The 57,671-nt window shown below is 36.8% G+C and carries 42 protein-coding genes, 1 tRNA gene and 1 pseudogene (2 of these 44 only partly in view); 9 read left to right on the top strand and 35 right to left on the bottom strand.

Annotated features, from left to right (window positions below; translation table 11 throughout):
- Positions 1 to 577, bottom strand: the 5' portion of a protein-coding gene (gene pta, locus LV469_07430) for a phosphate acetyltransferase (protein ID UHR02467.1). It extends 395 nt beyond the left edge of the window; only the first 577 of its 972 coding nucleotides appear in the window; the start codon lies at positions 575 to 577; its stop codon lies off the left edge, out of view.
- 174 nt (positions 578 to 751) lie between these two features.
- On the opposite strand from pta, the gene LV469_07425 reads away from it, so the two are divergent.
- Positions 752 to 1,996 carry an S-layer homology domain-containing protein gene (locus LV469_07425; protein ID UHR02466.1) on the top strand — a complete coding sequence of 415 codons (1,245 nt, stop codon included), beginning with the start codon at positions 752 to 754 and terminating at the stop codon, positions 1,994 to 1,996.
- A 201-nt stretch (positions 1,997 to 2,197) separates the two neighbouring features.
- Here LV469_07425 and groL read toward each other — a convergent pair whose 3' ends face one another.
- The 4 genes from groL to LV469_07405 form a co-directional block, all read right to left on the bottom strand.
- A complete protein-coding gene (gene groL / locus LV469_07420; GenBank protein UHR02465.1) occupies positions 2,198 to 3,826 on the bottom strand; it encodes a chaperonin GroEL in 1,629 nt (542 codons plus the stop codon).
- A gap of 12 nt (positions 3,827 to 3,838) precedes the next feature.
- Positions 3,839 to 4,120 carry a co-chaperone GroES gene (locus LV469_07415; protein ID UHR02464.1) on the bottom strand — a complete coding sequence of 94 codons (282 nt, stop codon included), beginning with the start codon at positions 4,118 to 4,120 and terminating at the stop codon, positions 3,839 to 3,841.
- 137 nt (positions 4,121 to 4,257) lie between these two features.
- On the bottom strand, positions 4,258 to 5,133 hold the full coding sequence (locus LV469_07410; protein UHR02463.1) for a DNA-3-methyladenine glycosylase: 876 nt from the start codon (positions 5,131 to 5,133) through the stop codon (positions 4,258 to 4,260).
- Positions 5,134 to 5,176: 43 nt separating this feature from the next.
- Positions 5,177 to 5,809: a redox-sensing transcriptional repressor Rex gene (locus LV469_07405; protein ID UHR02462.1), complete on the bottom strand. Its 633-nt coding sequence runs from the start codon at positions 5,807 to 5,809 to the stop codon at positions 5,177 to 5,179.
- 108 nt (positions 5,810 to 5,917) lie between these two features.
- Between LV469_07405 and LV469_07400 the strand changes: the two genes are divergently transcribed.
- Positions 5,918 to 7,804: an ABC-F family ATP-binding cassette domain-containing protein gene (locus LV469_07400; protein UHR02461.1), complete on the top strand. Its 1,887-nt coding sequence runs from the start codon at positions 5,918 to 5,920 to the stop codon at positions 7,802 to 7,804.
- 184 nt (positions 7,805 to 7,988) lie between these two features.
- Here the strand turns inward: LV469_07400 and LV469_07395 are convergent, their stop codons facing one another.
- The 15 genes and pseudogenes from LV469_07395 to LV469_07325 all read right to left on the bottom strand — a co-directional run bounded on the left by LV469_07395 (position 7,989) and on the right by LV469_07325 (position 22,748).
- On the bottom strand, positions 7,989 to 8,777 hold the full coding sequence (locus tag LV469_07395) for an ABC transporter ATP-binding protein (GenBank protein UHR02460.1): 789 nt from the start codon (positions 8,775 to 8,777) through the stop codon (positions 7,989 to 7,991).
- Entirely contained in the window at positions 8,774 to 9,739 is a 966-nt protein-coding gene (locus LV469_07390) for an iron ABC transporter permease (protein ID UHR02459.1), read from the bottom strand. Before LV469_07390 ends, LV469_07395 begins: the two co-directional genes overlap by 4 nt.
- A gap of 42 nt (positions 9,740 to 9,781) precedes the next feature.
- Positions 9,782 to 10,936 (bottom strand): ABC transporter substrate-binding protein, encoded by a 1,155-nt coding sequence (locus LV469_07385; GenBank protein ID UHR02458.1) that lies wholly within the window; start codon positions 10,934 to 10,936, stop codon positions 9,782 to 9,784.
- 230 nt (positions 10,937 to 11,166) lie between these two features.
- On the bottom strand, positions 11,167 to 12,204 hold the full coding sequence (locus LV469_07380) for an ATP-binding cassette domain-containing protein (protein ID UHR03599.1): 1,038 nt from the start codon (positions 12,202 to 12,204) through the stop codon (positions 11,167 to 11,169).
- Positions 12,184 to 13,134 (bottom strand): annotated as a pseudogene (locus LV469_07375) (ABC transporter ATP-binding protein). Before LV469_07375 ends, LV469_07380 begins: the two are co-directional and overlap by 21 nt.
- A gap of 2 nt (positions 13,135 to 13,136) precedes the next feature.
- A complete protein-coding gene (locus LV469_07370) occupies positions 13,137 to 13,979 on the bottom strand; it encodes an ABC transporter permease (GenBank protein UHR02457.1) in 843 nt (280 codons plus the stop codon).
- Entirely contained in the window at positions 13,979 to 14,911 is a 933-nt protein-coding gene (locus LV469_07365; protein ID UHR02456.1) for an ABC transporter permease, read from the bottom strand. The genes LV469_07370 and LV469_07365 overlap by 1 nt, the downstream gene beginning before the upstream one ends.
- 45 nt (positions 14,912 to 14,956) lie before the next feature.
- The gene (locus LV469_07360; GenBank protein ID UHR02455.1) at positions 14,957 to 16,489 is read right to left on the bottom strand and encodes an ABC transporter substrate-binding protein; all 1,533 of its coding nucleotides are present in this window, start codon (positions 16,487 to 16,489) and stop codon (positions 14,957 to 14,959) included.
- An 18-nt stretch (positions 16,490 to 16,507) separates the two neighbouring features.
- Positions 16,508 to 17,764 carry a UDP-N-acetylglucosamine 1-carboxyvinyltransferase gene (gene murA, locus LV469_07355; GenBank protein ID UHR02454.1) on the bottom strand — a complete coding sequence of 419 codons (1,257 nt, stop codon included), beginning with the start codon at positions 17,762 to 17,764 and terminating at the stop codon, positions 16,508 to 16,510.
- Between the two features lie 54 nt (positions 17,765 to 17,818).
- Positions 17,819 to 18,049 (bottom strand): glutaredoxin family protein, encoded by a 231-nt coding sequence (locus tag LV469_07350; protein ID UHR02453.1) that lies wholly within the window; start codon positions 18,047 to 18,049, stop codon positions 17,819 to 17,821.
- 65 nt (positions 18,050 to 18,114) lie between these two features.
- Positions 18,115 to 18,957: a 16S rRNA (adenine(1518)-N(6)/adenine(1519)-N(6))-dimethyltransferase RsmA gene (gene rsmA, locus LV469_07345; protein UHR02452.1), complete on the bottom strand. Its 843-nt coding sequence runs from the start codon at positions 18,955 to 18,957 to the stop codon at positions 18,115 to 18,117.
- Positions 18,941 to 19,489 (bottom strand): ribonuclease M5, encoded by a 549-nt coding sequence (rnmV, locus tag LV469_07340; protein ID UHR02451.1) that lies wholly within the window; start codon positions 19,487 to 19,489, stop codon positions 18,941 to 18,943. The genes rsmA and rnmV overlap by 17 nt, the downstream gene beginning before the upstream one ends.
- On the bottom strand, positions 19,486 to 20,256 hold the full coding sequence (locus LV469_07335) for a TatD family hydrolase (GenBank protein UHR02450.1): 771 nt from the start codon (positions 20,254 to 20,256) through the stop codon (positions 19,486 to 19,488). The genes rnmV and LV469_07335 overlap by 4 nt, the downstream gene beginning before the upstream one ends.
- Entirely contained in the window at positions 20,253 to 22,214 is a 1,962-nt protein-coding gene (gene metG, locus LV469_07330) for a methionine--tRNA ligase (GenBank protein UHR02449.1), read from the bottom strand. Before metG ends, LV469_07335 begins: the two co-directional genes overlap by 4 nt.
- 93 nt (positions 22,215 to 22,307) lie before the next feature.
- Positions 22,308 to 22,748, bottom strand: a complete 441-nt coding sequence (locus LV469_07325) for a universal stress protein (protein ID UHR02448.1) — start codon at positions 22,746 to 22,748, stop codon at positions 22,308 to 22,310.
- 360 nt (positions 22,749 to 23,108) lie between these two features.
- Between LV469_07325 and LV469_07320 the strand changes: the two genes are divergently transcribed.
- A complete protein-coding gene (locus tag LV469_07320) occupies positions 23,109 to 23,384 on the top strand; it encodes an NAD(P)H-dependent oxidoreductase subunit E (GenBank protein UHR02447.1) in 276 nt (91 codons plus the stop codon).
- A 16-nt stretch (positions 23,385 to 23,400) separates the two neighbouring features.
- Positions 23,401 to 24,885, top strand: coding sequence for a 4Fe-4S dicluster domain-containing protein (locus LV469_07315; GenBank protein UHR02446.1), 1,485 nt, complete (start codon positions 23,401 to 23,403; stop codon positions 24,883 to 24,885).
- Between the two features lie 62 nt (positions 24,886 to 24,947).
- Here the strand turns inward: LV469_07315 and LV469_07310 are convergent, their stop codons facing one another.
- From LV469_07310 to LV469_07290, 5 genes are all read right to left on the bottom strand, one after another.
- Positions 24,948 to 26,288, bottom strand: coding sequence for a C1 family peptidase (locus LV469_07310; protein UHR02445.1), 1,341 nt, complete (start codon positions 26,286 to 26,288; stop codon positions 24,948 to 24,950).
- A 108-nt stretch (positions 26,289 to 26,396) separates the two neighbouring features.
- Complete coding sequence (locus LV469_07305; protein ID UHR02444.1) at positions 26,397 to 28,229, bottom strand: LTA synthase family protein; 1,833 nt, start codon at positions 28,227 to 28,229, stop codon at positions 26,397 to 26,399.
- Between the two features lie 277 nt (positions 28,230 to 28,506).
- Positions 28,507 to 28,989, bottom strand: coding sequence for an FMN-binding protein (locus LV469_07300; protein UHR02443.1), 483 nt, complete (start codon positions 28,987 to 28,989; stop codon positions 28,507 to 28,509).
- 317 nt (positions 28,990 to 29,306) lie between these two features.
- Positions 29,307 to 29,383, bottom strand: a tRNA-Arg gene (locus LV469_07295).
- A gap of 42 nt (positions 29,384 to 29,425) precedes the next feature.
- Positions 29,426 to 30,808 (bottom strand): MATE family efflux transporter, encoded by a 1,383-nt coding sequence (locus tag LV469_07290; GenBank protein ID UHR02442.1) that lies wholly within the window; start codon positions 30,806 to 30,808, stop codon positions 29,426 to 29,428.
- A gap of 110 nt (positions 30,809 to 30,918) precedes the next feature.
- Here LV469_07290 and LV469_07285 point away from each other — a divergent pair, with 110 nt between their 5' ends.
- Both LV469_07285 and LV469_07280 read left to right on the top strand, forming a co-directional pair.
- Positions 30,919 to 31,875: a 2-hydroxyacid dehydrogenase family protein gene (locus LV469_07285; GenBank protein ID UHR02441.1), complete on the top strand. Its 957-nt coding sequence runs from the start codon at positions 30,919 to 30,921 to the stop codon at positions 31,873 to 31,875.
- Positions 31,876 to 32,133: 258 nt separating this feature from the next.
- Entirely contained in the window at positions 32,134 to 36,903 is a 4,770-nt protein-coding gene (locus tag LV469_07280; GenBank protein ID UHR02440.1) for an S-layer homology domain-containing protein, read from the top strand.
- Positions 36,904 to 37,157: 254 nt separating this feature from the next.
- Here LV469_07280 and LV469_07275 read toward each other — a convergent pair whose 3' ends face one another.
- Positions 37,158 to 38,186, bottom strand: a complete 1,029-nt coding sequence (locus LV469_07275; protein UHR02439.1) for a PTS sugar transporter subunit IIC — start codon at positions 38,184 to 38,186, stop codon at positions 37,158 to 37,160.
- 228 nt (positions 38,187 to 38,414) lie between these two features.
- Between LV469_07275 and LV469_07270 the strand changes: the two genes are divergently transcribed.
- Together LV469_07270 and LV469_07265 are read left to right on the top strand one after the other, a co-directional pair.
- Positions 38,415 to 40,475: a glutamine synthetase III gene (locus LV469_07270; GenBank protein UHR02438.1), complete on the top strand. Its 2,061-nt coding sequence runs from the start codon at positions 38,415 to 38,417 to the stop codon at positions 40,473 to 40,475.
- Positions 40,476 to 40,483: 8 nt separating this feature from the next.
- Positions 40,484 to 42,079 (top strand): CTP synthase, encoded by a 1,596-nt coding sequence (locus LV469_07265; protein ID UHR02437.1) that lies wholly within the window; start codon positions 40,484 to 40,486, stop codon positions 42,077 to 42,079.
- 140 nt (positions 42,080 to 42,219) lie between these two features.
- Here LV469_07265 and pyk read toward each other — a convergent pair whose 3' ends face one another.
- The 5 genes from pyk to LV469_07240 all read right to left on the bottom strand — a co-directional run bounded on the left by pyk (position 42,220) and on the right by LV469_07240 (position 51,296).
- Positions 42,220 to 43,965, bottom strand: a complete 1,746-nt coding sequence (gene pyk / locus LV469_07260) for a pyruvate kinase (protein ID UHR02436.1) — start codon at positions 43,963 to 43,965, stop codon at positions 42,220 to 42,222.
- An 8-nt stretch (positions 43,966 to 43,973) separates the two neighbouring features.
- Complete coding sequence (gene pfkA, locus LV469_07255; GenBank protein UHR02435.1) at positions 43,974 to 44,933, bottom strand: 6-phosphofructokinase; 960 nt, start codon at positions 44,931 to 44,933, stop codon at positions 43,974 to 43,976.
- Positions 44,934 to 44,935: 2 nt separating this feature from the next.
- Entirely contained in the window at positions 44,936 to 48,370 is a 3,435-nt protein-coding gene (locus tag LV469_07250; GenBank protein UHR02434.1) for a DNA polymerase III subunit alpha, read from the bottom strand.
- A 232-nt stretch (positions 48,371 to 48,602) separates the two neighbouring features.
- Positions 48,603 to 49,841 (bottom strand): 2,3-bisphosphoglycerate-independent phosphoglycerate mutase, encoded by a 1,239-nt coding sequence (gene apgM / locus LV469_07245; GenBank protein UHR02433.1) that lies wholly within the window; start codon positions 49,839 to 49,841, stop codon positions 48,603 to 48,605.
- A gap of 15 nt (positions 49,842 to 49,856) precedes the next feature.
- On the bottom strand, positions 49,857 to 51,296 hold the full coding sequence (locus LV469_07240) for an anion permease (GenBank protein UHR02432.1): 1,440 nt from the start codon (positions 51,294 to 51,296) through the stop codon (positions 49,857 to 49,859).
- 128 nt (positions 51,297 to 51,424) lie between these two features.
- On the opposite strand from LV469_07240, the gene LV469_07235 reads away from it, so the two are divergent.
- Positions 51,425 to 52,321 (top strand): LysR family transcriptional regulator, encoded by an 897-nt coding sequence (locus LV469_07235; GenBank protein ID UHR02431.1) that lies wholly within the window; start codon positions 51,425 to 51,427, stop codon positions 52,319 to 52,321.
- Between the two features lie 18 nt (positions 52,322 to 52,339).
- Here the strand turns inward: LV469_07235 and LV469_07230 are convergent, their stop codons facing one another.
- The 4 genes from LV469_07230 to LV469_07215 all read right to left on the bottom strand — a co-directional run.
- A complete protein-coding gene (locus LV469_07230) occupies positions 52,340 to 53,017 on the bottom strand; it encodes a Crp/Fnr family transcriptional regulator (protein UHR02430.1) in 678 nt (225 codons plus the stop codon).
- Positions 53,018 to 53,034: 17 nt separating this feature from the next.
- The gene (gene pflA, locus LV469_07225; protein UHR02429.1) at positions 53,035 to 53,754 is read right to left on the bottom strand and encodes a pyruvate formate lyase-activating protein; all 720 of its coding nucleotides are present in this window, start codon (positions 53,752 to 53,754) and stop codon (positions 53,035 to 53,037) included.
- Positions 53,755 to 53,849: 95 nt separating this feature from the next.
- Positions 53,850 to 56,099 carry a formate C-acetyltransferase gene (gene pflB / locus LV469_07220; GenBank protein UHR02428.1) on the bottom strand — a complete coding sequence of 750 codons (2,250 nt, stop codon included), beginning with the start codon at positions 56,097 to 56,099 and terminating at the stop codon, positions 53,850 to 53,852.
- A 330-nt stretch (positions 56,100 to 56,429) separates the two neighbouring features.
- Positions 56,430 to 57,671, bottom strand: the final stretch of a protein-coding gene (locus LV469_07215; protein UHR02427.1) for an S-layer homology domain-containing protein. The gene runs 6,279 nt beyond the window's last position; the window shows 1,242 of its 7,521 coding nt (coding positions 6,280–7,521); its start codon lies off the right edge, out of view — the gene reads right to left on this strand; the stop codon is at positions 56,430 to 56,432.

The following is a 57,671-nucleotide window of genomic DNA, read 5'->3' as shown; positions in this document are numbered from 1 at the left end:
TGCCAAATTTTTTAGCTGTTTCTTTAGATGCTATTGCAGATTGAGCTAGGTCATCTTCAGTTGGGTCGATGTTTATCGCACAGTCTGCCATGAGATATCTTTCTTGTCCTCTTATCATTATAAATGAGCCTGAAACTTTTGATATGCCGGGCTTTGTCTTTATTATTTGTAGGGCTGGCCTTACGGTGTCACCAGTTGTGCCAACAGCTCCTGATACCATACCATCGGCTTTTTCTGTAAATACAAGCATTGTTCCAAAGTAGTTAGGATTTTTCAAAATCTCTTTTGCTTCTTCTATTGTTACTTTGCCTTTTCTTCTTTCAAAGAAGGCTTGACTCAAGCTTTCGAACTCTGGGTCTGTTTCTGGGTCTCTGAAGTTTAGCTTGCTCAAGTCTATTTTTAATTCTTCAGCCATTTTTTCAACTTCAGCCTTTTTTCCAAGAACTATAGGTTCTATTACTCCTTCTTCTTTAAGACGCTTGCAAGCTGAAAGGATTCTCCTATCTGCGCCTTCTGGAAACACTATCTTGGCTCCCTTTTGTTTTAAATCTTCTGTTAATTTTTCAATTAATCCCATTTTATCCTCCAATACTAAACTAAGCTGGCAAATTTAAATTTGCCTTTCATAATTTTTTAGACCTTTACGCTTTTATTTTACCTAAATATGGCAAATATTCAAGATTAAGCTTAAAAAGACTCTAAAAATTGATTTATTGAACCTTAAAGTTTATTATATACTAAAGGAGTTATAATGAAGAAGATACATATTTTTTTTGCGATGCTGATACTTGCTCTTGCTCCTGTCAGCACATTCGCTCACAATTTTATAGATATAGATGATAACTGGGCAAAGTCTTATATAGATTGGGCAGCTGAGAAAAATTTAATACAGGGTTTTCCCGACAAGACATTTAAGCCTCAAGATAGGGTTTCGAGAGCCCAAGTGTATGAGATATTCAAAAATCTCTGGGAGAAAAAAGATTTTGAGTCGCCAAGTTTTAAAGATGTTTCTTATAAAAGTTGGTTTTGGAACGCTTTGGCTCTTGCCCAGGCAAAAAATTATTTGATTTACGATTCTGAAAATTTCATGCCTTCTGCTAAGACTACTCGCATAGAGTGTGCGATGATTATTTCAAAAATTTATAGAATTTCAAGCGATTCGATTGATAATTTCAAAGACACCTCAAATCTTTCAAAAGAAGAGAGAAATGCTCTTGAATCTTTGCGCAGCTTAGGCATAATAAATGGATTTTTAGATGGTTCTTTCAAGCCCCAAGACCCCCTAACTAGGGCCCAAGTTTGCAAAATTTTAAATCTTTGCGTGGATAAATTAGGCTATCCAAAAGATGACCAGACTCTTGATGACATAAGGTCTTCACTTAAAAAGGTCTTGGATAAGGCTCAGGCTATAAAAAATGACTCTTACACAAATAGATCTTATGAAAATTTGATTTACGAAACTGATAGGGCCTTAGAAATTTTGGCAAGATCCACTGACAAATTAGAAATTCAAAACGCTCGCAAAAATCTGGAAAATGCCCTCTTGGGCTTGGTAAAAAGCAAGGAAAATAAAAACAAATTAGTAATAGAAATAAGAAATGAAATAGGAGAAGTCTTAGACGCAGATGTGACTTTGGACAAAAAAGATTTTAAATCTGGACAAAACATAAGTCCCGGTCGCCATCTAATCGAAGTGAATGCGAAAGGCTACAAGCCAGAGTCCAGTTTTTTTGATTTTGAAGACGCATCAAGGCATCTTATCTTCATCTTAAAAAGAGAGGACTCGTCCCTAGTAAGGCTTATCCTTGCTCCTACGCTTTCGTCAAATTCAGAAGGTCTTGTGGAGCCTGGTAGCAGAGTAGAAATACTTGCCAGTCCACCTTTTGGGAAAAGTTTGAAGCATTTTCTTGTAAATGGCAAAATCAAAAAATCAAATGAGGACAAGCTTATATTCATAATAAAAGAAGACAGCACAGTGGATGTAGTCTATGAATAGATGATTTTTGGTTTAATTAAAAGGCAGTTCTAGGATCTGCCTTTTGTATTGGTCTAATCTCATTTGGCAGATGTTTTTATACCTTGACTTTTTTCATAATTATGTAGCATAAAAAATACCAGAGGAAATATAAACCTCTGGTATTTTTTGATTCATGAAACTACTAGAAAATGCAGTCCTCATTTCTATATTTTCACTAAATTACATCATGCCCATTCCGCCCATGCCTTGTTGTGGCATCATTGGGGGGGTGTCTTCTTTTACTGTTGCAACTGCTGCTTCTGTTGTAAGAATCATTGCCGAAACTGAAGCCGCATTTTGTAGAGCCGATCTTGTAACCTTAGTTGGGTCTACAATTCCAGCTTTTACCATATCTACATATTTGTCATTTGCAGCATCATATCCTATGCCCGGTTTTTCGCTTCTTACTTTTTCAGCAACTACGCTTCCTTCAAGTCCAGCATTTATAGCTATTTGTTTTACTGGTTCCAAAAGTGCTCTGGCGATTATATTAACACCTGTTTTTTCATCAGCTTCACACTTTTCAGAAAGAGCCTCAACTCTGCCTACCAAGTCCAAGAGAACTGTTCCACCTCCTGGAACGATTCCTTCTTCAACTGCTGCTCTTGTTGCCGAAAGGGCATCTTCTATTCTAAGCTTTCTTTCTTTAAGCTCAACTTCAGTTGCTGCACCAACCTTTATAACAGCTACACCACCTGCAAGCTTTGCAAGTCTTTCATTTAATTTAGAAATGTCAAATTCGCTGTCTGAGGCTTCTATTTGTGCCTTGATTTGAGCTGTCCTATCCTTAATCTTAGCCTTGTCCCCAGAACCATCTACTATAACTGTAAGATCTTTTTCAACTCTCGCCTTTGCACAAGTACCAAGATCTGAGATTTGAGCATCCTTCAATTCTTGACCCAAGTCAGAAGAAATAACTCTACCACCTGTCAAGATTGCTATATCTTCGAGCATCTCTTTTCTTCTGTCTCCATATCCAGGAGCCTTTACTGCAACTATATTCAAAGTTCCTCTTAGCTTGTTCAAAACAAGTGTTGCCAAAGCTTCGCCTTCTATATCTTCTGCAATTATCAAAAGTGGCTTTGAAGATTGAAGCACTTGTTCCAAGAGCGGAAGCAAGTCTTGAATGTTTGTAATCTTTTTATCCGTGATTAAAACATAAGGACTTTCCAATTCTGCAACCATCTTTTCACTATCTGTAATCATATAAGGCGATACATAGCCTCTGTCAAATTGCATACCTTCAACAACTTCCAAGCTTGTTCCCATGGACTTGGATTCTTCTACGGTTATTACGCCGTCTTTTCCCACCTTTTCCATGGCTTCTGCAATGAGTTCACCAATTTTTTCATCAGCAGCTGAAATTGCAGCTACTTGAGCAATTGATTCCTTGCTTTCAACTGGAACCGAATATTCTTTCAAGCCTTCTACAACCTCTTCTACAGCCTTTGCTATACCCCTTCTAAGAACCATTGGGTTAGCACCTGCTGCCAGATTCTTTATTCCTTCATGGATAATGGCTTGAGCAAGCAGAGTTGCGGTTGTTGTACCATCTCCTGCTACATCATTTGTCTTGGTTGCGACTTCTTTTAAAAGTTGAGCTCCCATATCTTCAAACCTATCTTCGCATGAAATGTCTCTGGCAATTGTAACACCATCATTGGTGATTACAGGTGAGCCATATTCCTTGTCTAAAATTACATTTCTTCCCTTGGGTCCAAGGGTAACTTTAACTGTATCTGCAAGTATGTCTATGCCTCTTAAAAGACCAGCTCTTGCATCTTCTTTAAATTTTATATCTTTTGCCATCTAAATCACTCCTTAGCCAATAACTGCTAATATATCAGAATACTTTATTATAACGTATTTTTCTTTTTCTACTTCAATTTCATTTCCAGCATACTTAGAAAAAACTACCCTATCTCCTACCTTGACTTCGTCCTTGGTCTTTTCATCTTCTCTGATATCCTTACCTAGGGCAATGACCTCTGCGATGTTAGATTCTTCTTTAGCTGCACTCGGAAGAACAATTCCTGAAGCAGTAGTTTCTTCGACTTCTACCTTTTTAATTACTAATTTATCTTGTAATGGTTTAAGTTTCATCTTATCCCTCCTGTGATTGTTAGCACTCAACCATCTCAAGTGCTAATATTATGATAATACATCTTTGCTTCTTTTGCAAATTTTTTTATAAATTTTTTAATTTACTTGTAAAGTCCTTTTTTCTTTGACAAGAGCCCTTACTTGCCAAGTTTATTTTCTCTGCCATAATAAAAGAGATATTGTTGAGCGAAACCTGCATAGGCTCCGAAAATATCCCTTCCATGGGCAGCCAATTTTGATTTTGGTATTTCTTCTCCAAAATATAAATTTTCTACAACTCTTTTTATCCACACATCTACTGGAAAAGATTCCGATCTGCCAAAAGAAAATAACAAGATGCAATCTGCGACCTTTGGTCCCACCCCAGGAAGTCTCATAAGCTCTTTTCTTTGATCTTCTAAATCCATTTTTCGAATTTTATCTATGTCTACCTCTTTAGAATTAATCATTTCAGAAGCTTTAACTATTCTTTCATCTCTAAAGCCAACTCTGGCATCTTTTCTTAAATCTTCTGCCTTGGCCCTGCTAAGAGTTTTGGCATCCGGAAAAGTGTAGTAGGTCTTGCCATCATAACTTTTAAAAGGGCTTCCATACATCTTTGCTATCTTCTCTACTGCCTTTTGTATCCTTGGAATTTGATTGTTGGCAGAGATTATAAAAGTTATTATAGTCTCAAAGGGGTCTTGGTTTAAGATTCTTATCCCCTTACCATAGTCTAGTGCCGGTCTTAAAATTTCATCAGGACTTAACTTTTTTCTGATTTGCTCATAATCCCTATCCAAATCAAAATAGTCCCACCATATATCTTCAAACTCTTTTAAAGTAGTAGCTCTTATCAAAACTCCGTCTTTTTCATTTTTTACATTTATAATTTTCTTATGGGCAACATTTGTATAAGATCCGTCTTCTTCTTTTATAAATCTGAAAGCCTGACCACATTCGAAGATTTTTTTTGCATCAAAATCTTCTAATCCCTTTAGAATGAGAGAGCCATTTTTTTCTTCTATTTGCATTTTTCCTCCAAAAAAATAAGCCCGTAACCGGGCTCTGTTTATCCTATAGTGGATGATTTAGGTAATAGAAAAGAGTTAAAAGAGAATCGTTCAAGCGAACATTTTCTACAACTACATCATCTTCAACATCTAAGTCCACAGGTGTGAAATTCCAGATTCCCTTGACACCTAATTTTATCAAGGCGTCAGTTATTTCTTGTGCAAAAGCACCTGGGGTTGTGATTATACCAACTTCTATCTTGTGTCTTCTCACATAGGAAACCAAATCTTTCATGTCTTTTACTTCAATGTTTTCGACTTTTTTGCCTATTTTTTCAGTATCCACATCAAACATGGCTCTAATTTCCAAACCTGAGTTTTTAAAGCCTTGGTATCTGGCTATAGCGTATCCAAGAGATCCCGCTCCCACAATTATAGCCTTACGTGTCTTGTCGATTCCGATAATTTTAGCAATTTCATCCTTTAAAAGGCCCACATTATAACCATAACCTTGTTGACCAAATCCGCCAAAATTATTTAAATCCTGTCTGATTTGAGATGCAGTAAAGCCTGTTTTTTCGCTGAGCTCTTTAGACGATATCCTAACTTGTCCCATTTCCATTTCTTCTTGCAAGTATCTATAGTAAATAGGCAATCTCCTAATTACGGTTTCGGATACATTTCTTGGGTGTTTCAATTCAAAGCCTCCTTTAAAGTGTTAACTTTTTGTTTAGCATTATTATATCAAATTTTAACAAGCTTTTAAAGAACTATAAGTTTTGATACAATATTTTTGGAGGAATTTATGCCAATAATATCTACATCTCAAATCAGAAAAGATTTTTCAAATAAAAATATCCTAGACGGCCTGTCTTTTCTCATTGAAGAAAAAGATAAGATAGGTCTTATAGGCAATAATGGATCCGGAAAAACAACTCTTATGAAAATTTTGATTGGAGCCCTTGATAAGGACTCTGGCGATATTTATATCCAAAAAGATGTGAAAATAGGCTATCTGGAGCAAACTCCCACATTCGCCTTAGACAATGTCTACGATGAGATGATGTCTTCTTTTTCTGAGCTAATTGAAATAGAAAAAAAGCTCAAAGAAATAGAGCTTGCTCTTTCTAGCAAGGCTGTTGATAATCTGGATTCGCTCTTGAAAGAATATTCTCATCTTCAAGAGATTTATGAGTCTAAACAGGGATATGCTAAGGAGTCTCTTGTAAATGGAATGATAAAAGGGCTGGGATTTTCTGAAGAACAAAAAAATCAAGACCCCAAAATGCTCTCAGGCGGTGAGAAGTCAAGGCTTCTTTTGGGAAAGCTCCTTCTCTCTAAGCCCGATATCCTTTTTCTAGATGAACCAACTAACCACCTCGACCTCGAAGGAATCAGCTTTTTGGAAAAATATCTAAAAGACTATTCCGGCACCCTGGTCTTGATTTCCCATGACAGATACTTTCTCGATGCCATTGTAAATAAGATTTTCCTACTTGAGGACGGCAAAATACAAATATACAGGGGCAATTATTCCAAATTCTATGAGCAAAGAAAAAAAGATTTGGAAATGAAAAAGCACCAATATGACAATCAACAAAAAGAAATTAAAAGACAAGAAGAAATTATAAAGAGATTTAAAGCTTATGGAAATGCAAGATATATAAAGCAGGGCGAATCTAGGCAAAAACTCTTAGACAAAATGAAGAGAATAGATCCCATAGCTGAAAAAGAAGCCGCTAAAATATCTTTTAAGGTGGATATGGAAACTGGTTACAGAGTCCTTAGCTGTGAACAAGTTGCAAAATCATATTCTACGCAAATTTTTGAAAACATTTCCTTCGAAATTTTTAAAAAAGATAGAATAGGCCTCATCGGCCCCAATGGCATAGGAAAATCTACGCTTTTTAAGATAATAATGAAAAAAATACAAGCGGATAGAGGGGTCTTATCCTATGGCTCCAATTTGCGTATAGCTTACTTTGACCAAGAGCTTTCCAATCTCAATTCCAATTCAACTATAATAGATGAACTCTGGGATAGCTATCCTAAACTAAATCACTATCAAGTGAGATCTTATCTTGCTAAGTTCAACTTCATAGGCGACGATATTTTCAAGCTTGTAGGTGATCTTTCTGGCGGAGAAAGGGCGAGGCTTTCGCTTTTGAAACTCATGCTAGAAGGCGGCAACTTCATCCTGCTTGACGAGCCTACAAACCATTTAGACATAGACTCCAAGGAGGCACTAGAAGATGCCCTTCTAGATTACGAAGGAACTATACTTGCCATATCCCACGACAGGTATTTTTTAAATAAAATAGCCAACAAAATTTTCGCTGTGTCATCAAAAGGTCTAGACTCTTACCTCGGCAACTACGACTACTATTTAGAAAAAACGAGTTTAAAAGACGACGAAGATGAAAATGACCTACCTATTAGCAAGACGGAAAAAGAAAAAATAAAAAGGCAAGAAAGAGAAAACAGACAAAAAATCAAGAAAAAAAAGGCCGAACTGGAAGCTTTGGAAAATAAAATTCATAAAATAGAAGAAGATTTAAAAAAGCTAGATGAAAAACTCCAAGACCCATCTACCTACGAGGACTACGAACTTGTAAATTCCATATCTAAAGACAGAAATAATTTGTCAAAAGAACTAGATGACTTAATGGAAGAGTGGATGGACTTAGGCTGAGTATAAATAAAAAGGTGTTCTAAGTATTTTTAATAAATTAAATCTCATATGTGAAGATTATGGCTGCAAGCTGCGATAAATAAAAAATTCAGAAGATAAGTGCTTCTGAATTTTTTATTTTATCACTTATAAAATTGAACAAACTAACAACTGTCTTTTAAAAATAGCATCTCGGCTTATTTTTCTAAATAAGATATAAGGGGGTAATAGTCGTAAGTGACATATCATTAGCATTTATTTCATCCACAGAAACTTCAACTTGAAAAAATTTTTTTATATTTTCCTTTGTTAAAATCTCGTTCACTTCCCCAAACAAATAATTTTTATCTCTTCCAAGTAGCAAGGCCTTATCGGCAACACGAAAAGCATGCTGGGGATAATGAGTGTTGAATATACAAGCGATTTTTTCCTCTCTAGCCAAATATTTTATAATATTTAGTATCTTCAACTGATTTCTAAAATCTAAATTTGATTCCGGCTCATCTAAAATAAGCACCTTGGGTTTATTTACAAGAGCCCTTGCTATTAAAACCATTTGGAGTTCCCCACCGCTCATTTTATTTACCTTCACATCGGTCAAATACTCTATGCCCAGCCTCTCTATAACTTGGCGAGCAATTTCATAATCTTTCTGCTTGGGCGAAGAAACAATATTTATATGGGGATTTCTTCCAAGAAGAATCATCTCCATGGTAGTAAGCGAAAATGGCGGTGTCTTTGCCTGAGGCACATAAGATATTATCTTATATAAATCACTTGCCTTGTAAGACTTGATATCCTTACTTTCGACAAATGTGGCACCCTTTTTCCAGGGTATAAGCCCTATCAAACTCTTTAACAAGGTTGTTTTTCCTATACCATTGGGGCCTAATATTGCCAAGACCTCTCCCCTATCCAAAGATAGGCTAACCCCTTCAAAAAGAGCAGGCCTTCCTACCCATCCATATGATGAATTATTAACTTCAATTATCATAGCTCACCTTTTGATTTTCTAAGTAGCATTATAAATATAGGAGCTCCCAATAGACTACACAAGATTCCCAAAGGCAGCTCGGATGTCAGCAAGGTCCTTGAAAGAGTGTCCACCAATAGCAAAAAAGTTGCGCCAAAGCTTATGCTCGCAGGCACAATTATCTTAGTATTTACTCCGAAAACTATCCTACAAATGTGGGGGACAAGTAGACCCACCCAGCCTATAATTCCGCATAGAGCCACACAGCTTGCTGTAATAAGAGTGCTTGCAACAATAATCAAGCTCTTAAAAAGTTTTAAATTTATTCCCATGGCCTTAGCTTCATCTTCACTCAAAGACAAGATGTTTAATTTCCATCTCAGTATATAGATTATGATAGTCCCGGCTATTATGGCAGGCGAATAAAAGGCGATACTTCTAAAAGAAGCATTGCTCATACTACCCATTAACCAAAAGCTTATAGCCGGCAATTTACTTTGCGGATCTGCGACAAACTTAATACCCGACAAGAGGGCATTAAAGACTGATGTGACCACTATCCCCGATAGAATTAGCATAATCGTTGTGCTTGATCCATTTATATTTGCAATTATCATCGTAAGAATTACAGCAATAATTCCAAATGTCAGTGCCATCACCTGTATCATAGAAGAATTGCAATCTAAAAGTATAGCCAGAGCAGCTCCAAAAGCAGCACCCGAAGATACACCTAAAATATCTGGCGTTGTCAAGGGATTTGAAAAAAGAGATTGAAAGGCCACTCCAGCAACAGAAAGCCCCATTCCTACCAGAAGTGCCAATATTATCCTAGCTAGTCTTATTGAAACAACTACCAAATATCCCTGCTTATCTATATTGGGATTTCCACTTATCCAATCGAATATAATCGTTATAACTTCCTTAGGACTTAGCTGATATCTACCAAATACCCAAACTATTAATGATGTCAATAAGGGTAGCATAATCAATGCTACCCTTATTCTAATTGAACTTTTTACCATAAATTAATTCGCAACTTCAGAACTTGGATTAAATATAAAATCTATATCCGCATCAGACAATTCAATGTCATATAGATCTTTGTAATAATCCTTTATTCTCTTACTTAAATCTACATCTTTAAACAAATCGGGATTATTATTTTTTGCCAGCCACAAAAGAGCCAATGGCGCATCTGCTGACGGCGGATACCAATGGAATATTCCAATCGGGAACTTATGTACGTTCTTATTTTTTACAGCCTTAACTTGACTCCAATCATCATTGGCAGCAGCTGTATTATTATACAAATCTTCAGGTTTATATGCTGTAAAAGTGCTCAAATAAATAATATCTGGGTTCCACTTATAAATTTGTTCCATATCTAATTTTATGAAATTTTCTTTTACATCTCTGGCAACATGAATAGCTCCAGTAGATTCCAATTCAAATCTGGCAAATTGTTTTTCTCCAGATGTACTCTTACCTGATTCATCATAGCTTATAAGCAATAGAGCTTTAGGCTTATCAGCTTCTGATAAATTTTTAGTTCTTTCTGCTATTTCTTTTAGAGTCTTTTCTCCGTACTCTCTAATAGCAGTCGCCTTGCTTTCTTTTCCAAAAGCCTTGCCCAATAAATCAACCCAAGACATAAAAGTTTCAACTGTATTATAGTCTTCAACAGTCACATCAAAAACAATTGTAGGCACTCCCAATTTTTCAAATATTTCCAATTGGTCTGTCGCATAAGCTGGAATCAAAGCCAAATCAGGATTGAGCTTCATCAAAGACTCTTCATTTATAACTCCATCAGCATTTATAAAACTGCTATCCACATTAGCAACATTTGGATCTATCCTAGTAAGTAGAGAATTTTTAGCAACGCTAACCATTGCAGGATCCATACCTACGATAGTTTCAGCCGATCCTTGAAATAAGGTATAGGCACTTCCCATAGGCCAAAAAGTAATCACAACTCTTTTTGGATCTTTCGGCACCTTGACAGTCCTTCCTGCCTGGTCTACAACTTCCCTATACTCTCCGTCTTTGTTTGCAGTTTCCGTTTGCTTTGTCGTTTCCGACTCCGCCCCATTCTTTTTGTTTTCCTTGTTTTTGCATCCTACAAGCATCATGGAAAGAATAAGAACTGCAAATAAAATTTTTAAAATTTTTCTTTTCATAATTCCTCCTATTTCGTCAATCGGTTTAAACCAAAAGTATTATAACACAAACGATATTTGTTACCAATATATCGTTTTAATTTTTTCTACACTCTGCTATATATACGAGGTTTTATATATTAAGCGAGAAAAAATAAACATAAAATTTTTAAAAATATGCGGCCAAATATTTTTAATTTATTTATTACAAAGCAAATAAAAAATTCAGAAACTAAATGTTTCTGAATTTTTTATTTTTTTATTCTTACCATATGATCTTTTTTAATCTCTACGAGTTCCGTCTTTAAGTTTTTCAAATCTTCATTTGAGCTATCGACTCTATAATACTTTTCATATTCTTCTTTAGATTTTTCATCCAGATAAACTTTTCTCTTTTGGCCTGGATAATTTATCGGGACTGCCGATAAAAGCCCCTTAGTATATGGATGGAGAGGATTTTTGAAAATTTCTTTAGTAGCTGCATATTCTACTACCTCTCCCTTATACATTACAGCTATCTTGTCAGCTATATTTTCTACCACAGCCATGTCATGGGAAATGAAAATCATAGATATACCAAGTTCCATTTTCAAATCTTTCAAGAGATTTATTATTTGCGCCTGAATCGAAACATCAAGAGCAGATGTTGGCTCGTCTGCTATCAAGAGTTCCGGCTCTAGAGCAAGCGCTCTAGCAATTCCTATTCTTTGCCTTTGACCTCCAGAAAATTCATGGGCAAATCTATCCATGTGATAAGTAGAAAGACCCGTCAAAGATATTACCTTGTTCAATCTTTTATTCATTTCTTCTTTGGACATATTTTTTAGATTTTTTAAACCCTCTAAGATTATATCTCCTGCTTTTTGTCTGGGATTTAAGGATGAATAGGGATCTTGGAATATCATCTGAACCCTGCTTCTATAATCTCTGTAATCTTTTTTGTCCATCTTGTTTATATCCTTGCCATCAAATAGAATTTGTCCCTTTGTATCCTTGTAAATATTGGCTATACATCTTGCAAGTGTCGACTTTCCAGAACCAGATTCTCCAACTACTCCTAGGGTCTCTCCCTCTTTTATGTTAAGACTCACATCTTTTAAGGCCAAGAGTTTATTCTTACCTTGTCCAAATGTCTTTATTAAATTCTTTACCTCTAGGATATTTTTCTTGTCATTTTTTTCGAGTAAGGGGGTGAATTTTTTCTCCTTATCTAGAGAAATTTCATTTTTTGCAAATTCTAAAAATTCCTCTTTACTGCAGGATAAGCCCTCATACAAAAAGCATCCCACTTCATGATTACAAAGTTTAAAAGTTGGCGGAATCTCTTTTTCGCATATCGGCATCTTATAATCACATCTATCGTGAAAATAGCAAGAATCTTTGAGATTTATTATATTGGGTACGCTTCCTTCTATGTTGTATAGTTCTTCATTTTCAGCCCCCAATTTCGGTCTGGCTTCCAAGAGTCCCTTTGTGTAAGGGTGCATGGGATTTTTAAAAATATCTTCTGTCAATGCTCTTTCTACTATCTTGCCGGCATACATTACAACAACCTCATCTGCCATTTCAGCGACTACTCCAAGATCATGAGTTATAAACATTATAGACGTTGCGAACTCCTCTTTTAACTCCTTCATGAGTTCTAAAACTTTAGCCTGGATTGTCACATCAAGAGCAGTTGTAGGCTCATCCGCTATCAAAAGCTTGGGTCTTGTAGAAAGCGCCATTGCTATCATCACTCTTTGGCTTTGGCCTCCCGATATTTGATGAGGATAGGACTTGTAAATTTTTTCAACTCTCGGTAGCTTTACTCTTTCTAGCATTTCCAAAGATTTTTTCTTGGCATCTTTCTTACTCATCTTAAAATGATTCATGAATACTTCTGAAATCTGATAGCCGATTTTTAAAGCTGGATTTAAGGAAGTCATAGGCTCCTGAAAAATCATAGATATATCGCGACCTCTTATCTTTCTTCTCTCTTCTTTAGAGAGTCTTAAAAGGTCTCTTCCTTCAAAAAGAATCTCTCCATCGACCTTGGCTATCTTCTCATCCAAGATGCCCATTATAGTCGATGCTGTCACACTCTTTCCACATCCAGACTCACCTACAACAGCTAGGGTCTTTCCCTTTTCTATGGAAAAATTAAGACCATTTACGCTCTTTATAAACCCCTTGTCACTTTTAAAATATGTTTTTAGATTTTTTACTTCAAGTAGCATACTTACCTCCCCAACTTAGGGTCTAAAGCGTCTCTTAATCCATCTCCCAAAATATTTAGTGCCAAGATAGTGATGGCTATTGAAATACCGGGAAACATAGTAATATATGGATAATCTCTGATAAAATCCCTGCCTTCTGATAACATCTGTCCCCACTCTGGCATGGGAGGCTCAATCCCCATTCCTATAAAAGAAAGACTGGCAGCAGATAAAACTGCATAGCCCACTCCTATTGTCATTTGAACTATAACAGGTGCTAGGCAATTTGGAAGTATCTGCTTAAACATTATATTAAAATCACTTGCCCCCAAAATCCTAGCCGCTTCGACAAATTCATTTTCTTTAAATACCAGAGCTTGACCTCTCACAATTTTTGCATATCCTGGTATAGCCGCAACCGCCACAGCTATTATAAGGTTTTTCATCCCTCCTCCAAGAGATGCTGAGATTGCTATTGCCATTACAAGTCCAGGAATTGAAAGCATGATGTCCATTAGTCGCATGAGGGCGTTGTCTAAGAATCCTCCATAAAATCCTGATATAAGACCAATTAAAATGCCACTTACAGCCGCTAGTGCCATGGATATAAAGCCAATTTTTAAAGATATCCTAGCCCCAAACAAGATTCTAGTAAAAATATCTCTACCAAATTTATCCGTCCCCATGATGTGTCTTGCAGATGGGCTTAAAAATGTTTCTTGCAAGTTTTGATCTGCATAGTTATAGGGTGTCAGATAAGGAGCAAAAATTGCCATGAAAAATATCACAAGCAATATAAAAAATCCTAGTAGTGCCAATTTATTTTTTGAAAAATTCTTAATAAAAGTGAATAACCTTTTTTTCATCATTTCCCTCCTGACACTTTCAATTTAGGATCTATTACCATATAGAGGATGTCAACTACAATTGATATCAAGGCATAGGATAGGGCTATTAGCATTACCCCTCCCAAGACCATGGGATAGTCTCTAGTTTTTATCGAATCAACCATAAGCCTGCCTATACCATTTATTGAAAATATGGTTTCAGTAAGCACAGACCCGCCCAAAAGGCTACCAGCTTGCAAGCCTATTGAAGTTATGACTGGTATCATTGCATTTTTTAGAGCATGGACTAGAATCACTCGGGATTGTTTTAAGCCCTTGGCTCTTGCAGTCTTTATATAATCAGAATTTAGAACCTCTAACATAGAAGATCTGGTCATTCTCATTATAATAGCTGTGGACTGAAGTCCTAGTGCAAATCCAGGCAAAATCATGTGCCTGAAATCAGAAAAACCTGATGATGGCAAAACTTTGAGCTTGACTGAAAATATTATAATAAGGAGAAGGCCTGTCCAAAATATTGGCATGGCAAGTCCTATTAAACCAGCTAGCATTATTATAAAATCTGTAATCGTATTTTTCTTTAGCGCTGATATTATTCCAAATCCAAGTCCAAATACAAGCGTGACAGAAAGTGCGAAGGCTGTGAGTTTAATTGTATTGGGAAAGGCCTTTAGCATGGTTTGAGAAACCGATCTATTAGTTATATAAGATGTTCCCAAATCAAATTTAGTCAAAAATCCCTTCAAAAATCTGCCATATTGCACGAAAAATGGATCATCAAGCCCCATCTCTTCTCTTATCACTTGGACTTCAGCTTCGGATGCCTCAGGCCCAGCTTTTTGAAATGCCGCATCCCCTGGCGACATATACAAAAGAAAGAATACTGCCAAAGAAACGCCTAGCACTGTCGGAATTAAGTATAAAATTCTTTTAAAAATATAATTTTTCATAAATATCACTTATAAAAAAAGACCGGATAGACCGGCCTTAAATTTTTATTCTCCAAAGGTAACTGCCTTAAACACTTGTGCATATTCAGGCAACATTTTGAAATTATTTATAGCCTTCGATGCTCCATAGACTTGTTCGCCATACCAAATATCTACCCTAGGCATATCCTTTAGTATAATTTCTTGAGCTTTCTTGTATATTTCTTCTCTCTTTGCAGGTGCAACCGTTGAGATTCCCTCTTCAATTAGCTTGTCCACTTCCTTGTTAGAATACATTCCAAAATTAGGTCCTTGACCAGCCTTGTCCGAGTGGAAAGGAGAATATAAATATGAATCGGGATCGACAACTGACGGAGACCAGCTCATTATATACATATCTTCTTGCTTGGTCTTTAGGATATCCATATAAGCTCCCCATTCAAATTTTTCAACTTTTACATCTAAGCCAACATCTTTTAGTTGAGCTTGGACAATTGTTGCCACATCTTGTCTTTGCTGATTGTCATTTACAAAAAGTTTTATCTCTGTGCCTTCTTTTATGCCTGCAGCTTTTAAAAGCTCCTTAGCTTTTTCTACATTTCTTTGTCTTGCTTGTATTTTATCAGCGATAGAATATTTTGCTCTTGGAGAAATTGGACTTGTCGCAACATTTCCAACTCCCATATATACAGAGTCCACAATTTCTTTTAAATCTAAAGCATTTGCAACAGCCTCTCTTGCTAGAGGATTATTGAAAGGTGCTTTTGCCATATTAAATTGCAAGAAATGAACTGCATAATTTCCTTTTCTAAAAATTTGCAAATCAGGATTTTCTTCCAACTTTGAAATATCATTTGGAGCTATGTTAAATGCCATATCAACCCCACCACTTTCAAGTTCAACCATACGATTGGTGGCTTCTGGTATTACTCTGAAAACAAGCTCCTTAAATTGTGGTTTATCAGACCAATAGTCATCGAATCTTTCAAAGACCATTTCATTTTTAGGTTCCCAATTTTTAAGTTTAAAAGGACCTGTTCCATCTTCTTGGGATGCTAAATCAAGACTTTGAGCCGAGTCTTTAGAAATTATTGACAAGTATGGGTTTGTGAGTAGTTCCATAAAAGAACCTTGTGGCTTTTCCAAACTTAGCTCTAGACTTTGATCGTCTATCTTTTTGATAGAATCCTTGATTATATTCTTATAGGTGTTAGACGACTTGGTATTTTCTATGACCCTGTTTAAATTCCAAATTACATCGTCAACTGTGAGTTCCTTTCCTGAGTGGAATTTCACCCCTTGTCTAATCTTGATGACATAATTTTTGCCATCATCCTTTTCGTCTACGCTTTCAGCCAAGAGATTGTAAATATTTCCATCTTCATCTTTGGCAAGCAAGGTTTCATAAACCTGTCTCATTGCCAAATCGGAATAGTCGTCATTAAATACATTTGGATCAAGGCTTACAGCATCAGCTTGAACTGCTACTTTTAAATCTTGCTTGTCCTTTTTATCAGAATCACTCTTGCCACAAGCTGTAAGCATCAAACTTAGCACAAGTGCAAGAGAAATAAATAGCTTTCCTATCTTTATTTTCATAATAATCACCCCTTTAGATTATTCTTTTACTCTTTCTATATGGGCTCCTAAACTTCTAAATTTGCTTTCTATATCCTCATATCCCCTATCTATATGGAAAATATCATAAATCTCAGTTTCCCCTTCTGCTACAAGACCTGCAAGTATCAAGGCAGCGCCCGCTCTTAAATCGGTAGCTCTTACCCTTGCTCCTTTAAGCTGAGAACTTCCCGATACAGTGGCCTTTCTGTCTAGGCAAACTATATCTGCTCCAAGCTTGCAAAGCTCGTCTGCATGCATGAATCTGTTTTCAAAAACTGTTTCTAAAACCTGACTTTTGCCTTCAAGTCTAGTCATAAGTGCCATAAATTGTGCTTGCATATCCGTTGGAAATCCTGGATAGGGCATAGTTTTTATGTCGATTGCCTTTTGACAACTGCCGCTTATTACTCTTACACTGTCATCATCTTCGAAAACCTTGGCCCCACATTCGATAAGTTTTGCTATTACTGGTTTCATGTGAGATGGGATTACATTTTCTACTAAGATATCGCCGCCTGTCATTGCTGAAGCAACCATAAAGGTACCAGCTTCTATTCTGTCCGGTATGATTTGATGCTTGGCTCCGCCGAGTTTTTCGACTCCCTTAATTCTAATAGTAGAAGTGCCGGCTCCTGTCACATTTGCTCCAAGTTTTCTAAGGAAATTTGAAAGATCAACTATTTCTGGCTCCATTGCAGCATTTTCTATATAGGTTTCCCCCTTGGCAAGGCAGGCCGCCATCATTATATTTTCAGTAGCTCCTACTGACGGGAAGTCCAAATAAATTCTAGAGCCTACAAGCTCCTTACAAGATGCTGATATGGAAGCCAAGTCTTCTATAATCTCGGCTCCTAAAAGTTTAAAGCCCTTCAAATGCAAGTCTATTGGTCTAGAGCCAATATTGCAACCTCCCGGCAAGGAATTGACCGTCTTATTAAGCCTTCCCAAAAGAGGTCCCATAACGAGAAAAGAGGCCCTCATCTTACTCATTAAATTATAATCAGTAGTATAAGAATTGAGATTTTTGCCATTTAAAATCAAGGTGTTCTTGTCTTTTTTTTCGACGCTCACCCCCAAAGATTTTAAAACTTCGCACATAATCTCTACATCTTTTAACTCGGGAACATCTTCCAAGATGACGTCTTCTGTACTCAATATAGATGCTGCCAAAATTGGTAAGGCAGCATTTTTCGCCCCTGATATCCTAACTCTACCACTTAGAGGGGGGGACTGTTTCACTATAATTTTTTCCAAATTATTCTCCATTTTTAAATTACTAATAAAAAAATCGTCCCCGGGACGATTTAATCACTTGTCCAAAAGGCTATCAATTCTCTTTTTATCAAAGCCAACTACTTCTTCATCGCCAATTACAATTACAGGCACTCCTGTATAGCCCTTTGCCATCAATTCGCTTCTAGCTTCCTTGTCTGTTTGTACATTCTTTTCTACAAACTCTATATTCCTATCTCTTAAATAATCCTTTGCCATTGTACAATAAGGGCAAGTATTACTTGTATAAACTGTTACCTTTTCCATGTTTACCTCCTAATTTTATCATAGATAATAAATTCTTGTATGCTTAAATTTTACCCACAAGCTGCTTATTTAATCAAAAGTAGCTCTCTTAATTTCTCAAATTCTTTGTAATCCATATCCTGAGCCCTAATATTTTCTTCCTTGCCAAGACTTTTTAGAGAACTTATTATTTTCTCCTTGCTAAAGTCTTTACAAGTTGCATTCAAAGAATTTACAAGGGTCTTTCGTCTCTGGGCAAAAGCTCCCCTTACTATTCTTTCAAACTCTTGGTCCTGTCCCCTGTCTTTTAACTTTAAGCTTATAACTTGGCTTTCAACTTTAGGCCTTGGCATAAATACACTCGGTGGCACTCTGACCCCAAGTTTTGGCTCCGTAAAAGCCTGAATAAATACAGAATAGGATGAATAGTTTTTGCCGCCCTTTTCTTCAACCATTCTAAGGGCAAGTTCTCTTTGAATCATGCAGGTTATAGATTCTATTTTCAAGCCCGATTTTATAAGCATGCTTATTATGGGACTTGTGATGTAATAGGGCAAATTGGCAATTATTTTAAAACTCTGATTACCAAAATTTTCTTCTATTAGACCTTTTAGATCAATCTTTAAAATGTCATCAAATACGATTTTTAGATTTTCATAGGGCAGGGTTTCTTTTAAAATCGGCTCAAGTGTCTTGTCGATTTCAACAGCAAGAACACTTCCCGCCTTTATGCAAAGCTCCTCTGTCAAGGTGCCTATTCCTGTGCCTATCTCTAGAACTCTATCCGTCTTATCCAAATCGGCTAGTTCGGAAATTTTTCGCAAAATATTTCCATCAATTAGAAAATTTTGTCCCAAGCCCTTGGAGAAGGAAAAGTCAAATTTTTCCAAAACTTCTTTTAGTCTTTTGGGGCTATAAAGTCTTTCCATCTTCCACCTCTTTAAGGGCTTTTTCAAATTCCTCTCTTTCTATGCCAAAAGAATTTAGTCTTTTTAAAAACTGTTTTGCATTTCCATGTCCTATGCCGAGTTTGTTTGAAATTTGTGTTCTTTTAGTAGCAGCATCCGGTCCCATTATAAGACCTAGGGCGAAAAGCTCCTCTCTACTAAAGGTCTCTTTTGCTTCTACAAGTGATGCCTTGGCGTTTTTTATGGCCTCTTTTATATCTTCGACATTGGCATTTTCCACTCCTACATTATCTCCCTTCAAGGCCTTATTTCTCGGCAAAAAGGCATGCTTGGCAGTGGGAATGTTTTTAGCCAAATCTCTTCGGATTTTTTTGCCCATATAATCTGGATCTGTAAAAATTATGAGTCCACATCTTTTTTCTATTCTCTTTAGTGTATTTATAAGCTTTTTACCATAGCCAAAGCCACTTGTTGCTATGACCTCACAGTCAAGAGCCGCCTTCACAGCGCTTATATCATCCTTACCTTCTACTACTATTACTTCTTTTATCATAAATCACCATAAAATCTAAGAGTGTTTTTGTCACAGATTTCAATTAAATCTTTGACCTTGATTCCTCTTAGCCTTGCGATTTCTTCTGCCACATACTTCACATTCGAAGGCTCATTTCTCCTTCCCCTATAAGGCTCTGGTGTCAAGTAGGGGCAATCCGTTTCTAAGAGCAAATTTTCAAGCGAAATTTCCCTTGCCACTTCCTTCAAAGTTTTGGCATTTTTGAAGGTTACTACTCCACCTATGGACATATAGCATCCCAGCTTTTCATATTCTCTCATCATCTCAAGGGATTGAGAAAAACAATGGATTAAAAATTTCAAATCAGGATACTTTTCTTTATAGGATTTTATTATTTCAAAAGTTAGTTGAGATGCCTCTCTCGAATGGACAACTACTGGCATATCCAAACTATTTGCAAGTTCGATTTGCCTTTTAAAAACTTCTTCTTGAATTTCTCTTGGAGAGTTGTCGTAGTAAAAATCTAACCCAATCTCTCCTATCGCTCTGACTTTTTTGTTTTTAGCCAGTTCTTTTAATTCTTCCTCTATTTCGTCATTATAGCTAAAAGCATCATGGGGATGGATACCCACAACAGCATAAATTTCATCATACATCTTTGAAAGTTCAACAGAGGCTCTGGAGCTTTTTATATCAGCTCCGATATTATAAACTCTGTCAAGCCCCTTTGCCATAAGAGAATTTATAACCTGGTCTCTATCCTCATCAAAGCGTTCGTCGTCTAAATGTGCATGAGAATCTATCATGATATGACAGCTCCGTCCTTAATATTTTCCAAGGCTCCAGTTAGAGAAAGATTGCCATCTTCATCTTCGCAGGCAAGGAGCATTCCCTTGGATTCAATTCCTCTAAATTTCATAGGCTTTAAATTCGTAAGAACTAGTATTTTTTTGCCGGTAAGTTCTTCCTTGCTGTATTTGTTCTTTATATTTGTTACTATGGTTCTTCTTTCTTTGCCTATTTTTAAATTCAAAAGATAGAGCCTGTCAGCCTTGGGATGGTCTTCGACACTTTCAACTAGAGCTAATTTTATTTCTAATTTTTCAAAATCTTCTAGTGATATTTCCTTCTTAGCCTCTGGAATGCTTTCAGAAACTCCTCCACGCTCCTTTAACTTTTCTTCTCTTGCTTCTATTAATTTTGTATTCTCCTCATCCAGTCTTGCAAGTTCCTTTTCTATGTCAAGCCTTGGGAAAATGGCATCGCCCTTATTTACCCTGGTTCCAACTTTCAAAAGTCCAAACTCCTTGGCATCGTCAATTTTTATATCGCCTTCTACGCCAATTTGTCTTCTAATTTCGAAAGAAGTATTTACTAAAAATGGTGATGCAAGGATTGAAATTATCCTAAGAGATTCAGCTAGATTATACATCACAGTCGCAAGTCTTTTTTTGTCGCCATCTTTTGCCAATTTCCATGGTTCAGTTTCATCGACATACTTGTTGGTTCTTCTTACAAGAGTCCATATATCTTCAAGAGCAATAGAGAATTGATAGTCCTCCATAGCCTTTTCATTCTTAGCCCAAATAGAAGTTGCCAAAAGCTTCAAGTCCTTGTCTGGATCTTCTTCTTCATAAGGTTCTGGCACAAGACCTCCAAAATATTTTTCTATCATGGATACAGTTCTTGATAGAAGATTTCCAAGGTCATTGGCAAGATCTGAGTTTAACCTTTGCAACATTTTTTCCCTTGTAAAAGACCCATCTTGACCAAAAGAAAATTCTCTCAAGAGAAAATATTTTAAAGCGTCAACCCCATAAAGCTTTATTATTGGTTCTGGGTAGATGACATTTCCCTTGGACTTACTCATCTTGTCATTGTCAAAAAGAATCCAGCCATGGCCGAAAATTTGATCTGGCAAAGGCAGATCCAAAGCCATCAAAAGAGCAGGCCATATTATAGTGTGAAATCTTATAATTTCTTTTCCAACTAGATGGACTCCTGCCGGCCAATAACCCTCAAATCTGGTCTTATCCTTGTCGCCTATTCCAAGAGCTGTAAGATAACATGTCAAGGCATCTATCCAAACATAGACAACATGTTTTTCATCAAAGGGTACCTTGACTCCCCAATCAAAAGATGACCTCGACACAGATAAATCTTCCAAGCCATCTTTCAAAAAATTGTTTATCATTTCATTTTTTCTTGAGAGAGGCTTTATAAAGTCTGGATGCTCTTCATAGTATTTTAAAAGCTTGTCCCTGTACTTGGAAAGTCTAAAGAAATAGGATTCCTCTTTTTGCTTGTGAGTCTTTCTACCACAATCCGGGCAGGTGTGATCTTGTCCCAATTGATTTTCTGTCCAAAAAGCTTCACACGGAGTGCAATAGTATCCTTCGTATTCGCCCTTATAAATCTCGCCCTTGTCATAGAGTTTTTTGAAAATAGTCTGCACATCTCTTACATGATCCTCATCAGTAGATCTTACAAAGGCATCATAATTTATATCCATGGTCTTCCAAAGCCTTTTAATATCTTCAACAATCATATCCACATAGGCCTTGGGTTCCATTCCCGCTTCGTGAGCCGTCTTTTCTATTTTTTGACCATGCTCATCGCTTCCCGTTGTAAAAAATACATCATAGCCTTGAAGCTCTTTGAATCTCTTTATAGCATCGGCAGCCACAGTACAATATGTATGACCGATGTGTAAATTGCCGCTAGGATAATAAATAGGCGTTGTAAGATAAAACTTTTCTTTCATATTTTCCCTCAACTTTCGAAATTTTTTCAAAAAAAACGGCCTCTAAGGACCGATTTTCAGTGCTTATTTTTATAAAGCTATATTATTTAAAATCTATTGAATACTATCTCTTTTAACCACCAAAACATTGCACTTTGCAGTATTGATGACCTTGTTAGAAACAGAGCCGAGCAAGGTCCTTGAAAATGCACCCAAGCCTCTATTGCCCATGATAATCATGTCAACTTGATTTTTTTCAGCAAATTCTATAATTTTGCTAGCCGGGTTTCCGCTAGTATAAAAAATCTCATGCTCATTTTTGTAACCGTCCAACTCTTTTTCAACTTCAGAAAGAACAAACTCCGCCCTTTCTGTATTCGCCTTCTCAATTTCTAGAGAATATGGAAAGCTGGAGGGATGTTGATCAAAAAATTGAGCCTCTGGGATTACAGTCAAAAGATATATCTTAGCCATCAACTTTTCCCCAAGCTCCCTTGCAACCTTTACGCATTGCTTTGAGCTGCTTGAACCGTCAACTGGAACTAATATTTTCATAAAATCTCGCCTCCGTCAAATATATTATATATATTTTAGTATATCACAATGAAATTTCAAATAAAAAGTCTATTTTATAAGTGCTTAAGTCTTTTTAAGTGGCGTTTAAAAATTTAAAACTCATACTTTAATGATACAAGTTTTTCAACTTGTACCATCAGCTCTTAATCTTATTAACCCACGATATTAAAAACACTTTTTCTTTTAGAAAATACTTCTTAAGATTTGAAAAAATCATAGCTTTTTAAATAATTCTTTCTCTTTTTTAAGAAGGTAATTTTTTCTTTGACTTATATGTGTTGAATTAAATTGAGATTTTCAATACAATATTCATATAGTCATTTTTAAAAGGGGGAAATAATGAAAGTTGTCATTTGCATGGGAGCCAGGTGCGCCATGATGGGAGCTAACGGCATCTATGATGCTGTCGAGTACCTTAAAGAAAATATACATAACTTTGATATTGAAACTGATGAAAATGCTGAAATTGATATTGAATTGGGGCATTGTCTGAATTATTGCAGACAAAGCAATATCAACGAAGCTTCTCCAGTTGTCATAATTGACGGTGAAGTTATGTTAAGAGCGAGTGCTCAAGAAGTTAGTGCTAAGATTATTGATAAATTGAGAATTTAAATTAGATTGGGGTTATATGAGGGAAACATATGGTACTTTAGTAGATATTAGGAGAAAAGTTTTCGCAGAAATTGCGAGAATCGCCTATAATGACTTAGATATTTCAGAGCTTGAAAATTCGTCTTATAGGATAGTTCCAGGAGAGATTGCTAAGTACAGAGATAATATTTTTAGAGAAAGAGCTGTTGTAGAAGAAAGACTAAGGCTTGCTCTTGGACTTGATGTAAGAGAGCTTGGAGTCTTTAAGAGAATCACTGATGGTTTTGATAGGGTGGACTTGGATACAAACGCCTATGAAAAACCTCTGATAAATGTAATAAAGTTTGCTTGTCAGGCTTGTCCTACCAAGGCATATCATGTTACCAGTACTTGTAGAAGGTGTGTGGCTCATCCTTGCACCAATGTCTGCCCGGTAAATGCTGTTTCTATAGGCAATAAGCAAAGCGAAATCGACAAGGATAAATGCGTAAAATGCGGCCGCTGTGCCGAGGCTTGTCCCTACAATGCGATAATAAAATATGACAGACCTTGTGCAGAGGTATGCGGTGTGAAGGCCATAGGGTCCGACTCTCAGCTAAGAGCCGAGATCAATCAAGATAAGTGTGTGGCTTGTGGCAGATGTATGGAGGCTTGCCCCTTTGGAGCCATTTCAGACAAGACACAAATTTACCAAGTTATAAAGGCTCTAAAGGCAGGCAAAAAATTATACGCCGCAGTTGCCCCTTCTTTTGTCGGTCAATTTGGTGCCAAAACATCCGTTTCACAAATTTTCGAAGGTTTGAGACGACTCGGCTTTAAAGAGGTTGTAGAAGTTGCAATAGGAGCTGATATAACTACTCTACACGAAGCCAAGGAGTATTTGGAAAGAGTGCCCGAGCAAATTCCTTTTATGGGTACATCTTGTTGCTTTTCTTGGTCTTTGATGATTAAAAATGAGTTCCCCGAGCTTGCAGAACAAATCTCCGACTCTGGTTCTCCTATGCGCTATACTGCAAATTATATAAAGAAAGAAGATCCAGAAGCAGTAGTTGTCTTTATAGGTCCCTGCACATCCAAAAAGCTAGAAGCCATAGATACCAAAATAAAAAGTGATGTGGACTTTGTCCTTACCTTTGAAGAAGTCATGGGTATGTTTGTAGCTAAAAACATCGAGCTTTCACAAATAGAAGCATCAGAAGCACAGGACAACGCCTCCTCATTAGGTAGGGGCTATCCAATGGCAGGTGGAGTTGCCGAGTCTGTAAAAGAGGTCGCTCAAAAATTGCAACCCGACAGAGATATAAATGTTCAGGGCGCAAATAGTCTTTCAGAATGTATAAAGATGTTAAAACTAGCAAAAGCTGGCCGCCTAAATGGCTACTTGCTAGAGGGCATGGCTTGCCCAGGTGGCTGCATAGCAGGAGTAGGCACTCTCGTTTCAGTACCAAGAGCTAAAAAGCAAGTCGAAACTTTTATGCAATCATCCAAGATTCAATCGCCCTTGGAAAACGAAAATATTTAAAAAAAATTCCTAGAAAATCACTTCTAGGAATTTTTATTTTATTTAATTAATTTTTATTTTATTTAATGAATTTTTGCAAGTGAACCCATAGGATCCCAAGCTTCCAATTCTATTGGTTCTTCTTCATAGGCTTTTAGGATTTCTTTAGACAAGTGTTTTTTATTTATTAAAACTTGGTACATATACTCGTTGAACCACTTGTCACTCATTACTAAAAATCCTTCATGACCAGCATCTTTTCCCCATGAATTTTCTACTCTAAATCTCTTGAATTCCTTCTTGTCTCTGTCGTATTCGCATCCCATAAAGACCATGGCATGAGTCATAAGAGATTCTCCGTAGTCCAATCTTTCTTCCTTGTCAAATGCGAAATCCACATTCCAAAGCTCGTCAACTCTCAAAGTTTCCAAATCTAATCTGGAACCTTTTCTGTAGAAAAATTGTCCCACATCACAACCGAACCATACCGGTTCTCCATCTTCAAGTTGAGCTAGAACAGCCTTTTTCATTTCATCTATCGGCACATTTACATATCTTACCCTGTCGCCTTCTGTGACATTGCCAAGGAATTTTACTGTGTAAGATTTCATGTATGGCTTGTCTTTTGTTGGGGCATTTATAAGAGAAACATAGTCATCAAGCCTCATACGAACGCAATCATTAAAAAAGTCTTTTGGAGAAATATTTTTTATAGATACGAGTTTGTCATCCTTATCTCTAGCTTCAAAATCTATCTTTTTAGGAGGCGTACCCAGAGAAATTGATAGGGCTCTGTAAATAGATTTCATCATTTCTTCAATCATCTTTGAAATCTCTTCCTTAGACTTTCCTTCTTCATTAGCTTTTCTCAAATCCTTTGCATACATTCTCAAAAGCTTTGTAAGATAAGTATTCATAAAGCTTGTGCAAGATGAATTTTCCGTTTCCGGCATGGCATACTTAGGCACTACACCATATTTTCTAACTATGTTTTTAAACATATCCCATTGACCACCATCGCCCATAGGACTAGCCAAGAGATGGGCTACGATTCTACTGTGAATATCTTGGTCAAAAGTCCTTACGATTGATTCCAAAAAATAATTGCATCTTTCTAGCTTGTCATAGAAAAGTGTGTAGTTTTGTGAAAGTTCAAAGTCGCTCAAGTTGTAATTTTGGCAGAGCTTGTATTCCATAACATTTAAGGATGCAAACATCCAGCATCTGCCCGATTGCTTTTGGTTATATACTTTTGTTTCTTTTAGGTTGACATTGAAGCTATGGCGATTATCGTCATTTTCAAATCTGTTTACAGAAGCTTCAACAAGACCAGTATTGCAAGCTGCTCTTTGAGCAATCCTATTGCATCTTTTAGCTTCAAATTCTTCTTGCAAATCTTTTAAAAATTCTTTTTCCAGTTTCATTATATCTTTCCTTTCTATGCTTGATAATTTATTTCAATTTATGCTAATATTATACTCTTTTTTTCGGATTTTAATCAATTGCAAATAAAATTAAGGACAAATCTGTCCTTAATCTTTGCTCGCCTTATCTTTTAGATAGAATTTTTCCATATAATATTCAGTATTAAAATACTCATGGCTTATCTTTTCGAGAAGTTTTTGATCCTCGTTTTCGTCGGCATTTTTAGTTTTACTAATCCATCTTCCATCAATCTTGGCCTTTTGGTCTTTTAAGACCGTGCATTTTTTTGAAAAGTCCGTCAAAAATTGATTGTACTCATTGCCCTTGTATCCCAACTCTTCAAAAATTTTAGGCATGAGAAAAGCAGGTTCCAAATCCTGTCCGGCTTCTTGGAAGGGCTTTCCATACATTTTTCTAAGAGCCGGGTTTGCCCAAATTACATAAGTAGTCGACATTATATTTTCGTATCCGTCATCACTTGCCAAGTCCTTATTTATTCCGAGCATATCAAACATAATCTTATCAGGACCCGCCGATGGCGAATGGTCTCCATAAAGCACAAGCATAGTTGGCGCTTCCGATTTTTCCAACTCATCTTTTAAAATCTTTAAAGACTGATCAGTCCAAGCAATCCCCGACATATAATTTGAAAAATAGTTATACCATTTTTCAGGATAATTGTCCTTTTTTACAACTAAACTATCTTCTCCATATAGGCCATCCGAATAATAGGGACCATGGTTTTGGTAGGTTACAGACATGGAAAATATCGGTTTTCCCTCTGATAAGGTATTTTTATAATCTTCCAAAATTATCGGGAAAAATTCTTGGTCAGACAAAATTTCATCTTTTATATTTTTAAAATAGTTATCCATGTTTTTAAAATCTTGAAATCCCATTTTCGGATACTTGTTGACCCTATTGTAAAATGTGCCAACGTATGGGTGAAAGGCATGGGTCGTGTAACCATTGTCTTTAAAATAAGATACATAAGTGGGAGCCGGATTTTTAAATTCAGGAAGATTCTTATAACCCGTCAAGACATTAGACTCTGTAAGGAAAGTCCCTCCACCAAATGAATTTACGATAAGATGACCTACTATTCCCTCTTGCATCAATTCGTGGAAATTTTTATAAGGGTCTTTTGTAAATTCCAATTTTTCATTTTTATAGATTGAAAAGTCCTTAAAAGACTCCAACATTACCATCATGATATTTACCTTCTTATCAGCAGGTATATCATAAGAGCTATAAGCTTTTATGGTTTCTCTGGCCTCTTGCTTGTCGAACTTGTCATACTTATAGCCTCCGACATTTTTTAAAGAATAAAAAAGAGGATAGGCAAATCCCTTAGACATATAAGAATCCATTTCTATGAACTCATTAAGACCCGACTCCTTGCCCAAGGTGTAGTATAAATTGTCGTCATACACTAAAGTCTTTACAAAGACCACAAAGGCAAAAGTCATTATTAAAGCTGTGATGGCCTTTCCAGTATAGGAAAACTTTATAAATAAAAGACCTATTGTTGGCAAAAGAATAAGAGCGCCTAGAGCTATCATAATATAAAGATTTTCTTCAAATCTGAGCGAATACTTTCCCATCATAGTAGTCGCCTCTTGGAAAAGACTAAAATCTGAAAAATATAGAGGCTCCGATCTGTAAAGTACCTTGAGATAAGACCCATAAGCCGCCGCCAAAAAAATGGCCGATGTCAAAAAATATCCAAGCGCAGCCGATCTAATAAGAAAGGTCAAGATCAACATAATTAAATAAATAATTGCAAAGTTTATTAGAAAAATTTTGCATTCTCTATAATAATTTATAAATATCCCGCTTGAATACTCATACGATCCTATATAAAGACAAAGGCTTGTTACAAGTGCCGCTAAAATTGCTAATATTAATAAGAGAATTATTACTCCTTTTGCTTCCTTCATACCATTCCTCCTATTTTGAGATTTTACTTTAGACTCATTTTCTTGTCAATTTATTTACCAATCGTTTAATCGTCATTTCATCGCATATATCAAGGACTTTTAAGAAAAAATTGTACATGTTTTTTAATAAAATAAAATTCAAAAACCCCCAAGTTTTTGTTTTTCATTCTCGCCTTTAGATTTTTAAACTTATTATTGTATTTAAAATAAAAAAGACCCGATTAACCGAGTCTTTTAGTCTTTGGCTTAAAGCCTTATAGTTGCCTTTTGGCAGTCATTATTTTTCAGCCTTAGCATCTTCAAGCATTTTGCTTACAAGTTCAACATAAGCATCATGATTTTGAGTTGCTCCTGTTACTGAATCGACCTTAGTAATATCTTGTTTTTCAACAAGTTGCTTTGGATAATCCTTAGCTCCTTCAAGAGATGCTTGAGCCTTGTCATACATTTCTTGATTCTTGATTTCTCCATTTTCTTTTCCGTAGTTTTCGTCCTTTTCAGAGCCGTCTCCGTTGTAAAGGACAAGTTTTGCATCTGTAATCTTACCATCTTTTACAGTAACTGTGGCAGTCATATATCCACCGTATTTATCCGGTTCGCTGTCTTTTGTATATTCACCATCTTTATATGCAACTTCAGTAGCTGCTGGTGCTGAATTTTCATTTGCCGCTTTATTATTCTTAGGTGCTGCATTTTTGTTTCCGCAACCACTAAGAAGAAATGTAGCTATTAATGATACTGTAACTAATTTTTTAGACATAATCTTCCTCCTTATTTATACGTCATTGCAATTTTACAGAAACTTTCTCAAATTTACAATATGTCTACAAATCTAAATTACAAAATACATAAAAAATGAACATATGTTTTGGATTATAACCCATAGATAATCGCAAATAAATATGAAAAAGCATATTTAAGCACTTATCCTTTGCTGTAATTGTGCTTAAATTTTAAAAACAAAAAGGCCATGAGCATCTCATAGCCTTTTAGTTTGTCAGCCAAAGACCTATAAAATTCCCACTTAAATAAGCCTTTAACAAATCTTTTGATGTTTTAAATGAATGCATTTAAGATTGGTGGACACGAGAGGAATCGAACCCCCGGCCTAGGCTTTAGGAGAGCCTCGCTCTATCCTACTGAGCTACGTGTCCTCAAGTCTTGCTGTTATATTTTCACAAAAACTCAACCTTTTGTCAAGACCTCGAGTCCTCGCCCAAATCTTCTAATAGCTCTTTTTCCAAATCATTCGCCTTCTTGAAGGCAAAATTTTTAAGAAAATAGAAAGAGAATATAACTCCCCCCATCTCTGATAATATAAAAGAATACCAAACTCCTTCCAATTTTCCCAAACTGGCAAAAAGATACGCAAGAGGCAAAAGCAAAACAAGTTGCCTTACCACAATTAGATAAAGAGCAGTCTTGCCATTGCCAAGGCCTTGGAAAATTGATGAAGAAACCACGCATATACCCGTGAATATATACGAAATACCCATAATCCTAAAAGCTGGTATACCTATTTCTAGCATATAGGGCCCTGGATTAAAAAGAGAAAATATCTCTCTTGTGAAAAATCCAAGAGCTATCGGAGCAATGCACATCATCACCTCTCCAATTATTAATGATTTTTTCATAGTCTCCTTCATCCTATCAGATCTGGCCGCTCCATAATTGTAAGCTAAAATCGGTATCATACCATTTGTAAGACCAAATATGGGCATCATTATTACGCTTTGAACTTTAAAATATATGCCTAACATTCCGATTGCCGTTTCAGAAAAAGGTTTGACTATGCGATTTAACATAAATATAGAAAAAGATGAAATGGATATCAAAAGAATCGACGGGAATCCGACCCTGTAAATTTCCCTTATTATATCTAAATTGGGTTTGAGACTTCTTATTTCTAATTCCTTATTCAAAATCTGATTTAATATAATATCTATCGAAGCCGCCAAGATTTGACCTATCACAGTGGCATAGGCAGCTCCTCTTATACCCATGGCTGGCAGCCCACATAAACCAAATATCAAAATAGGATCTAGCACGATGTTGGTGATTGCTCCTAGCCCTTGAGCCATCATTGTAATCATAGACTTGCCCGTTGCCTGCAAAATTCTTTCGGCAACTATACAAGAAAATATGCCTAGAGAAAAGCAAGATACAATCCTCAAATAATCAACACCCAAACTTCTTACTGTTGGGTCCGATGTCTGAAGATCCATATAATTTCCAGTAAAAAACAAACCAAAAACTAAAAAAATCAGCCAATAAATTATAGATAAAATGATGCCATTTTCTCCAAAGGCTCTTGCCCTTCTCGCTTCTTTTTGGCCCAAAAGTTTGGACGCATTTGCATTTACTCCGACAGCCGTTCCCACCGCTATGGCAATAAAAGTATTTTGCACTGGAAAAGCTATGGATACTGCTGTGAGGGCCTCTTCTGAAATTCTCGCAACAAAAATAGAATCCACTATGTTATAAAGTCCCTGAATAAACATGGATAACATTATAGGTGCAGAGAGTTTAAATAAAAGTGTATCTATGGGCAGAGTCCCCAATATATCTGATTTTTTCAAAAATATTCCTCCAAATCATAAGAAATCTAAAGATTTCTCTGATATTATAACAGAGCTTAGACTATAATAAAATATAGGTAGTATCTTGTGCTAATGAAAGGAGAATTTTTATGAAGCTATTAATAACAAGTAATATACCGGGCCAAATTTACGAAAGTCTGGCAAAAGATTTTACAATCACTTATCACAACTCCAATTTGCCCCTTACAAAAGATCAGATCATAGAAGCTCTAAAAGATCAAGAAGCTCTCCTATGTCCTCTATCCGATAAAATCGACAAGGATGTAATAGACGCTTGCAAAGACCTCAAAATAATCGCCAATTACGGAGCAGGTTTTGATAATATCGACATAGCCTATGCCAGACAAAAAGGTATAGATGTCACAAATGCACCCGCACCATCATCAGCCCTTTCGACTGCCGAACTCACAATCGGCCTTATACTAGCTAGCGGAAGAAAAATTGTCGCAGGAGATAAACTCACAAGGCGTGGCGAGTTTCATGGATGGAGACCCACATTTTATCTGGGCCATCAACTAAAGAAAAAGACCCTCGGCATAATAGGCATGGGAAATATCGGCAAAAATGTAGCCCGCCTTGCCAAGGCTTTTCAAATGGAAGTCATCTATTACAATAGAACAAGGTTGGATGAAAAAAAAGAAAAAGAAATGCAAATTAAATATGTTTCAAAAGAAGAGCTCATAAGAGAAGCAGATTTTATAAGCCTTCACACAGCCTTCGCTCCCGAATTAAAACACATGATTGGAAAGAGCCAATTTTCTTCAATGAAAAAATCGGCCATTCTAATAAACGCCGCAAGAGGACCCCTTGTTGATGAAAATGCCCTTGTCCAAGCTCTAAAAAATGATGAGATTGCAGGTGCCGCCCTAGATGTGTACGAGTTTGAACCCCAAGTTACAAAAGACTTGCTCTTAATGGATAAGGTAGTCCTCGCTCCCCACCTCGGCAATGCGACCTTCGAAGCTCGCATGGAAATGGGCGTATGCGCAGCCAAAAATCTCCTAGCAAAAAAAGCTGGCGAAACCTTGCCCAACAAGGTCAACTAAAATTTTAAACTATAAACTTACAAAAACCGGTCTAGCAGATGCCGGTTTTTTTTATACAAAAAAACAAAATTTATATGATAAAAAATAGAAATAAATGTTAAACTATTGTTACAAAATAGGAAAAAACTTGATAAAAATATAAGACATTGGGTATTATCTAAGTGTTAGAAAAATGCAATTATTCTTTGTAGGCGGCTAAATATATATTCACATAAAAAATGATTTCATATAGTGAGCAAATTAAATTGGAGGTTAATTGTGAAGGAAAAGAATACGAAAAATAACAATAGAGAAAGTTTGAGAGACCTTTCTCTCAATTTATCTCGAAGAGCAGGTATTTTGGGACTAGCCCTTTCTGTTACCATGGGACCATGTACGCCTGTCGTATATGCCCAAACAGAGGCAGACCTTAATACACCTGCAATAGTAGAACCAGTTAAAAAGGAAGAGTCAAAGGCTCCAGTAGAACCTATTAATTCAGTAGAACCAGTTAAAAAGGAAGAGTCGAAGGCTTTAGAGGCTAGAGTAAATGAAGCTCAAGCCCAAGCTGCCGACGGCCTTGAGCTTGGACCAGAGATAGTAGGAGATGCTGTGGCAGCAGTAAATTTTGATTCTCCTACTATAAAAGAAGCACATGCAGGTTCAAATCAAGTTAAAGGAAAAACAATTAAACTATCAGATGCTAAAAGAAAATTAGGTACAAAGAAAGGTCTTAAAGTTGTGGTCTATGTCACAGATAATTTAGGGACACAGCTTGGTTATATAGTGGCAAGCAGTACTGGGAATTTTACCGTTACATTAAATAGGAATTTAGTGGAAAACGAACAAATTAAAATAACTATAAAGGTAATCCCCGGTGGAAATAACCCTGAAGACCCAGGTGTAACTATACTTGGAGAGTCAAATCCTTTAGATTATACCGTTACACCAAAGCCGGAAGATATGAACATAACTTATGCCAACATTACTATACCGACAATCACCTTATACTATGATAGTTCATCTAACACTCAAAAGATGCTTTTAGATGCATTTAAGGGAGCAAACACAACAGTTAACGACTTCGATAAAAATGCAAATCAAGTCACCTCTTTTACTAAAGATAATGAAGGTAATGTTACGGATGTGACCATTAGATTTAAAGATAATACATTTAAAACATATAGCCCAATAACAGGGATTAAGTTAATTGAAAAAAAAGATTCGAAGGATGCAAGCATAGATGGCGGAAAAATTTATGCTGGGAGTGTTAGTTTTAGTGGCTCTTTGACACCTTATATTCCTAATACAAAGGTAGAAGTATATTATGATCAACACGATGCCAATGAAATAAATAAAGTACAAGAACATGATAAGAAAAGAGCAACTGTAAATAACGATGGATCGTTTACGTATAAAGACGAAGGCAAAATTCTAAAAGCGGGAGATTTAATTACTGTTAGGACAGTTGAACCTGGAGATGGAAAAACACCTGTGTTTAAAACATATACAGTACAACCTTTAGTGCCGGAAAAGACTGATGTTAGGGACCCTAAAAAGTTAACTCCTACAGAAAAAGAAGCTATTATAAAGAAAATTAGAAATAAAAACATGCTAAAGGGTCAGTCTTTATTACCTGACGGTACGGGAGAACATGATGGCACACCGGCACTAATTGACATTGACAGTAATGGCAATGTTAGGATTATAAATCCAAGTAATGCTGAATGTGGCTGGACACCTGATTATAAGCCAACATATGAGGGGTATTTAAATACTGACGGAACATACAAAGTAACAAATACAAATGAAATAACTACTATACCAGTAGCAGATATTGTCAATGATATTAAACCCGATGCACCAACAATTACAAAAGATGATACCAAGCTAACCTTTGCCCCGCAAGTTGTAGATACAGACGCAAAAACAATAACTATTAAGTATGAAGATAAGGCTAACCAAGTTAAAACTGCTGAGGTAACAAAAAGTGGTAACACTTGGACTTGCACCGATTCAAACATCACAATTAATGGTGAGACTATCTCACTTGCAATAGCTAATGTTAAAGCCGGTTCAACTGTTACAGCAACAGTTAAAGATGAAAAAAATACATCTGAGCCAGCAAGCGTACAAATTGCAGCAAGCTTAACACCGCCTGCTGTTGAAATTAACAGCACTACAGGAGATGTAACAATCACTCCTCCGGATTCTGATAAAAAAGCAAAAACTGTAGACATCACTTATACACCAGTAGGATCAAATACTGAAAAAACTGTAACTGCTACTAAGGATAGTGACAACAAGTGGACTGTCTCAGGAGACCCCAACATTAAAGTAAGTGATGACGGCAAATCTTTCACTATAGAAAATAAAAATATAAAGCCAACTACAGATGTAAAGGCTAAGACAAAGGGAGACGGAAACCTTGTATCATCCGAGTCTAAAGTAAATGTACCTGATAAAACTCCTCCGGCATCACCTGAAGTTAAAGTTAACGAAACAACAGGAGATGTAAGTGTTACTCCACCAAGTGATGCAGATGTCAAAACTCTTGAAGTTAAATATCTTGATCCGACAGGAGCAAAAAAGACTGCAACTGCAACAAAGGGCGATGACAACACATGGTCTATAACTGGAGAAGATGGTTTAAAATTTGATCAAAATAGCGGAGTTATTACTATCCCCTATGAAAAGCTTAAAAAAGGTACTGATGTAAGTGCTTTAGCAAAAGATAAATCAGATAATGATTCACAACAAAAGACAGATACAACAATGCCACCTGCACCAACGGTTACACCTGATGCTACAAGTGGAGATACGACTGTTACTCCACCAACCGATGCACCTGCTGTGGACGGTATGGAAATAACATACACACCTGTAAACGGAACTCAAACGAAAACAATAAAGATTTCTAAGGGCAATAACCACAAGTGGAAAATCGAAGGAGAAACTCCTGAAAAAGTTTCGATAGATAAAGATTCAGGAAAAGTAACCTTTAAAAAAGGCGCTGCCAAAGAAAATTTTAATATAACAGCTTTCTCTAAAATCGGTGAATTAAAAGGTATAGATAAACAAGAAGGCAAAGTACCTGACAAGACCGCTCCAGAAAACCCAGAAGTTAAATTGCAAAAAAATGGTTCAATTACTATTACACCTAAAAAAGATTCGGATACAAAAACTGTTGAGGTTAAATATAACGACCCGGATGGTAATCCTAAAACTGCAACTGCTACAAAGAATGACCAAGGTAAATGGAATAAAACTGCAGGAGATAATGAAATAAGTGTAGATGAAACTACTGGCACTATCACTATACCAAAAGATAAGCTTAACCCAGGAGATGAAGTAAAGGCTACTGCAAAGGACGAAGCAAACAATACTACAGATCCTGTAGAGGATACCGCAAAACCAGCTCCACCAAAAATTGAAGCAAATCAAGATAAAGGTACTGTAACAATCACTCCTCCGACAAAGGGTAAGGTTGATGGTATGGTTGTCAAATATAAAACTCCTGATAATAAAGACAGAAAAATAACTGTTAAAAAGGGTTCAGATAACAATTGGACAATTGAAGGAGATAATCCTGATAACCTTACAATAGATGCAGGAACGGGTGCAGTTACTATTCCTAAGGGAAAAGCAAAAGAAAAAACTGAGGTAAAGGCTGACTCAAAAATTAAAAAGTTAGAAACACCAGAAAACGAAGCACCAGATTACACTCCTGTTCTTGTACCAGACAAGACCGCTCCAAAAGAACCTACAGTAGAAGTTGATGGTAAGGGAAATTTAACCATTACCCCACCGACAGATGAGGATACTACAAAGGTTAGTGTAACTTATAAAAAATCCGACGATAGCACCGAAATAAAATTAATAGCAACAAAACAAGATAACAATACTTGGACTTTAAAAACAGATCCTGATGCAGAAGTTAATAATGGAGAAAGTATAGTTGCTGCTTCTGGTGTAATAACAATCCCAAAAGGACGTTACAAAGCTGGCGAAGTTATAACAGCTTATGGCTATGACAATGTAGATAACAAATCTGAGCCCGCTCCCAAAACACCAGTTGAAGTGACTTTTGATGCGAATGGTGGCACAAAAAAGATTGAAAGCTCAATTGTTATTAAGGGTGAAAACTTTGTTTTGCCTGCCATATTTGCACCTGAATTTTATCCATTCAACAAAGACTTTGCAGGATGGCAAGTTGGCACTGAAACCAAAAAAGCTGGCGACAGCATCAAAATTGATGAAAACACAACTGTAAAAGCACTTTGGAAAGATAAGAGTTCAACTCCAGGCGAAGGTGGAACAACTCCAGGAAAAGATTTAAATGGACACAATCAATGGTGGTCAATAGGATTTGCATCGATTACTGTTAAGCCTATTAACCATGCAGTAGAAATGGAAAGAGGAATCCACTACAAGTATCTTTATGGATATAAGGATCACACTGTGCGTCCAGAAGGACTTATCACTAGAGCAGAGGCTGCAGCCTTAATTGCAAGACTTGCTAATTTAGATATGTCTAACAAAGCGAAACCCAACTTCAAGGACACTAAATCAGCATGGTACAACAAAGCTATAAATGCAGTAGTTGCCAAGAACTTGATGTTCGCAGACAAAAATGGAAACTTCCGTCCAAGCGAACCCATAACTCGTGGAGAATTTGCAAGAGCACTATTTTTTATCGACAAGAAAAATGACAAGGTTGCTCCTTTTGCAGATGTGAAGGGTCACATATATGAAGAAGCGATTAACCAAGCTTATGGCAATGACCGTATAAAGGGTTATGCAGATGGAAGCTTCAAACCAGATGCCACTATTACAAGAGCAGAAGCTGCCACAATCCTAAACCACTATGCAAATCGTAGTGTGACATCAGAAGGACTGGCTAAAGTTCATAAGGATGTAGTCAAGTTCAAGGATATAAACGAAAATCACTGGGCTTACTATGAGATTATGGAAGCAGCCAACACCTATGAGTATGAAAGAGTTAAGGGAACTATTCCTGGAACTTGGTTGGAAATAAAAGATAAATAAAAGATACTCTAGAGGTTCTTAATTAGAAATTTATTTCCTTAATATTTAATTTGCATGAAGGTCTAAGCCCCTTTATTCAAAATTTATTAAAGCCAAGTTTCAATAAAAATAAAATCTTAAAAACAAACAAAACCCCAAAATCCGAAGTTCGGATCTTGGGGTTTTTTATTAAAGAACATATTATTAAGACAAGCTTTAATAGAATTAAGGTCTATATTTTAAAAATTAGAATATATTAATTTTAAACTTATATATTATTTAATCTTTTCTAGTAAAAGGTCCTCGTCCTTTATAAGTCTCTTGGCTATTAGAATCTTATAGACCAAATAGGATATGATTCCCGGCAAAATAAAATGCATAAGGGCTATTTGCATTATGGTATTTATATTGTTGCCCATGACTTCAATCATGGCAAATTGACCCACAAGTCCACTTGTACCCATGCCCGCTCCCTTGGCAGAGGATGTCATCTTCAAAATGCTTGAGGATACTGGCCCTAGGATGGCTGAAGAAATAATAGCTGGCAACCAAATTATGGGCTTTTTTATTATATTTGGCATTTGTAGCATTGATGTGCCTATGCCTTGAGCAATAAAGCCTCCAAGTCCGTTCGCCTTATAAGATATGACAGCAAAGCCTATCATGTTGGCACAGCATCCAACTGTTGCGGCTCCGGCGGCAAGACCCGATAGGTTTAAGGATATGGCTATCGCAGCTGAGGATATGGGTAGGGTCAATATTATTCCCATAAGCACAGAAATGATTATTCCCATGGGAACAGGTCTTAGCTCGGTGGCCCTATTTATTAGCTCTCCCAAGCCTTTCATCATAGCCGACAGGGCTGGTGATATAAAGGTGCCCACAAGCCCACCTACTATAATTGTGATTAGGGGGAGAAGCACAATATCTACCTTAGTCTTGCCGGCAAATCTTTTTGCCACTTCAACTCCCAACAAAGCGGCTATAAAAGCGCCAACAGGCTCTCCTATTTTCGCCATCACTTGCCCATTTTCAAAAATAAAAGTCCCAGCGCCTATTGCTCCTGTGATAGATGATGCCATAACTATAAGAGATGGAGCTTTTAAAACATAAGCTACTCCTACTCCTATGGCAGGTCCCATTAAATTTTGTGCCACACTTCCAAATTTCGACAAAAGTTCAATTCCCGTAAGAGCTCCTATTTGTTTTATTATTAAACCGATAAGAAGCGATGAGAATAGCCCATAGGCCATGCCATTTAAGACATTTGTGATATAGCCTTGGATTCTTTTATACATATTCATCTTTTATCCCTCTTTCTTTCCACTATGGAAGTAATTATAGCACATTATTTTTTTATATTTTTTCAATTATTAAACTTATTGTTATAATTATTAAATTTCTTTTGCTCAACTTGTTGACATAAAAAAATAAAATATATATCATAAAAGAAAACACGGTTGAAATTTAATACTTGTTTTTTATATTGGTCATTTTTTAGGGGCCAATTTTTTTGTTTTATAGGAGGCTTTATGCGAGAAGAAATTGATTTTGCAAAAATGTGCTTTAACAAGAAAAAGATGAAGGAATACCTTCCTCAACCCATCTACCAAAGTTGGAAAAAAGCCCTCAGATTGCAAGAGGATTTAGATAGAAATACTGCAGATGCTATTGCCCATGCCATGAAGGAGTGGGCCATTTCCATGGGAGCAAGCCACTATTCTCATCTCTTTTATCCCTTAAACGGACTTTCAGCTAGAAAGTTGGAATCTTTTTTAGATAGATCCAAGGACAATGAACCAATCTACCATTTTTCTGGAGCCGAACTCATTAAGAGTGAACCGGATGCATCGTCCTTTCCGTCTGGTGGTATGAGATCGACTTTTGAAGCAAGAGGATATGCCTACTGGGATTTGTCGGCCAATTCTTTTATCGAAAATGGGGTCTTGTATATACCATCCATCTTCGTATCCTACACTGGGGAAAGTTTGGACAAGAGAGCGCCTCTTTTGAGGGCCACTGAGGCTTTGTCCAAGGCTGGCACAAGGCTTTTAAATATTTTAGATAGAAAAAATAAAACTTACAGAATGAAAAGTAAGCTTGGGCTGGAGCAAGAATTTTTCTTAATAGATAAAGATATTTATAAAAAACGTATAGATCTTCAATCTTGTGGCAGAACACTTGTAGGTTCTTCGGCTGTCAAGGGTCAAACTCTGGAAGACCACTACTTTGGAAGAACTCCAAAAAGAGTTGAGGATTTTTACAAGGATGTAAACAAAAAACTTTGGGAGCTTGGCATCTATGCTAAAACGGAGCATAATGAAGTCGCTCCTTGCCAATTTGAATTGGCTGTGCTTTATGAAAACACCAATGTTGCAATAGACGACAATCAGCTTGTCATGTCCATCTTAACCTCTACAGCCTTAGAGCACAATCTAGTATGCCTGCTCCATGAAAAACCTTTTGCCGGGGTAAATGGCTCCGGAAAACACAATAATTATTCCATAACTAATAACTATGGCCTAAATTGTTTCAACCCTGGCAAGAAGCCCGAAGAAAATTTGGTGTTTTTGTTGTTTACAGCTGCCATGATCGAACTTGTCGATAGGGCAGGTGCTATTTTAAGAGTTGTAAGCTCAGGGCCTTCTAATGATTATAGGCTGGGCGGCAATGAGGCCCCTCCTTCAATCATGTCCATCTTTTTAGGTCAAGATATTCAAGAAATTTTCGAGGCCATCTCTTTGGGAAAGAGGGACTTTAAATCTTATGACTCTTCTATAAGAGTAAGCTCCCTTGGAGATATCCCCAAGGACAGATCGGATAGGAATAGGACTTCCCCTATGGCATTTACTGGAAACAAGTTTGAGTTTAGGATGCTCGGTTCTTCTAGAAATGCTTCCGATGTGAATGTCGTTTTAAATACTTTTATGGCAGATATTTTGGACCGCATTGCAAATTTATTGAAAGATGTATCTTCTAAAAATCTCAAGGACAAGTCCTATGAAATTATAGAAGACATTTTAAAAGCTCATGGCAAGGTCATGTATACTGGAGATAACTACTCGAAATCTTGGAAGGCTCTTGCTGAAAAAAGGGGTCTAAGGTCTTTTGATAATCTCTTCCAAGCCTTGGCATTTTTGAAAAATGATGAGAATCTCAAAGTTTTTGAAGACTATAAAATTTTTAGTAGAAAAGAATTAAAAGCAATTTACGATGTCTACTTGGAAGAAATCGTAAATTATCATACAATTGAAGCAAGGGCTTGTATAAATTTAATAGACAAGGACATCCTTCCATCTGCTCTAAGAGAAATTTCCGACTTGAAAAATTCTGGTCTGAGATTTTTGGAAGACAGAAAGGCTCACTTGGAAGGACTGCTTGAAGCTCTTATGAATCTTAGAAATGAGCTTAGCGCAAATTTAAGCAAGTATAAAGATATAGCTTGCTTGGAAGAAAAAGCCAAGGCTTGTCAAATTGGTCTTGCTGATAAGCTTTTAGATGTTAGAAAAGTCGCCGATGAAATGGAAGATTTGATTTCTAAAAACAATTATTCCTTAGTTGGCTATGATGAAATTTTTAATTCACTTATATAGGAGGTAGTATGTCAAAATTTATTTTTGTAACAGGAGGCGTCGTATCAGGAATCGGAAAAGGCATAAGTGCAGCCAGTATTGGTCGTCTTTTAAAGGACAGAGGCTTGAGCATCTTTATGCAAAAATTCGATCCCTACTTAAATATAGACCCTGGTACCATGAATCCTTACGAGCATGGAGAAGTTTTTGTGACTAAAGACGGAGCAGAAACCGATCTGGACTTGGGACACTATGAAAGATTTATAGACGAAGAGCTCACCAAGGTCGGCTCTATAACAACTGGAAAAATTTATTCCAGAGTCATTTCCAAGGAAAGAAGGGGCGACTACAATGGGTCTACTGTTCAGGTCATCCCCCATGTTACAGATGAGATAAAAAATTCCGTATATAGGGCTGCTGAAGAGTCTGGCGCAGATGTCATCATAACAGAAATTGGTGGAACAGTCGGAGACATAGAGTCTCTTCCATTTTTAGAAGCCATAAGACAAATTCACGCAGAAAACAAACGTGAAGATGTCCTTTTTGTTCACACAGTCCTAATACCACAAATTCCTGGATCGGGTGAACTCAAAACCAAGCCGACTCAACACTCCTACAAGGAGCTTATGAGCAATGGTATAAAGCCGGATATAATTGTGATAAGAAGCGATGGCAAGCTAACTCAATCGGCAAGAGATAAGATTTCCCTCTTCTGTGATGTGCCAAGAGATGCCATAATAGAATCGGAAACTGTCGATTTGATTTATGAAGTTCCTCTAGTTTTTCATAAACAAGGACTTGATAATTATATAATTGATGCCCTAGCTTTGGATGCCAAAGAGCCCAAAAATCACTCTTGGAAAGATATGTGCGACAAATTTAAGAGTGCCAAGGAAGAAGTCAACATAGCTCTTGTGGGAAAATATATCCAACTTCACGATGCCTATCTTTCTGTCTCCCAAGCACTATTTGATGCAGGCTATGCATCTGGCAAGCTCGTCAATATAAAATGGATAAATTCTGAAGATATAACAAGAGAAAATGTGGGCGAATTTTTAAAGGGCATGGACGGTGTGATTGTGCCTGGCGGATTTGGTCAAAGGGGCACAGAAGGCATGATTGAAACTTCAAAGTATGCTAGAGAAAATGATCTCCCCTATTTTGGGATTTGCTACGGAATGCAAATTGCAGCCATAGATATAGCTAGAAATTTGCTCGGCTACAATTCTGCCAACTCCACAGAGATAGATCCACAAACTCCCTTCCCTATAATTGACCTTTTGGAAAATCAAGAAGGGGTCGAAAATTTAGGCGGCACTCTAAGACTTGGCAATTATCCTTGCAAATTATCAGAAGAAAGTCTTGCAAAGAAACTCTATGGCGAAGACAAGATTTTAGAACGTCATAGACACAGATACGAATTTAACAACAAGTTCAGGGGTGAATTCAGAAAGGCCGGCCTTGTATTTTCTGGAATCAATGAAGATTTGGATTTGGTAGAGATAATAGAACTTCCGAAAAATAAATTTTACCTCGCTTGTCAATTCCATCCAGAGTTTAAGTCTAGACCCAATAAGATTCATCCGCTCTTTGGCGGATTTATAAAAGCCTGCTCTAATAAATAAAAATAAATTACCTGATTTAAGTGAAAAATAAATTTTAATTTTCTAACAAAAAAAGTTTTGCAAAAGCTTGTTAAAAGCCCTGCAAAACTTTTTTATTTGCTTATAAATTTTTAAAAAGTCCAAATTTACTAAACTTATTGTCAATCTTCACATTTTTGTATTGTGCCATCTTTGGCATTTATGATAATTCTTTCTCCTGTCTTTAAAGCCTTGGTGATGTCCTTGGCTCCAACTATTGTCGGAAGTCCTAGCTCAACTCCTACAATTGCTCCATGAGATGTAAAGCCTGATTCTTCTGTTATAAGACCCCCGGCCTTTTCCAGATAAGAAACTGTTTCCTTATCAGAAGATACAGTTACTATTATGTCTCCTTCGATAAAATCTTTGTAGTCATCTTGGTCTTTTAAAACAAGGCATCTTCCTGCATAAGTTTTTTCTCCGATTCCCGTTCCTCTTATAACAAGTTCTCCAATTTTTTGAACCTTTATAAGATTTGTAGAGCCTGAAAATCCTACCGGAACACCAGCTGTGATTACTACAAGGTCTCCATTTTTAACTAAATCATTTTGCTTAGAGACTTCCACCGCCATATCTATTACCTCATCTGTTGAGTTTGCACTTGGTGCTATAAGACTTACTATACCCCAAGAAAGTTCCAATTGTCTTCTGACTTTCTTATCAGTTGTGACAGCTACAATCGGATTTTCTGGTCTGAATTTGGATATGGCTCTTGAAGTTGTGCCGCTTGTTGTCGCTGTTATGATTGCCTTGGCAGAGATATCCGATGCTATTGTACAAGTTGATTTTCCAATGGAGTTTGTGACGGTGTTTTCTTGGCTGGAAATTTTATTTCTTAAAAGCTCCTTATAGTCAATTGATTCTTCTGTTTTTTTGGCAATCTTTGCCATAGTTCTCACAGCCTCAAGTGGATAGGCTCCAGAAGCTGTTTCGCCAGAAAGCATTATAGCATCTGTGCCATCAAGGACGGCATTTGCCACGTCATTTGCCTCTGCTCTTGTAGGTCGTGGATTGCGAATCATGGAATCTAGCATTTGAGTCGCTGTGATTACAGGTTTGCCGAGCAGATTACATTTTTTTATAATCCTCTTTTGAGCAAGTGGCACTTCTTCTGTCGGGATTTCTACTCCGAGATCTCCTCTGGCTACCATTATGCCGTCTGAAACTTCTATTATCTCATCTATATTATCAAGCCCTTCCTTGCTCTCAATCTTAGATATTATTTTTATGTCGAAGTTTCCTTCTTCTTCAAGCACTGATCTTATCTTTAATACATCGTCCTTGCTTCTTATAAAAGATGCCGCTATGAATTCTATGTCCTCTTGAACTCCGAATTTTAAATCTTTTATATCCTTCTCAGTAAGAGATGGCAGCCTTAGTTTTACATCAGGCACGTTGACACCCTTGTTGGATTTTATAAATCCCCCATTTGCAACCCTCGTGAAAATTTTATTTCCTTCAACGCTTGTGACTTTTAATTCCACAAGTCCATCGTCTATTAGGATTCTGTCTCCAATTTTTATATCTTCTGGCAGATGTGAATATGATATAGAGGCCATTTTTTCATCCCCTTCTATGTCATCTGTTGTCAGAATATATTGATCTGAAACATTTAGATAGGGTTCCATATCATCTTTTAATTTTCCAAGTCTTATTTCTGGACCCTTTGTGTCAAACATTATGGATATGGGAAGATCCAACTCTTCTCTAAGTTTTTTTATCCTGTCCACCTTGACCTTATGCTCTGCTATTGAGCCATGCGAAAAGTTTAATCTCGCCACGCTCATCCCTTCTAACATAAGTTGTCTTAAAACTTCTTCTTTTTCACTTGACGGTCCGATTGTACATACTATTTTTGTCTTTCTCATATTACTCCTCATATAGATACCATCTTTAAAATTTCATAAAGTTCAAAATTGAACTTGTTTTCTGCATTTATTGCTTCTTTCAAGTCTAAATCTCTAATTTCATTATTTATTATTCCCAAGGCCCTGGACGACTTTTCTTCCAAGACCAAGTCCACAGCTTTTTTACCCATGGATGTAGCCAAAATTCTATCTACAACATTGGGTTCTCCTCCTCTTTGAAGATAACCCAAAACAGTTACTCTCGTTTCTACTCCTGTCATCTCCTGCAAATTTTTTGCAAGCTCATAGGGGCCACTTGTCCCTTCTGCCAAGACTATTATATGGTGCCTTTTGCCCCTGTTTTTACCCTTTATGATTTTTTCAGCTATGCCTTCTAGAGGGCAGTCCACTTCGGGTATGATTATATTCTCAGCCCCTCCTGCAAGCCCTGCATAAAGAGCTATATCTCCGCAATGTCTACCCATTACTTCTACCACATTCGCTCTTCCATGAGCCTCTGAAGTGTCTCTAATCTTGCCTATGGCATCTATTACTGTTGTAAGTGCTGTGAAAAATCCTATTGTGTAGTCCGTATAGCCGAGGTCATTGTCTATGGTGCAAGGTATGGTCAAGACCTTGACCCCTTTTTCTGCAAGAGAAAGAGCTCCCTTGAAGGTGCCTTCTCCTCCTAAAATTATAATATAATCTAGTTTGAAAATTTCTATTACGGCAAGAGCCTTCTTCAAACCTTCAGCCGTCCTAAATTCATCCGAACGAGAAGTCCCCAAGATGGTGCCGCCTCTGTGGATTATATCAGCAACAGAAGATATGTCCATCTCCTCTATATCTGCCTTTATAAGTCCCTCAAACCCATTTTTTATTCCATATACTTCTAATTTTTTATATATGCAGCATCTTATTATACTTCTTATGGCTGCATTCATGCCCGGGGCATCTCCCCCGCTTGTCAATATACCTATTCTCTTCATGTTTACCTCATTATTACAGATTCATAAGAAAGTCCCAGATTTTTTACAAGCTCTCCTCTTATAAGCTCATAACTATTCTCGTCTATATAAAATGCTTCCTCTGCCCTTATGGTCTTTTGGCTTTGAGAAAAATATATAAATACCGGAGTCTTGCCTGAGTACTTTTTAAAAATGCTCTTGGCTTTTGCAAATGAATCTAAATCATCTTCACTTTTTAATTTCACAAACAATTTTTTGCTTGAAAGCTTTTCCACATCGTAAATCTTGTCAACTAAGATTTTAGGCTCCTCTACATCTGAGCCAGAAATAGAGCCGCCCACCAAAATCACCTTGCCCTCTTCTATCAAATCTCTGTATCTATCGAAAACATTTGGAAAAATTACAAGTTCAATACTTCCATAAAAATCTTCAAGGCTTGCAAATGCCATGATTTTATTGTTTTTAGTAATAAGATTTCTTTTTTTGGACAAGAGTCCACCAATTTTGACTCTGCCCTCTCCTAGTCCCGATTCGTTATAGGCTGAGAAAATCTTTGCAGTATTGTCCTTGCTATTTGATTCTATAAGAGCCCTATAAGGGTCCAAGGGATGACCCGATACATATATGCCAAGATAATCTTTTTCCATTTCCAATTTCATTTTTTGGGAATAATCCTTGAGTCTTGGCAAGTCTTCTTCCTCTTTAACCTTATCAAACATGGAAAATTGTCCCTTGACGTTGTTTTTGATTTTTGCTGAAATATTTGAAAGTAAACTTTCATACACAGCCATATGCTGGGGTCTATTTCCTCCTAGACAATCTGTCGCGCCAGACTTTATAAGAGCTTCAACTGCCCTCTTATTCATGGCTTGAGAATTTTCTTTTTGCATCCTCTCAAGCATGTCCTTTAGAGATTTAAAATCCTTATCTCCTCTTGCTTTTACAAGACAATCTATAAAACTTTCTCCAACATTTTTTACAGCCCTTAGTCCAAATCTCACCCCGCCTTTTTCGACGGAAAATTCAGAAAAAGATTTGTTCACATCTGGCGGCAAAACATTTATGCCTAGCCTTTTGCACTCCTCTATATAGAGGTTTATTTGGCTTGCATCTTGTGAATAAGTAGAAATTTGTGCCGCCATAAATTCTTTTGGATAATAGTATTTTAGATATGCCGTTCTATAAGCAACTATGGCATAGGCAACAGAGTGGGATTTGTTAAAAGCATAGTTGGCAAAGTCAATCATGAGATCAAAAATTTCGTTGGCAGATTTTTCGTCCACTCCATTTTTGATTGCTCCCCTTACTTCCTTGCCGCCCTCTGTCGTTCCAAAGATGAAGTTCTTCCTCTCCTCTTCCATGACATCCATCTTCTTCTTGCTCATGGCCCTGCGAACCAAGTCCGCCCTTCCGAGAGAATAGCCGCCTATTTTTTGAACAATTTGCATAACCTGCTCTTGATAGACTATACAGCCATAAGTCGGAGCCAAGATTTCTTCAAGCTTGGGATGTATATAGGAAATTTTCGACTTGTCGTGCTTGGATTCACAGAATTTTGGAATCTGAGACATAGGACCCGGTCTAAATAGTGAATTTGCAGCTACCAAATCCTCAAAAGCATCTGGTTTTAGCTCCTTTAAGAAGTTTCTCATGCCTTGAGATTCAAATTGAAAAACTCCAAGAGTTTCAGCCTTGGCAAACATCTCTAAGACATCTTTATCGTCAAGACTCAACTTGTCAAAATCAACTACTACTCCATAATTTTTTTTAATCATCCTAAGAGCATCTCTTATTACAGTAAGAGTCCTAAGCCCTAAAAAGTCCATCTTCAAAAGTCCCAGCTCTTCAAGCTGAATCATGTTAAATTGAGTTGCTATTATATCTTGATTTCTTGTAAGTGGCACATATTCTGTGATTTTATCTTTTGATATTACAACTCCAGCCGCATGAGTGGAAGTGTGCCTTGGCAAGCCTTCCAAGCTTATGGCAGTATCAATGAGTCTTTTGATCTTAGAATCTTTTTCGTACTCCTCTTTTAAAGCACTATTTACATCAAGGGCTTTTCTTATTGTCATCTTGAGTTCTTGGGGGACTAGCTTTGCTATGTAGTCCACCCTAGAGTAAGCTATATCCAAAGCCCTTCCCACATCTCTTATGGCTCCTCTTGCTGCCATAGTGCCAAAGGTTGCTATTTGAGCAACGTGGTCCTTGCCATATTTTTCTATTACATAATCTATGACTTCTTCTCTTCTTTCGTAGCAAAAGTCAATATCTATATCTGGCATGGTTACTCTTTCGGGATTTAAAAATCTTTCAAAAATCAAATTAAATTCCAAAGGATTTACATCTGTGATTCTCAAGGCATAAGAGACCAAAGAGCCTGCAGCAGAGCCTCTACCTGGACCAACCTCAATCTTGTGAGCCTTTGAATAACGAATGAAATCCCAGACTATTAAAAAGTAGTCAGTAAATCCCATCGAATTTATTGTATCGAGTTCATAATCTATTCTTTTTTTTATTTCATCATTTATTTGTCCAAATCTCTCATGAAGTCCTTCATAGGTGAGCTTTTCAAGATATTCTACATTGCTATATCCTTCTGGCAGGTCGAAGTGGGGCAAGTGGAGCTTGTGAAACTCTATATCTACTTGGCATCTGTTCGCAATCTTTACAGTATTTAAAAGAGCCTCTTTATTATCTATTACCTCTTTCATCTCTTCAGGCGATTTCAAATAGAACTCATCGCTTGGAAACCTCATCCTGTCCTTTTCCATTTCAGTCTTTCCAGTTTGGATGCAAAGGAGCAAGTCATGTGATTTGGCATCTTCCTTTTTTAAATAATGCACATCATTGCTTGCTATAAGATCGATATTCTCCTCTTTTGAAAGAGCCTCCAAGAGTCTATTGACTCTAATTTGCTCTTCCATCTTGTGGTTTTGAAGTTCCAAGAAAAAATTATCCTTGCCAAAAATCTCTACATACCTTCTAGCAGCTAGTCTGGCTTTCTCAAAATCATTTTCCAAAAGGTATTGCTGCACCTCTCCGCCAAGACAAGCAGATGTAGCTATAATTCCCTTAGAATACTTTTTTAAGACTTCATAATCCACCCTGGGTTTATAGTAGAATCCATTTACAAATCCTTCAGAAACAATCTTCATCAGATTTTTGAAGCCTTCATTATTTTCTGCAAGCAAAATCAAATGAAAGCGTCTTTTGCTAGAATCTCTTTCAAGATGTGATCCTTCTGCAATGTAAATTTCACATCCGATTATAGGCTTTATGCCTTCTTCTTTGCAATTTTTATAAAAATCTATGACCCCATACATATTCCCATGATCGGTTATGGCAACAGCATCCATTCCAAGTTCCTTGACCCTCTTTGGAAGGTCTTTTATCCTGGTTGAACCGTCTAAAAGAGAATACTCTGTGTGTAGGTGTAGATGAACAAAATCTTTCAAAAAATCACTCCAAACTTTTCTAGTATAATTATATCAATAAATATAAAAAAGTTGGAATACAAGCTTTAATTGGGTAAACAAATATTTATAAACTTGTAAATTTTACAAGACCTAAATCAATAAAACCTTATTCAAATTTCAGAAGTGCGAATCAGTTCATGGAAAAAATAAGGGAACGAAATCCTTGACCGTTTTGCATAGCTAGTGAAAATAAATAAGGTTTTATTTGTGTTTAATTTCCTTGTTTTTTAGTTTTTTCTATAAAATCGAAGAGTAGGTTAGCAAATTGTGAGCCTTGAATCCTTCCGAGTCCTCCCTCTGCGCAAGAAATTTCATCGTAGGATTTCACTGCATCTTTTCTTACCACAGCCCCCTTCATCAGTACGGGTACTGGATCTCCGCTGTGTTCCTTTCTATAACAAGGAGTAGAATGGTCAGCTGCAAGAGCCAAAACTGTGTCATAGGACTTTTCTTCAAGTCCTTTTGTAACCAAACCCAATAGTTTGTCATATACTTCTATGGCATCTACCTTGCCCTCTGGATTGCCATCATGACCCATGAGGTCTGTGGCCTTATAATGGAGTATTACAAAGTCGTTATCATCCAAAGCTTGCAAGGCAAACTTAGCCTTCTTTTCAATATTTGTATCAATGTTTCCTGTAAATTCATCATCAGTTAGAGTTTGATAGCCTAATAATCTAGCCACTCCAAGGACGGTCTTTTCAGATGCCACGCACATAGTCTTCATGCTTGCAAGTTCTTTTCTCTTATTGAGCTTCACAAGCTGGCCTGCTCCTCTTGTGAGGATGCAGTTGGCTTCAAAAAGTCCCTTGGCTCTTCTTTCTTTGTTTATCTCATGCTCTGCCAAGATGTCTTGAGCTCTAAGTAGAATCTTATTTAAAACATGGCAAGTCCTTTCAGCCTTTAGGCTATCATCTTTGGGACAAGCCGCCTTAATCTTCATGTTGATATCTTTGGGGTCAGTATCTCCAACCTTATCTGAAAGACTATCCCCTCTAAGCACCATAACAGCCCTGTGTTCTGTTGCAGCCTTAAAGATGACTCTCACATCATCAACTACCATGCCATCAAGCGCTTGAGCAAGCTCTTGTGCACCTTCTCGAATCCTGCCTGCCCTGCGATCAATTATTTTTCCGTCTTGATCTATGGTGGCAAAATTACATCTAAAAGCGACATCGCCCTCTTCCAAATCTATGCCTACACCCGCAGCTTCGATAGGACCCCTTCCTGGATAGTCCTTTATTCCATATCCAAATAAGATAAGATGTCCAAGATCTGTTCCCACAGGTACTCCTGCAGAATAAACATCCATGATACCTGTGCATCCTTCTTTTGCAAGAGCATCTAGATTTGGTTTGTTTGCATATTCAAGAGGCGTTTTGCCGCCAAGTTCTTTACAAGGCCAATCGCCGAGTCCGTCAGCTATAGCCAAGAGTATTTTACGATTCATTATTTCACCTTTCTATTAAACAATTAAACGGATCCATGTGAAATATACAATGGACAAAGATATAGATGATATTAGACAAGTTATAAGTCCAAATACCAACTCATCCTTAACTGTAAAATAATCAGTTCCAAAGTAGAGAGTATTTACCTTTGAGTGAGGTGGCAGACAAATTGTCATTGCAATCCCGAAAGAACAAGTAAGAGCAAGAGGTACTGGGTCTATGCCAAGTTGTTGAGCAAGGCTTATAATAGCTGGAATCAAAATTGTAGTTCTCACAGTCTTTGAAGTAAAAATCAAATGACTAAACACAGTTATGAAAATGAGTACAACAGCTACAAGTGATGGATTTATTTTATCTAGACCTATCGCACCTACAAATTGAGACACAGCCCAGCTTGCAGCTCCCGTCTTGTCAACCGCCTTACCTACTGCATAGGCTCCAGCTGAAAATATCATCAAGTCCCATTTTATGTTGGCTTCTTTCCAAGTTATTACACCAATACCCGGCAAGAGACACAAAAGCATACTCAAAACTGCAGTCTGTTCAGTGGTAATCTTAAATCCTACAAGGGCTTCTTGATAATCTCCTGTCGCCCAAAGGACAAGAGTAAGCAAGAAGATTACCAGGGCTCTTTTTTCCTTGTTAGAAATTGGTCCCATCTCATTTAATTTTTCTTTCAAAACAGCAGTTGCTTTTTCCAGTTTTTCCTTATCAGTCTTCTTGTTTTGATATAATTTTAGCCCGATGAAAAAGGCAATAATTGTTGTTAAAATTGCTTGAGGCAAGGATCCTAAAAGCCAATCCAAATAACCAATTTGAACTCCTGTTTGTTCTTTAATAAATCCTATTGCCAATACTTGCGCACTTGTCGCTGTCAAGACAACTGATGTTGCAAGAGCATTGTTTTGGACTCCTTGAAGCATCATGAGCTTTCCGAACTTACTTTCTCCTGGGTACTCTTGATAAATTTCCAAAACTATAAGAGCTATTGGAACTAAAAGTGAAGCACGAGCAGTTGTAGATGGCACGAAAAATGCCAAGATATAATTTACAACTACAAATACAACAAGTAGCTTAGTCGGTGTCTTTGCAAATTTAGTAGTTAGCACCAAGGCTATTCTCTTTCCAAGATTAGTTGCTGACATGGCAGATGTTATAACAAAAGCAGCCACCATAAGCCAGATGATATCAAAGCCCAAGGCTCCAAAGGCATCCTTTTGCTTTTCAACAGCTCCCAAAAGAGGTAATAGTAAAACTAATATTATAGATGTTTGATAAATCGGGATTGGTCTTGCTATCCACAGAATTAGAGCAAACACAAAAAGCGCCATGCTAGTTTGTGCTGCCGGCTCCAGTCCTTCTGGAGTTGGCATCAAATATAAAGCCAAAAAAGCAATTACTGCAAATATTATGTATCCCCAAACTTTCCAAGCGGAATCTTTTTTCTTTGACATAATTAACTCCTAGTATTAAATTTAGCTTAAGCTAGTTTAATTATAGGTAATCGTTGCAATTAAGACAATTTCTTTTAGTTTGACATATAATAACCTTTTGTTATAATAAAAAAACAAAGGAGGTCATCATGGATTTCACAAAACTCGAGTCTTTTCTCATTCTTGCCAAGTACCAACATTTTACAAATGCAGCCAATCGTCTTTACATATCTCAGCCTGCTCTTAGCAAGAGAATCCGCTCCATAGAAGAAGAATTAGGAGCTTCACTTTTTTATCAAGTAGGCTCCCAGACCTATTTAACAAGCCAAGGTCAAGCCTTTATTAAATATGCAGAAGAACTCTTATCCACTTGGAATGGCGCCAAAAAATATATTCGTCAATTTGAAAATTTAGAAGAAGGCGAGCTGCATTTTGGCACTACCCATTTCATAGGAGTCTATATTCTGCCAAAAATCATTGCCAAATTCCAAGAAAAATATCCCAAGATTAAAATAAATATGCAGATAGATTCGTCCAAAAATATCTTGGAGCTTCTAAACAAAAACGAAATCGAATTTGCCTTTCTTTCAGACTACATAGAAAAAGAAGATGATATCTTCTCCACCCACGACTACTTGCAAGATGAACTAAAAATTATAGTCGGCAACAAGCATCCCTTTTTCAAGAAAAATGAAATCAGCTTAGAGCAAATCAAAAAAGACAAATTCATAACTAAAAAAGAGGATTCCTCCTTTTTTCAATTTTTAAAAAATAAATTCCATGAAATCCCCTTCAAAAATCGCATAGTAATCTCAACACAATCTGCAATTAAAGAGGCTGTCATCAATAACATAGGCATATCCATCATGTCTGAAATAGCTGTCGAAAGAGAAGTAGAGCACAAAATCATCAAGACTCTTTATTTAAAAGATATCCGCCTATCCAGAAAATTGCAGTATGTCTATATTAAAAATCGCTATTTGACTCCAGCCACCATAGCCTTTTTCAAGATTTTAGAAGAAAATAAAAGAGATGAGCTTCATTGAACTCATCTCTTTTTTATTTTAAATTGTAAATTCTCCCAAGCCCTTCATATCTAAGACTAAAATCTCTCCCCTTGAAAGCAAACGTATAAGGCCCAAGTCTTCGAAATACGAAAGTTTGCGAGAAAGTGTCTCCCTCGTGATACCCGAGTAAGACCCCAGCTCCTCCCTATTCATATTAGACCTTATCAAAATATTTTTCCCTTCCTTTACTCCATAGCTAGGAATCATATCTATTATGAGTTTAGCAACCTTCATATCGGCATTGATTACAGAGAGCCTATCTATAAGCTCTTCACTTCTTCTGATTCTCTTGAAGGATTGATCCAAGACCTTTAGCAAAACCTTGTTGTTCTTCTTTAGGACTCTATTAAAATCGTCCTTATGTATTAAAATTATCCTGGAACTTTTTAAACAAGTTCCTCTATAAATATATTTTTCCTCGGTCAAGAGATTGTGTCCTCCGACAAAATCCCCGCCGCCATATATGTAGAGAATCTGCTCCCTGCCATCAGAGAGATCCATGGAAATTTTCATAAACCCCGAAACAATGACATACATATAAATCGGTTCACTGCCCGGTCTGAAAACTTCCTCTCCCTTTTTAAAGTCTTTTATGACGGGTTGATGTTCTAGATTTTTCAACTCATCATCTGTCATGTATTCCAAGAGTGGTGCTTTTGAAAATCTGTCTTCCATTCTATCAACCTCTTTTCTCAATCCGAGTTTAGCACAGAATTTGCATAATTTTCAAGATTTTTCGCTATTTTTTTATCCATGGGACTCATCCCCTTTAGCTTGTAGTCTATGCCAAGCTCCTCATACTTTTCAACTCCCAAAGTATGATAAGGAAGGATCTCCAATTTATCTATATTTTTTTTAATGGGTCTTACAAAATCCACAAGCTTTTGCATATCCTCTTTCGAATCCGTATAGCCAGGCATCATGACATGCCTAATCCAAACTCTCACATCAGAATTTTTTATACAAGTGATAAACTCCAATAAAAGGTCTTGCTTTGCTCCTGTTATCTCTTCAAATTTTATTGGGTCATAATGCTTTATATCCAAAAGTATTAAATCGGCCTCATTTACAATATCCTCATAATAGCGCCCATCCCCAATACCAGATGTGTCAACAGCCACATGTATGCCCTCCTTTTTAAGGGCAAGTATAGTTTCCAAAAGAAACTTCCCATTTGCCATAGGCTCACCCCCGGAAAGAGTAACCCCGCCACCATTTTTAAAATAGGGTTTCATTCTAATAGCCCTTTTGACTATCTGCTCTGTTGAAATAGGATGACCACAAGATGGGTTTTGAGTATCCGGATTATGACAAAATAAGCATCTCAAGGGACAACCAGAAAGAAAAAACACAGTTCTTATCCCTGGTCCATCCAAAAGACCCATAGTTTCAATAGAATGTAAATTTGCCATACGAACACCTCTAATCAATTTCTTTAAATCTTGTAAATTTAAGAGCCATCTAGAAAATCCGGATGGCTCTTTTAACTACTATTTATTTTACACTTTTATGCCATTTGGTGGAAGGTTCTTTGAAGAACTTCTCTCTTTTGTTCATCAGTAAGTCTGTTGAAGTGAACGGCATAGCCCGAAACTCTTATAGTGAGGTTCGGATACTTGTCAGGATTTTTATAAGCATCCAATAATTTTTCTCTTTGAAGAACATTTACATTCAAGTGGAAAGCTTTTTGTCCAAAATATCCATCCATGATATTTACAAGGTTATCTACTCTTTGTTCATGACTCTTTCCTAGAGCATCTGGAACAATTGTAAAGGTATTTGAAATACCATCTTCGCATACACACTCATATGGCAATTTAGCAACCGAGTTCAAAGATGCCAAGGCTCCATTTTCATCCCTTCCATGCATCGGATTGGCACCAGGCGCAAAAGGTTCTCCAGCCTTTCTGCCATCAGGAGTTGTACCCGTCTTTTTGCCATACATTACATTAGATGTGATAGTAAGAGCAGACAAGGTAATCTTAGCATGCTTATAGGTTGCGTGTTTCTTTAATTCATTGCTGAAGTAAGTCAAAAGTTCTACTGCAATTTGGTCAACCCTGTCATCATCATTTCCATATTTCGGGAAATCTCCTTCGGTTTCAAAATCAACCGCTATTCCATTTTCATCTCTTATCGGCTTTACTTTGGCATACTTGATAGCAGAAAGAGAGTCTGCGGCGATAGAAAGTCCTGCCACACCACAAGCCAAGTTGATCTTTACTTTGCTATCATGTAGAGCCATTTGTCCAGCCTCATAAGCATACTTGTCATGCATGAAGTGGATTACATTAAGAGCATTTACATAAAGTCCTGCAACTTCTGATAGAACCTTCTTGTAAGAAGCAACAACTTCTTCATAATCAAGATACTCAGAGTCAATCCTCTTTATGTCTTTGAAAACTCTTATAGGACTGTTATCCTTATTTTTCTTCTTTTCATCCACTCCACCATTTATTGAGTACAATAAAGACTTGGCAAGATTTGCTCTAGCTCCGAAAAATTGCATTTCCTTGCCAACTTCCATAGCAGATACGCAGCAAGCAATAGCATAATCATCACCATACATATTTCTCATCAAATCATCATTTTCATATTGAATGGAGTCTGTCAAGATTGAAATCTTAGAACAGAACTTCTTCCAACTTTCAGGAAGAGCGTCAGCCCAAAGTATAGTCATATTTGGTTCAGGTGCCGATCCCAAATTTATAAGAGTATGCAAGAATCTAAAAGCAGTCTTAGTAACAAGAGTCCTACCATCTAGACCCATACCTCCTATTGACTCGGTAACCCAAGTCGGGTCTCCTCCAAACACCTCATCATAATCAGGAGTACGCAAGTGACGCACAAGTCTTAATTTTATAACAAGTTGATCTATAAGCTCTTGAGCTCCAAGCTCATCCAGAATACCCCTATCCATATCCCTCTTTATATAGATATCAATAAAAGATGTATTCCTTCCAAAACTCATAGCCGCACCATTGTTTTCCTTGACAGCAGCTAGATAACCCATATATAGATGTTGAACAGCCTCATGAGCATTTTCTGCAGGCTTAGAAATATCCAAACCATACTTTTCAGCCATGGTCTTCATCTTTTTCAAAGCTCTAATTTGTTCAGAAATTTCTTCTCTAAGTCTTATAGTAGCTTCAAGATTGGACTCATCAATAGAAACAGCCTTCAAATCCTTCTTCTTTTCTTCTATAAGCCTGTCAATTCCATAAAGAGCAACTCTTCTATAATCGCCTATAATTCTTCCTCTACCATAAGCATCAGGAAGTCCAGTGATAAGACCAACAGTTCTAGCAGTTCTCATGTCTTCAGTATAAGCATCAAAAACTCCCTCATTGTGAGTCTTTCTAAATTCCTTGAAGGTTCTATCGAGAGTTTCATCCATCTTTTGCCCATAAGCCTCAAGAGATTGCTCAACCATTCTGTATCCACCATAAGGATTTACAATTCTCTTTAAAACCTCATCAGTTTGCAAACCTACGATGACTTCATTATCCTTATCTATATATCCAGCATCATATCCATCAATAGATGAAAATCTTGTAGTGTCCGCCTTTCTATAATTTTCTTTGATTTCCTTATTAATCAAAGCCTCAACTTCAGCCCAAAGCGCTTCAGTCTTCTTAGACTTGCCCTCTAAGAAGGAATCATCTCCCTCATAGGGAACATAGTTTTCTTGGATAAAGTTTCTTACATCAATCTTCTCTTTCCATTGGTTTCCTTTAAAACCTTCATATGCTTTCATATTCCCCTCCATAGTATTGTATATAGTATATATGTGTGTATAGTTTTTACTTCAAATACATTGTAAAAGGTTTTCACGGAATTGTATGTGATGTAAATCACATAGTCGCCAAATATTATCTATATCCCAAGAAAACTAGTAAAATCAAGTTTTCTCTTGCAAAAAATTTATTCAAAACAAAGAAAATAAAAAAGGAAACACTAAAATCAAAACATTTTCATATATAAAAATGCAAATAAAAAAGTATGAGCAAAATCTTGCCCATACTTTTTAAGCCTTCATAAAGGCAAATATTAAATTGTAATTTCAATTATAAAGTCAAAAATCTAATCACTTATCGACCCTTAACCAAATCTCCTCAATATCATTTGGTCTCATCCTGCGATAATAATGATTATGGCTTGCCTCTATAATTTCATAGTAAGCCCAATGTCTAGGACTAATGTCGATAAAATTAGTTATCGTAACTCCCTTTAGACCTTCAGCTCTGACTTTTCTGTTATAAAGGCTATTTAGTATGCTAGTTATTTCTCCTCTTCTAATCATAGAATCAGGTCTAAAAGTTCCATCAGGATAACCCTTGATTCTATTATTGCCATAGCATTGATTGATTGCCGCTTCAAACTTGTGACCCTTCACATCTTCAAAAGGAGCAATAGCATCATTTTTCTTGTCAATATATGAAATCAACTTAGCCAGCTCAGCTCTAGTCATCTTGTCATTAGGTCTAAATCTTTCGCCCGCTTTTTCCTCCAAAATACCAGCCTTATAAGCTGCATTCAAAGCACCTGCATACCAAGTATTAGCCTTAGTATCTGCAAATACAGGCTTGCTAGTATCACTCAAATCATACTCTTGAAGTCTTGAAACCATAAGCACAGCCTCTGCCCTTGATACATTTCCATCGGCACGCACAGTTTTATCAGGATATCCAAAAATATAAGCCTTGCTATAACCCTCTTCTAACTTAGCGCCATCACCACGGCTTGGCACAGCTCCAAAAGAAATCACTCCAAAGCCTTTGTCTGCTTGATTATCACTTCCTGGACTCTTATCCAAAATAGAAATGTCTAAGAAAGGTTTATCCATCACAAGAGCTTGAAGAGTTGTAGAATCTCTTAGTTCAACCGGCACCCTTATATCTTGTTTTAGAGCATCTTCACTTGCAAAAACAGTTATGACACCTGTGCTAGGATCAATTGTAACATTTATTCCATGAGGAGCTTGGAAGCTATCAAGTATATGATAGCTTGTATTAGAAGGAACATTTTTTGCAATTGGTCTTGCAGTCTTGCTCTCACCCTTATTAATTACAATAGGTGCATAAGAAACAATCGGACTACCTTCTTTTACAGCACTTGCTGTGAAAACTTTATTGCTATTAGTAACAACCTTATCATCTGGTTTCCATTTTACATTTTCATATCCCCCAATAGCTTTTGCATCTATCAAATTGAAAATTGTATCATGAAGTGTCGGATGAATATATTTTCCAAGATTAGTATTTGGTTTTATTAGATAAGTTGCATACTCAAGTGGATGAGCTTTATCGCCTTTTTTTACATCAATAAC

It is taken from the genome of Peptoniphilus sp. GNH (assembly GCA_021307325.1).
In the GTDB taxonomy this organism is placed as follows: domain Bacteria; phylum Bacillota; class Clostridia; order Tissierellales; family Peptoniphilaceae; genus KA00134.
Note: the sequence above shows the minus strand (reverse complement) of the source record. Positions and strands in the feature narration are given on the sequence as shown.

Coding starts and splice junctions, on each gene's coding strand:
- LV469_07425 (UHR02466.1), top strand. CDS start 752: ATGAAGAAGATACATATTTTTTTTGCGATGCTGATACTTGCTCTTGCT.
- groL (UHR02465.1), bottom strand. CDS start 3,826: ATGGCAAAAGATATAAAATTTAAAGAAGATGCAAGAGCTGGTCTTTTA.
- LV469_07415 (UHR02464.1), bottom strand. CDS start 4,120: ATGAAACTTAAACCATTACAAGATAAATTAGTAATTAAAAAGGTAGAA.
- LV469_07410 (UHR02463.1), bottom strand. CDS start 5,133: ATGCAAATAGAAGAAAAAAATGGCTCTCTCATTCTAAAGGGATTAGAA.
- LV469_07400 (UHR02461.1), top strand. CDS start 5,918: ATGCCAATAATATCTACATCTCAAATCAGAAAAGATTTTTCAAATAAA.
- LV469_07395 (UHR02460.1), bottom strand. CDS start 8,777: ATGATAATTGAAGTTAATAATTCATCATATGGATGGGTAGGAAGGCCT.
- LV469_07390 (UHR02459.1), bottom strand. CDS start 9,739: ATGCTACCCTTATTGACATCATTAATAGTTTGGGTATTTGGTAGATAT.
- LV469_07385 (UHR02458.1), bottom strand. CDS start 10,936: ATGAAAAGAAAAATTTTAAAAATTTTATTTGCAGTTCTTATTCTTTCC.
- LV469_07370 (UHR02457.1), bottom strand. CDS start 13,979: ATGAAAAAAAGGTTATTCACTTTTATTAAGAATTTTTCAAAAAATAAA.
- LV469_07365 (UHR02456.1), bottom strand. CDS start 14,911: ATGAAAAATTATATTTTTAAAAGAATTTTATACTTAATTCCGACAGTG.
- LV469_07360 (UHR02455.1), bottom strand. CDS start 16,489: ATGAAAATAAAGATAGGAAAGCTATTTATTTCTCTTGCACTTGTGCTA.
- LV469_07350 (UHR02453.1), bottom strand. CDS start 18,049: ATGGAAAAGGTAACAGTTTATACAAGTAATACTTGCCCTTATTGTACA.
- rsmA (UHR02452.1), bottom strand. CDS start 18,957: ATGGAAAGACTTTATAGCCCCAAAAGACTAAAAGAAGTTTTGGAAAAA.
- rnmV (UHR02451.1), bottom strand. CDS start 19,489: ATGATAAAAGAAGTAATAGTAGTAGAAGGTAAGGATGATATAAGCGCT.
- LV469_07335 (UHR02450.1), bottom strand. CDS start 20,256: ATGATAGATTCTCATGCACATTTAGACGACGAACGCTTTGATGAGGAT.
- metG (UHR02449.1), bottom strand. CDS start 22,214: ATGAAAGAAAAGTTTTATCTTACAACGCCTATTTATTATCCTAGCGGC.
- LV469_07325 (UHR02448.1), bottom strand. CDS start 22,748: ATGAAAATATTAGTTCCAGTTGACGGTTCAAGCAGCTCAAAGCAATGC.
- LV469_07320 (UHR02447.1), top strand. CDS start 23,109: ATGAAAGTTGTCATTTGCATGGGAGCCAGGTGCGCCATGATGGGAGCT.
- LV469_07315 (UHR02446.1), top strand. CDS start 23,401: ATGAGGGAAACATATGGTACTTTAGTAGATATTAGGAGAAAAGTTTTC.
- LV469_07310 (UHR02445.1), bottom strand. CDS start 26,288: ATGAAACTGGAAAAAGAATTTTTAAAAGATTTGCAAGAAGAATTTGAA.
- LV469_07305 (UHR02444.1), bottom strand. CDS start 28,229: ATGAAGGAAGCAAAAGGAGTAATAATTCTCTTATTAATATTAGCAATT.
- LV469_07300 (UHR02443.1), bottom strand. CDS start 28,989: ATGTCTAAAAAATTAGTTACAGTATCATTAATAGCTACATTTCTTCTT.
- LV469_07285 (UHR02441.1), top strand. CDS start 30,919: ATGAAGCTATTAATAACAAGTAATATACCGGGCCAAATTTACGAAAGT.
- LV469_07275 (UHR02439.1), bottom strand. CDS start 38,186: ATGAATATGTATAAAAGAATCCAAGGCTATATCACAAATGTCTTAAAT.
- LV469_07270 (UHR02438.1), top strand. CDS start 38,415: ATGCGAGAAGAAATTGATTTTGCAAAAATGTGCTTTAACAAGAAAAAG.
- LV469_07265 (UHR02437.1), top strand. CDS start 40,484: ATGTCAAAATTTATTTTTGTAACAGGAGGCGTCGTATCAGGAATCGGA.
- pyk (UHR02436.1), bottom strand. CDS start 43,965: ATGAGAAAGACAAAAATAGTATGTACAATCGGACCGTCAAGTGAAAAA.
- pfkA (UHR02435.1), bottom strand. CDS start 44,933: ATGAAGAGAATAGGTATATTGACAAGCGGGGGAGATGCCCCGGGCATG.
- apgM (UHR02433.1), bottom strand. CDS start 49,841: ATGAATCGTAAAATACTCTTGGCTATAGCTGACGGACTCGGCGATTGG.
- LV469_07240 (UHR02432.1), bottom strand. CDS start 51,296: ATGTCAAAGAAAAAAGATTCCGCTTGGAAAGTTTGGGGATACATAATA.
- LV469_07235 (UHR02431.1), top strand. CDS start 51,425: ATGGATTTCACAAAACTCGAGTCTTTTCTCATTCTTGCCAAGTACCAA.
- LV469_07230 (UHR02430.1), bottom strand. CDS start 53,017: ATGGAAGACAGATTTTCAAAAGCACCACTCTTGGAATACATGACAGAT.
- pflA (UHR02429.1), bottom strand. CDS start 53,754: ATGGCAAATTTACATTCTATTGAAACTATGGGTCTTTTGGATGGACCA.
- pflB (UHR02428.1), bottom strand. CDS start 56,099: ATGAAAGCATATGAAGGTTTTAAAGGAAACCAATGGAAAGAGAAGATT.